Genomic DNA, 57,671 nt, shown 5'->3' with positions numbered 1-57,671 from the left:
TCCATACCTCAGATCCGAACAGCCAATGCACCTTATACAACACGTATCCTTGTAAGGCGCCCGAAGAACCGGGACAAGTTCAGCGGCAATGTTTGGGTGGAAATGAATAACACAACAAGAGGCTGGGATGTGGAGATCCAATGGCCGACTATACAGGATAAAGTCCTGCGCGACGGTGATATCTGGATTTCAGTAACAGTGAAACCGATCTCAATTGCATCACTTCAGCGGGTCGATTCTGAGCGCTACGCTCCGTTATCAATGGATAACCCGCTTCCTTATAACCAGCAACCATACGGGAAGCTGCCAGATGAGGAAGGATATGATGAAAACCTCTCTAAACTATATGAAAATGGGCTTATATGGGATATCCTGAGCCAAACAGGTGGTTTAGTACGCAGTAAAAACGAAAATAACCCGCTGCATACATATGATGTGAAGTTCGTTTTCGCTACTGGAGAATCACAGTCAGGAATTTTCTTGAATACATACGCAGCCGATTTTGCAGAATATGCAAAGCTTGAAAATGGTCAGAACGTATATGACGGCTTTATCTCGGCATCAGGTTCAGGACGGACAACACCTATCAACCAATGCCTGCCGCCAGCTTTTATCGATGATCGGCCTTTCAGGCTTCCTAAGAAGCATGTACCATTTATGCAAATCGACGCCCAGGGTGACATCTTCCAGCTGGCAAGCTATAAACACAGGCAGCCGGATAGTGATGATCCTGAAGCAGGCTTCCGACTATATGAAATAACAGGAGCCCCTCACGGCCCAATTAACACGGTAAACTATCAACCGTCGGAGGAGGACGTCATTAAGTCAGGGAATCTGCCAGCCAACGTGCCATATGCATACGGAGGAGTGGAACCGAAGGCAAATCAATTGCCGCGCCACTACGCCGAAATAGCAATGTATAAGAACATGGAGCGTTGGGTTATTGAGGGGGTTCTGCCGCCACGTGCTGAGCCATTGAAGGTGAAGGAGAGTTCAGAGATACATACCTCCTACTTTGGCGAAAACATTAACGCCTCCTTTGAAAAAGACAAATATGGCAATGTGCTGGGCGGCGTACGCAGTCCATATGTCGACGTTCCAATTGCCACATATAACGAGTCTGCCACGTTGAAAGAAGAATATGTCTACGCATGGTCATTTGGCCATCAGATCGACTTCACAAGCGAACAATTACAAGAGTTGTACGGTAAAGTAGGCACTCATCAGAATTACGTAAAAAATGTAGAGGCTTCAGTGAAACGGTTGCTAGAAGAGAGGTGGCTGGAGCCGGAAGAAGGGAGGAAAATCATTCAGCAGGCGATATACACACCAATCCCTTGATGTTATGACGATAGTATTTCTGATAAATGATTAGTGCGATGACCCGGCTTAATAGTTGCGGTGAACCTTACCACAATTACACAAGTTTTTTAAGTATAACATATTAACAGTCTAACCCATGGAGGTAGACTGTTTTTTTATGGAAATAAATAATTTAATATGTATATGTAGACAATTGATAGCTAATGAAGTAGCCGACTTTGGCATACGAAAACAGCTTTCAAGGGAAAACATTTACCGAAAAGGTTGCACCCTTTTTGGGGATTGTCAAAACAAAAAGGTGGCTATTGATAAGGGATAAACTGTGCTGCATCAACATCTTAAATGGTAATGCTCAGTGGCAGCGTTTGTTGTACTTTTGTAGTAGAACATTACTTTTCCGAAACGGAACAGCAAAGAAAAGGTTGCATGCTGAACCATTCATACATAAAGATTAAAGGTGAACTATTCGTTTGAAGCACTGCACCCTTTTTCAATTAAATTTCCGACTTCATTCGGATAAACGGAACGTTGGTTTTTTGTTCCAGTAGAGAAAAATCTTGCATTCTGTTTTTAAAAAGAGTAGACTTTCTTCAAAATGATTCGTCGGGAGTCTGTGGAATCAGGCTGAGAGTACAACTAATCTGTTGTAGACCGTTATAACCTGTTGGGTAATGCCAGCGTAGGGAAAGTGATGAAGAATAATTTATTATTTACACTTTGCTTATGCAGAGTGTTTTTATTTTGTTTGGAAAGGATAGGGAATTATGAATCAACAGCAAGAAATCGTGCAGCATGTTTTTCACTTCATTCAAGCAGATGCTTCTGGAGAAAAGGATTTTAATGAATTGGCCTTGAGGCTGTATGCCTATCAATATCAATACAATCTTCCTTACCGATCTTTTTGCATGCAAAAAGGAAAAACGCCAAGAACGGTAAAGACATGGAAAGATATTCCGCCTGTTCCCATCAATGCATTTAAAGATGCCACACTTAGCTGTACAGGACCGGAAAAAGCGGAAGCCGTTTTTATGACAAGCGGCACAACGAAAGGAATAAAAGGAAAGCACTACCACCCCACTTTACAGATCTATGATCAATCTATGACGTTGAACTTTAAGAAACGATTTATGAGAGACATAGAACACATTCGGATGGGGATTCTTTTTCCTAAAGAAAAAGAATTGCCGAATTCTTCGTTGGCTCATTATCTAGCTTTGGCGGTAAAAAAGTTTGGTACAAAGGAAAGCCATTATTTGGTGAACGAAAATGGTATTGATATGAATCGTCTGCTGGATGAACTGCATCATGCTGAGGAAACAGGAGAACCGTATGCTCTCTTAGGTGCAAGCTATAGTTTTGTCCACATGCTCGAGGAATTAGAACGTATGGGGAAAACTTTTTCACTTCCAAAAGGAAGCAGGATTCTGGATACCGGTGGATTTAAAAACCAGTCAAAGGAACTGGAATTAAATGATTTTTATCTTCTACTGTCGACTACTCTCGGTATAGAGCGCTCAGAGTGCATCAATATGTACGGAGTGACCGAGCTCAGCACACAATTTTACGATAAAGGGAATGAATCTGTTCCTTCGGTTAAATCGGGGCCTCATTGGATACGGACCCGGGTCATTAACCCGTTAACTGGGGAAGAGGTGCCGAAAGGAGAGCGCGGTGTCCTTGTTCACTGTGATTTAGGCAACTTTAATTCAGTTACGACCATTTTGACAGAAGACGTTGGAATCGAGCTCGAAAACGGATTTTTTCTTCTAGGCCGGGTACAAGGCACTGAAGCAAAAGGCTGTTCGATTGCTGTAGAAGAATTTTTAAAAGCCGCATCAAAAGGGGTTTCAGAATGAGGGAACTTGCAGGTTACCTTCCGGATATAGGTGAAACAGAATTTGAGACAAAAATTTTAACCTTTCAGAGCAAAAATGAAACGGTCGAAGTCGAAATACCTTTTCTTACAACAGAGCAAATGGACAAGGTAATTGAAAAAGTAAAAAAAGCGAGTGCTGAAACTTTAAAGTCATTTTCTATTTCGGAGATCGTCAGCATCATTGACCAAGCCATCGTCCGGCTGCTGGACCGCGATTCCCTATACCGACAAAAAGCAGAAAAGCTGCTGCCGATTGTGACAGGCTACGATGAAGAAATTATCCGGCTGGGTCTTACCTCATACTTGAAAACCTTCCGAAAAAAAGAACTTCAGCGTTTTCTTATAGAGGATTTAGGCAATCCGTTGCTTTTAGACGATTTCCAGCCTCGTGTCAAAGGCGGTTTTTCGAAAGCCTTGGGACCGAACGTATTTACCCATATTTGGTCTGGAAATGTTCCTGCTCTGCCTTTATGGAGCTTGATTTCAGGCTTGCTTGTGAAAGCAGGCAATATCGGAAAAGTTCCGAGCGCTGAGCCTCTGTTTTCGGGCTGGTTTGCTCATTTATTAGTGGAAGTAGAACCGAGGTTAGCTGACTGTTTGGCTGTTGTTTGGTGGAAAGGCGGCGATGAAGAGCGGGAGCATTCTATATTTGAACAATCAGATGTTGTCGTCGGCTATGGGGGCAATGATTCATTGCAATCTTTGCAAAATCGCATTCCGGTTACAACGCGCTTTCTGCCATTTGGCCATAAAATCAGTTTCGGTGTTGTGTCCCAGTCAAGCCTTGATTCAAGAAAAACATGGCAGTCGGTCCATCAAGCCGCACTGGATGTAGTTCGATATGACCAGCAAGGATGCTATTCCCCGCACATTTTTTATGTTCAGCACGGAGGAAAGGTTTCTCCAAAAGAATTTGCACGGTTTCTGGCAAATGAATTAGAAAACTTTCAAAAAAGACATCCGCGGCGGGAGCTTTCTATGGAAGAGTCTGTATCCATGGCTGCGTGGCGGCAAAGAGAAGAGATGATCATTTTTTCTAACCCGAATAATGAAGTGCTCGGCAATCAGGCCAATGACTGGACGGTTGTATATGAAGAAAATAACATTCATTTTACGCCAAGCAGTTTAAATCGTGTAATCAAAGTGATTGCATTTGAAACGATTGAAAACATTCTTCCTTATATTGCGCCCCACCGATCTCTGCTTCAGACCGTTGGGATCGCCGCAAATCCAAATGAACTTTTTGAGTGGGCTGAATTACTAGGAAAAACCGGCGTTACAAGGATTACGGCTTTAGGCTCAATGACGTCTCCGGAAGCTGGGTGGCATCATGATGGCCGATTTAATTTATTAGACTTAGTGAATATGGTAGATATAGAAGCAGCTGCGGAAGAATCAAGCGAACAGTTTGCGCCTTATGTGGATTAGGAGGCCGCGGAATGGAATTTTTAACAATGAAAGATATCACCTACGGGTATCAAGGAACAAATCCCGTCGTCGATAGAGTGAATTTAATTATTAAAAAAGGAGAGTTCCATTGTTTATTAGGGAAAAGTGGCTGTGGGAAGACCACCTTGTTAAAGCTTGCATCAGGATTGCTCCAGCCGGATAAAGGAAGTATCCACTTGAATGGAAAAGGCATGACTGAGCCTTCTCATGAATGCGGATTTGTCTTCCAGTCTCCTACCCTTTTAGAGTGGAAAGTAGTCATGGATAATGTTCTTCTCCCTGTTTCCCTTAGACGAAAGCTGACCGAAGAGGACCGGGAGCATGCCGCTGCTTTGCTGGAGATGATCGGTCTGTCTTCACATCATAAACGGTACCCGACACAACTCTCGGGAGGACAGCAAAGCCGTGTGGCCTTAGCAAGAGCGCTGATCCAAAAGCCATCAATGCTCTTTTTAGACGAACCCTTTGCTGCACTAGATGCCATCACAAGAGAAGAGTTGCAGGAAGATTTATTAAGAATCTGCGGGCTGCAGAATACTACGGTACTGTTTATCACACATGATATTTCAGAAGCTGTCTACTTGTCAGACCGTATTGCGGTTATGGATAATGGCAGCATTATCTATGAAGAAGAAGTGGATCTCGCAAAGCCGCGCACAATGGAAATGAGATACGGTTCGTACTTTAACGATCATTGTTTAACGTTACGCCAAATCATGAGTGAGGGGCGATCATGAAAAATATTCAATTTTATTCCTTTCTGCTTTTTATTTTTTTGCTTTTTTTATGGGAAATAATAGCCGGAAACATGTCAGAACTTGTACTTCCTGCCCCATCTGTCATCTTCCATACCCTGATAGATGGACTAATGACTGGATATTTTACAGCTCATATTATTCGGACGACCCTAGAGATTGTACTGGGCCTGATATTAGGTAGCCTTTTTGGATTTATCATCGGTATTTTGATGGGAGAAAGCGAATTGTTGCGCAAGCTTCTTTCTCCATACATCATTGCCAGCCAGGCAGTTCCTAAACTCGCTTTGGCTCCCTTGTTTATTCTATGGTTTGGCTTTGACATGACGTCTAAAGTCATCATTACAGCGCTAATTTGCTTTTTCCCGCTGCTGGAAAACACGGTGTCTTCCATTCAGTATGTGGATAAACAAAAAATAGAATTGTTTCGCATGCTTAAAGCGAGCCGGTGGCAAACCTTAATTCATTTAAAAATCCCGGCTGGCCTTCCGGGCATTCTGGCCGGACTCCGTGTAGCGGTTGTCCTGGCCGTAGTAGGTGCGGTGGTAGGAGAATTTATAGGCGGCAGTGAGGGACTCGGGGCATTGATTATTGCGTCCCAAGGGATGATGGATACACCATTAATGTTTGCTTCTTTAATCTTACTAACCGTTATCGGCATGATCCTCTACCAGCTCGTTAATATAGCAGAAAAAAGATGGTCAAAACCTTATATGAAGGAGACGAAAAAATGAAAAACAAAAATTTATTTGCTTTACTATTGTCCGCAGCAGTATTTATGACGGCTTGCGGTGCACAGGAACAAAAAACGGAAGCACCTAAAACAGAAGAAACGGACATTCTTCGGGTAGCCAGCTGGAGTCAGCCAATTACAGAGCAAACAAACTTGCTGGTAGATGAGGAAAAAGGGTTTTTTAAAGAAAATGGCTTGGATGTTACTGTCATTCCGGGAGCTGGCGGAGGAGATGCGATTAAAAATATTCTCTCCGGACAAGCAGATGTTGCTTTTACTGATCCCGGCTCATTATATTTTGCTTTAGACAAAGGTGAAAAATTGAAAGTCATGTATAATGTCTATCCTCAAAACGTGTTTAACATTGTTTCACTTAAAGAAAAAAATATTACAAAACCTGAAGATCTAAAAGGCAAAACGATTGGTGTATATAGCCTGTCAAGCGGTACCCGCCAGAACCTGCTTGTGCTGCTGAATCAAGTCGGTCTCTCCGAAAAAGATGTCAATATTGTTGAAACAGGCCTTCTAAACTTTGCGCCTCTCATGCAGGGACAAGTAGATGCCACAGCAGCAACCGACACTGGACTTGTCGTTGGTAAACAAAAAGGCTTAGGTGACGTTAATATATTAGAAGTAAAAGATTATTTGAATATTCCAAGTGATGTTTTTGTCGTAACAGAAAAAACCTTTGAAGAAAAGAAAGACGAACTGGAGAAGTTTTTAAAAGCTTATCAAACGAGCGCCCAGTGGATGATCGATAACCCCGAAGAAGCAGCTTCTTTAGCAAAAGAATATGCGATTGACGGGAAAAATGAGGAGCAAAACCTAGAAATCATTAAGCTCCGCAATGCATCAAGCATTTCAGAACTAACAGAAGAGCAGGGACTGGGTGCACTTGATGCCGCTATCTTGCAGCAGGGGGCAGACACGTATCAAAAACTAGGATTAGTTGAAAATAAACTCAATATGGAAGAGGTTGTAACAGAGGAACTGCTTCCTACAAAATAAGGGAGGACAATATGGGGAAATTTCAAGGGAAAGTTGTCCTTGTCACAGGGGCCAGCCGGGGAATTGGCGCTTCTATCGCTCGCGCTTTCGCAGCAGAGGAAGCATCTGTCGTCGTCAATTACCTTCAAAACAAAGAGGCCGCAGAACAGGTTGTGGCATCCTGTCTGAAGCTTGGTGGGGATGCCTGGGCCATTCAAGCTGACGTCACATCTGAAAGCGCCGTACAAGAATTGATCGAACGGGTTTTGTTGGAAATGGGTAAAATTGACATTGTCGTCAATAATGCTTTTACACCATATGCTTTTAATCCTGATGAGCGTAAGTTAGCCTGGGAGCTAAAATGGGAAGATTACCAGAATCAAATTGATGGGGCTTTGCGTTCCGCTCATTATATGTGCCAGACAGTTCTTCCCTTTATGAAAAAACAGAGCCAGGGAAGCATCATCAACGTGATCAGCAATTTAGTTGAAAGACCGATTGTTCCCTATCATGAATATAACACCGCAAAAGCGGCACTGCAGGGGTATAGTCGTAATTTAGCAGCGGAGCTCGGCCCTTTCGGCATAAGGGTCAACTGTATAGCACCAGGGCTCGTATATCCTACGAGTGCCAGCAAGCATACAAAAGAAGAGGTGAAAGAAATGATTATTGCGCAAACGCCCCTTCGCAGAATTGCACTTCCAGAAGATGTGGCTGGGCCGGTTTTGTTTCTAGCTTCTGATTGGAGCAAGTTCATGACGGGGCAGACCTTGTTTGTGGATGGTGGCTTTGTGATGTAATGCCAGTGTTTATAGAAACATGCTATTAGCGTTTATGTGTTATCATTCTGGACAATAAAAGTATTCTTGTTGTAAAGAAAGGAAAAGATAAAGAAGAGGTTGAAAAGAGACAATCAGGATTTTGGGAAACTGTCTTCAAATTAGAATTAGCAGATATCGCTTTTGCAGTTGATTCAATTCTTGCTGCCGTTGCACTTGCAGTAACCCTTCCAAATACGAACCTTCCAAACATTGGCGGTCTTGGTGGAGGGAAATTTCTCGTCATTTTTGCAGGTGGAATCATCGGCTTAGTTATTATGCGTTTTGCGGCAGACTTCTTTGTGAAGTTGCTTCAGACTAGACCGGGATTAGAAATTGCAGCGTTTTTAATCGTTGGCTGGGTGGGTGTTAAACTTTCCGTTTACACGTTGGCTCACCCGGATATAGCAGTATTATCAGAAAGATTTGCTAAATCACCAGAGTGGAAGATAACTTTTTATGCGGTTCTATTATTAATTGCTGCTGGTGGTTGGTTTTTTTCGAAAGAAAAAAAGAAGGAACGAACCAATAATCTTTATAAAATAAAAAACTGGTATTGAAAAGAAAAAGGAGTTTCAGTATTAAGCTGAAACTTTCAGGCTGTCGACAAAGTCGTCAGCTTTTTTGAATAGAGCCGATAGGTGAAGCCAGCCGGACTTCGCTTTCCACGGGCGGACGGCTTGCTTCCTCGCCGCTTTCCTGGTGCAGCGCTGATTTTTTGCTGCATAGATGGCTGACGGGACAGGAAATATATAAAACAATAGATTATTAACGTCACTAATAGAGCATAAGTAAAGCACAGTTGATTATTTAATCAACTGTGCTTTCGTTGCAGACGAGTATCAAATTATATTTTAAATTTACCCATAATTTCTTGTAAGTTAACAGCCATTCTAGACAATTCGCTGGCAGAGGCAGTGATTTCTTCCATAGAGGCTAATTGTTCTTCTGTGGAAGCAGCTACTCCTTGAGAATGCACAGATGTTTGTTTGGAAATGTCGCTGATTCCTGAGACAGTTGCACTTACTTCTTCAGCCCCAGCTGACATTTGCTGCGCAGTCGCTGCCATTTCACTAATTTGTGAGCTTATGTTATCCATTGAATTTAAAATTTCATTAAAGGTTGATTGGGTATTTTCAACGATTCCGAGACCTTGCTGTACACCAACTTTCACCTGGTTGATGGAATCAGTCGAACGAACCATATCTACTTGTATTTCTTTAATCAGCTGTGAAATCTGGGTAGATGATTGCTGCGATTGCTCCGCAAGCTTACGAACTTCATCTGCTACTACCGCAAATCCTTTTCCATGTTCTCCAGCTCGTGCCGCTTCAATCGCCGCATTTAATGCTAACAAATTCGTCTGGTCGGCGATGGAAGTGATCACTTCTGTAATTGCTCCGATTTCCTGCGATCTGTTATCAAGCAGCTTCATCACTTCATCACTTACATCTACCGATTGGTGAATGGCATGTATTTGTTGGACGGTTTGTTCTACGTATTCTCCACCTTGTTTTGCTTTTTCTGACAACTGTGTACCTGATTCTGCAATAGAGGAAGAGTTTTCCGCCATGTGTTGAATGCCCTGTGTCACTTCTTCTAGTGATTTTGAACTTTCTTCTACACTTACAGTCTGGTTTTCGGCCCCATTGGCTACTTCTTGAATCGAAGCTGTTATTTGTTCAGTTGCCTGGCTTGTTTGCTCTGCACCAGCTGTCAGTTGTTCAGATGAGGCGGCTATTTGTTCAGAACTTTCGTTTACTTCACGGATGACTTCACGTAAATTCTGTTTCATTACGTTAAATGAATTAGCCATATCTCCGATTTCATCCCTATTTTTTAGGTTAATATCTGCAAAGGAAAAATCGCCATCAGCAATTTGCTTTGCTGCTTCAGCCACTTTGCTGACGGGTCCGGCTATAATGCGGCTAATGTAAAAAGCGAGTGCTAGCCCAAGTATGACTGCAAGAATGGAAACGAGTAAGATCGTTACTTTTAAATTGGCTGCTTGCTGTGCTGCTTTTGCACTTTCCGTGTTTAGTACATCGAGGCACATTTTTTCTAGCTCAGTTGCTTTCGCAGCTAACTCATTTGCGATGGGAGTTCCTCTTTCTGCAAGTAATGTAACATAACCTTCTGTATTTCCTTCTCTTTTATAAGTGAATACTTGTTCGGCTACTTCCTTGTAATCTGAATGAAGCTGGTCTAGTTCTTTAAGTAGCTGCTGTGCTTCAGGTTTAAAAAGAACTGATTTTAAATATTCTTCTTCTTTGCCGTAACTAGCAAAGGTATTGTTATACAATTCAATATGGTCATCATTTCCCGACACGAGGAACCCTCGCACATCTCTCATCTCTTTTGCTGCTAAATACTTCATTTCTTTAGCGCTGGTAAGCTTCTGAACCTGTTCACTAACCAAAAAAGTGTATTGATTAGTAATAGATGTGAGTTGATATAAGCTGATTCCGGCGATCAGAACCAACAGTGCAAGTACTCCTGCAAATCCACTCAATAGTTTTTTGCTTATGCTCATTTTCACATACTTCCTTTCAAAATAAATATCGTTCTATAATAAAAAACGGTAATATCTAGATAAGTTGACCTTATCATTTGCCTTCTGTCACCCGGTGACCGGTCCACGCCTCTAAAGAGTGGCTGTATCATAAAAAGCAGCGTTATCCCTGCTGTGACGGTCTCTTTTGTGTAAGGACCGTTTTGGCCTACTTTGTTTCACAATAGCCGAAATGACGGCGGGCGCACGGCTTCGCGCACCATAGGGCAGGCGCAGAGCTCGTTTCCGCCGCTCTGCGGTCTAGAACAAGTCGGTAATCTATACAAAACGCACCAGCCTAAACAATTCTGTTTTCTAAAGTGAAAATCTTTATTCAACCTATATATCTTGAAAAAATATCAAACCCAGACAATTGATAAATCGAGCATGAGACTAAACACCTTAAAAAGGTCAGGGTTAATAGTACTAAAGGATTATATATATATCTTTCTTTGAAGGCAATATGTATATCTAATTTTTGTCTGAAAATGTCGAAATTTTGAATGATCTGTGTCTTTTTTGTTTCGCTCACGAGTAAAGTAACATAAGAAAGGTACATCTAATTTCACGATTATTTTTTTTATGTAATGTTTTTTTTTAGCATAATTCTTTATTTGAAAACATCCTTATTTTTACTCTTTCACATATAAAAACGCAGTCCATATAAGCATCAATTCTGCCATTACTGGTTAAACTCCTTTTTGAAAAACAGGCTGCAATCTATTTATGAAGGAAAAGTAAAAGCAATAAAGAGGCAGCATGAAATATAGTTGGTAATGCTTATTTGATTACATTTCGTGTTTTTATATTAACTCTGTGAAAAACAGTGTCATTTTTCAAGCGAATAAGATAAGGTAATGAGCGTAGGAAAAAAAGAAAGATCTCCATAGAGCCCTTATTTGAAATATTTAATTTGATAACTATAATGAAATTATTGTGTGTAAAAAACTATATAAGTTGAATTAACCTTTTTGCTTTCTCCGCCACTTGGGCTAAGCGCTGTTCTTGAACGCTTTTTTTGAACGGTAGTGTGTAAAATCATTTGTTCAACTTAGATACTTAAAATGAAAGGGGTATTAAATCATGGAAATAAAATCCAAAACAAATATAGGCGGACTCGAATTTGAATGGGATCTGGAAAAAGGAAATTTCCTATTTGAAGGGGAGGATGCGGTTCTTTTCTGGATTTCTTCCGCAATGAGAACGTTCTTTGATACGATTGAAGAAATTTCAGGGGAAGAAGCATCAAACCTTGTTTTTGAAACAACCGGTTTTCGGCAGGGATTAGTGGTGGGACAGTACTTCGAAAAAATAAAGGATGTCAGTATCGCGCAAGCGGCAGAATTGATTACGAATACATATGCCTCAGCTGGCTGGGGACGGACCACGATTAAAAATTTGGATTTTGAATCAAAAACGTTAACCGCTCATATTCAAGACAGCTGGGAATATAAAATCAACCTGGCACAAGAAAAGAAACAGGGTGGCAATTATCTTCCCGCGCACTATGCCGGCATCTTTACCGGACTGTTCGGTACAAATATTTGGTATAAAGTCGTCCAGCATCAACTGGAAGGCCATAAATATAGTGTGATTGAATATTTTCCGTCAGATGTAACGATTACAAATAACATTCATCAATTAGCGAGAAAAAAGGAAGCAGAAGAAATTCTTCGTTTAGAAGCCCTTGTAGAAGAAAAAACAAGTGAATTAAAAGAACTTGTTAAAGAACTCTCTTCCCCTATTATTCCTGTGCTTGAAGGAATTGTAGTCGTTCCATTGCTTGGAAAGTATGATGAAGAGCGTTCAGAAGAACTTGTTGTGAAAACATTAAATAACCTTCCTGCCCATAAAGCGAACTATCTTGTGCTTGATTTAACTGGACTTGATAAAGACATAAGTGAGCATACGGTAAGCCTCATTGAAAAAATCGGCTCTGCCGCTTCTCTCATTGGAACAGACACGATCCTTGTTGGTATATCTGCTGAACTCGGTATGATCATATCGCAATCAACGATCAATTTCTCAAGATTCGATTGTTTTCAAACGTTGCAGCATGGAATTTATTTTGCTTTAGGGCAACATGGCCGAAAGATTATTTAAAAGCTGAAGGGCTGTCCCAAAATGGACAGCCCTTTTGTATACGCCAAGTGTGGATTTATACTATTTTTGCTGCCGCCAGTACATTCATTTTGCTTGTTTTTGCTGTTGAATGTGAGCAATGCTTCGCTCCATTGCATCCATTAAGCTAAGAATATGTGAAGCGTCTGGAACCTGTTCAGTCCGTTTCGGTATTTTGGTTTTAATCAGCTTTTCCAGTTTTTCACGGTATTCGTCATAGTAGTTGGATGGATCGAACTTTTCGGTCATCTGCTCAACCAGCGCAAGTGCCGTTTCTTTTTCCTTCTTTGTCAACTTTATGCTGGATGGTTTGGACAGCTCCATCGTTGAGCGGATCTCATCGGGAAAATGGAGCGTCTCAAGGACAAGCTGATTATTAAAAACCCGGATCGTTGCCAGCCGTTGCCTTGAGCGGATCGTAATTTTTACGATACCAGCCTTTCTTGTTGTCATTAATGATTCTTTTAATAATGCGTATGCTTTTGTTCCTGCTGTATTAGAAGCCAAATAATAGGTTTTGTCAAAGAAAATCGGATCGATTTCGCTTAATCGAATAAACTCAATAATTTCGATCGATTTATCCTCAACATCACTTTTTATTCCTGCCAGCTCTTCATCCGAAATCACGATAAAGCGATCTGCCGCATATTCATACCCTTTAACTAATTCATTTGAATCGACTTCCCTATTGCAAATGGGACAAAATTTAAACTGCTTAATGGGGTTTTTACATTCTGCATGCAGCTGGCGCAATTTAATATCTTTGTCTTCAGTAGCAGCGTGGAGTTTGATCGGAATGGAAACCAATCCAAATTCGATCGAGCCTCGAAAAATGGTCTGCATATTTTTTCACCTCGGTCTTATTTTGCGGCCTAAAAACGTTTGCTATGCATCAATAGGGGCAATCGGGGCAGTTTTAACGGAAATAGTTTATTGAATGATGGAAAGGAGGCTTAAAAAGGAAAAGCATAAAAGGGCTTTAAAAGGGCACAATTTGGATAATGATTTAGTTGGGGAGGAATATGATTTTGAATACAGCGGAACATGCATTATCCATATTTGCCTTAGGCGGTGTAAATGAAGTCGGAAAAAATATGTATGCGGTACAATATGCAGATGATATTGTCGTGATTGACTGCGGATCCAAGTTTCCAGACGAAAGTTTGTTAGGCATTGACTTGATTATTCCGGATATTACATACTTGCGTGAAAACAAAGATAAAATCCGGGCTTTAATCGTGACTCATGGGCATGAAGACCATATTGGCGGCATCCCCTATTTTTTAAAGCAATTGAATGTGCCTATTTATGCCACTCGGCTGACGCTGGGCTTAATCGAAATAAAGCTAAAAGAACATGGGCTTCTTAGGGAAACACAGCTTACGTCTATTGATTCTAATTCAAATATTGAGTTAGGAACGATCCGTTTGACGTTTTTTAAAACAAATCACAGTATTCCTGATTGTTTAGGAGTTGCCTTCCATACCCCGGAAGGTACAGTCGTTCATACCGGTGACTTCAAGTTTGATTTAACGCCGGTAAATGACCAATATCCGGATATTCATAAAATGGCCGATCTTGGAAAAAACGGTGTGTTAGCTCTTTTATCGGAAAGTACCAATGCGGAACGCCCCGGGTTTACGCCATCAGAAAAGCTTGTCGGCACGCATATTGAAGAAGCATTTAACAAAGCGGATGGGAAAGTGTTTATTTCAACCTTTGCGTCGAATGTTCATCGTGTACAGCAGGTGGTCGATGCGGCGATAAAAACAAATCGAAAGCTTGCTTTGCTGGGCCGGAGTATGGTAAATGTTGTTTCAGTTGCCATGGAACTTGGTTATTTAAATATTCCTGACGAAATGCTGATTGACGCAAGTGAAGTGCATGACCTGCCGGCAGAGCGAGTAGCCATACTGTGCACAGGGAGCCAGGGGGAACCGCTGGCCGCTTTGTCTCGTTTATCAAATTCTAAATATCGACAGGTGGAAATTTTCCCGGGCGATACGGTTATTTTCTCTTCAACCCCAATACCGGGAAATGAACGAAATGTTGCCCGTATCATCGATAATTTATTCCTTTTAGGAGCGAAAGTGATCTATGGATCGGGAACAGCCACGGGTATGCACGTTTCCGGACATGCATACCAGGAAGAATTAAAATTAATGCTTACTTTAATGAAGCCAAAATACTTTATCCCCATTCACGGGGAATATAGAATGCTGTATCAGCACCGCCTGCTGGCTGAGTCTGTCGGCGTAGAAAAGGAAAATATTTATGTCGTTCAAAACGGGGACGTAGTCGATATCAGCCATTCTAATGCCCGGCAAACCCGGAAAATACCCGCCGGAAATATATTTGTTGACGGTTTGGGTATTGGAGATGTCGGGGACATTGTTTTGCGTGACCGTAAGCTGCTTTCTGAGGAAGGGATGCTTATTATCGTCATTACATTAAGCAAGTCAGAAAATAAAATTGTTTCAGGGCCGGATACAATTTCCCGCGGATTCGTTTATGCCCGCCAGTCAGAAGAGCTTTTAAATGATGTGAACGAAATTGTGACAAAGACCATTAACAAGCTGCAAAAAGAAAATGTTACCCAGTGGAAGATCATGAAACAAAATGTAAAAGAATCAGTCGGAAAATTTTTATATGCTCAAACAAAAAGACGTCCGATGATTGTTCCAATCATTATTGAAGTGTAACATGATGGAGAAGTAAAAAACATCCCCAGTGCCCGAGCGCTGGGGATGTTTACTTTTTCATTTGTCTGTTTTTGCCGCTTACATACTTGCTTCTCTGATAAACCTTTAACGAAATGCGGCTTTTGCAAATTTCATTTAAAAAATTAATCGATGTAGCGTCTCGCCCCGGCATATTCCTGCTTATATGGAGATGTATTCATTGAAATAATTTCTACACGTTTGCCTGCTTTTGGTGAATGAATCATTTTGCCGTTTCCGGCGTACATAGCGACGTGGTGAACGCGTCCTTTTCCATTGTTGTAGGCAAAAAATAAAAGGTCACCCGGCTTTAATGAGGATTTAGCGACTGCTTTTCCTTTTTTCGCCTGCTCGGATGCATCACGTGGAATGCTGATACCATGATACCGGTAAACGGAAGAAGTAAAGCCTGAACAGTCATAGCCGTAAGCGGACACACCCGACCACAAATAAGGAAGACCAAGAAATTGCTTGCCGGTTGTCAGCAGCGCGGTACCGGTCGGTTTTGGAATAACCGCTGCAGCGGCGAGAATACGAATATCGCTTTTCTTCAGCCATTTAGCGCCATTTGCCGGAGTCATCACCTGCACCCAATTTGTTTCTGATTTGATAATCGGCAGCTCTGTGTTAAAGCTTACTTCCATAAAGGGTGTTGTTTTATCGTGAAACAGGACAGCGGTTTTTGCTTTTACACCCGCTGTTTGGCACGCTTCATATGCGGCTGGCTGTGCTGTTACTTGTGCTTTTGGCAGCCAGCCGGGGTATCCTTTGCTGTTTTTGGGTGTGGATTGGTCTTTAACAGCAACCTGCACCCAGCTGCCGCTCGTTTTTAATACAGTTACTTCCTGGCCATATAGCGCCTGTGTTTCGGCTTTTCCTGTCAGCCAGAGCCGGTCTTTGACCGTCGACATTTTTGATGTCCATGCTTTCATGTTGACGGGGGTCGAAAGGACGTGCTGATCCATTTGACGTTTCGTGCCGGGTTCTTTCCAAAGAGTAGCAACGGATACATTAATATATGTTTTTTTAACAGATGTTTTTGCTGCACAAGCGGCAGGTTCTGCTGCTTGTGCAGCATATGGGACAAGTGAAAAAGCCATTATGTAAAGCATGATCGCCATCATCACCTTTTTAAAGGTCATATCTTGAAGCTCCTCTATATATATGGTGTTTGTTGTCATGAATATATCATGATTTAAAAGTATTGTTAATAGAATTTTTTTGTTTACGTACAATATACAGAGAATTCCGCTTTTCGTTACTATTGTATGTGCTGCGAGGGGTGACGTTGAATGGAAATTGACGAATAGGCTCCTGCATCATGTATAATGAAAAGGAAAGAAAAAGGAGGCGTTTGTATGGGCAAAAAATTACCAATAAAAGAACAGGTGCTTCTCGCGTATTATGTGCAGTATTATTTGGAGAACAAGCCGGCTGTCATGTATGAATTGCATGAACGGATGAGTGAGAATATGAAACCGGCGGTCTATGAAATTGCGATGAATGATTTATTTGACCAAGGACTGATTAATGGACTGGAAAAAATCCGCCATTATGATGAAACAGATGGTCAAATTATCAAACCAATGATTACAAACGAAGGCATTTTATACATTAATAACATACTGAATATTCAATCATACGCGAGCGATGGCCATAAGCTTGAATACGTGAAAAATAGTTTGACGACGAGCGGCCTGGAATTATCGATTCCGATCATTGAGGAATACGTTAATGAGGCAGCTGCTAAGAAATAGAAACCTCTAAGTATAGTCAAAATCAGAAAGCGGGCACTTGTCAACGGCCTAAAACCTCTTGAAATGAAGAGGTTTTTTTATATAGGTGCCTTACAAGGAAAGAAAAGAGGATTTAAACGTGAAAAATTGGATAACAATCATTCTATCGGGGATAGCTGTCCTCTCATTATCAGCTTGTACATTAGATGATGTGAATGATGTTCTCGAAGTAACAGAAGATGTATTGACAGCGATTGAAAAAGAAAAGCAGGATACCGCAGAAGAGCCGTTGAAAGAATCAACGAATATTTTAAAAACAAAAGGAACGATGGATCCGATTCCGGCAGATCTTGTTCGTCCGGTTGACGGCGATACAGCTGTATTTGCATTTGATGCGGACAGCGATGGGAAAAAAGAAGAGTTCAGCGCCCGTTTTCTGCTTATTGATACACCGGAAACGCGCCATCCACAGCTGGGCAAGCAGCCGCTTGGGGAAGAAGCAAAAGAGCGGACGGCGGATCTGCTCCAAAGCGGTGATATTACCATCGAATTTGATATTGGACAGCGGCTTGATAAATATGAACGGATTTTAGTATACGTGTACGTAGACGGACAAAGTGTTCAAGAAATACTTCTTCAAGAAGGCTTTGCACGGGTTGCTTACGTATATCCGCCAAATACACGCTACCTTGATGAATTTGAAGCAAAGCAGCAAATGGCTAAAAAGAAAGAAAAGGGTATCTGGTCAATGGATGGATATGTGACCGAACGTGGATTTAATTCAAAATAGGAGGGGATTTTATGATTCGACTGTGGGAAAAAGAAGCACCTTTTCAGATTGAGGGAGAAGAAATACCGTATATGATGGCTTATCCCGCTGGAACAAAAAGGGCGCCGGCGATGTTGATTTTTCCGGGCGGAGGCTACCGGAGACGGGCGGATCATGAAGGAGAACCGGTGGCGAAATGGTTAAACAGTCTTGGCATTCATGCGTTTGTTGTTCATTATCGGGTTGCACCGTATAAGCATCCCGTGCCGCTTTTAGATGCATCGCGTGCGATTCGTATGATCCGGCAACAGGCAGAAAAATGGAATGTGGACGAAAAGAAGGTTGGTGTACTCGGCTTTTCGGCAGGTGGGCATCTTGCCTCAACACTTGCCACGAAATATGACCATGGAATCAGCAGTGCGGTGGATCAGATCGAACAACAATCATCCCGGCCGGATGTCGTCGTGTTAGGGTACCCGGTCGTTACGTTTGGGGAGCATCGCCATGAGGGGTCTATGGAAAACTTACTCGGTCTCGGTTCCTCAGGCGAGCAGCGTTTATTTTTATCTAATGAACGGCACGTAACGAAAGACACACCGCCCGCATTTCTTTGGCATACCGCGGAAGATGAACCGGTTCCGGTTGAAAACAGCCTTTTATTTGCTGGTGCTTTAAGCCGTGCTGGTGTCCCATTTGACCTGCACGTTTTTCAAAGCGGCCGCCATGGTCTCGGTCTCGCCTCTGATCATTCGGAAGCTTTTTTATGGACGGCTGTCTGTGAGAAGTGGCTGAGAAAACAAGGATTTTAATGTGTTTTTTCCGCCTATAATGCAATGCGGGAGTATAAAAGGGAACAAGCTGTCATTATAAAAACGATAAAAACCAGACGGCATGCCGCTGTTCATCCGCTGCTGCCCGGTTGAATACTTTTTTTATATATGGAAGGTGAGAAGAATCCGCTATTTGCCGGTAAAATTCAGACGTTTCCTGCTCATCTTGAAACGATAAAAGAACGCCTTGTTTAAAGGTTTTTGGACAAGGTTTATTCATTTTAGGAGAAGGAGCAGATCCAGTTAATGCATGATAAAGAGCGGAGAATGCTTCAAAATGCTGCAGTTCATCTTCGCGAATGGCCAAAATCCGTTTTTTCGCTGAAGGGTTTGTCGTTAGATTGGCAAGCTTTTCATACCAATGAATGGCCGTATACTCTCCATTTATCGCTTTTGTGAGCTGCTCGTTCATCATAGAGAACACGTCCTTTTCTACATAGTAGTGCTATATCATATGCATGCTGTCGTTTTCTTGTTAAAATGGACGGGTAAATGGATGAGAAATGTCAGACAAAGGGGGGAAAGCAATGAAAGCCATTTTATTGAAAGAAACAGGCGGTCCGGACATGGCGAAGTACACAGAGGTGGAAAAACCAGTTCCGAGCATCGGGGAAATCGTCGTAAAGCTGAAGAACGCATCATTAAATCGGCGTGACGTGTTTATAACATATGGGATGTATCCGAGCATAAAACTGCCCTCCATTCTTGGGGCGGATGGAGCAGGCGTCGTTGAATCAGTTGGAGACGGAGTGGAGAGTCTTTGCCAAGGCGATGAGGTCGTTATCAATCCAGCTCTTCAATGGGGGGATGATATTCGGTTTAGCAGCTCTGAATTTCATACTCTCGGTATGCCAACCGATGGTACATATGCAGAATACGTGAAAATATCATGTGAAAATGTGTATAAAAAGCCACCCTATTTAACATGGCCCGAAGCAGCGGCGATTCCGCTTTCTGCTTTAACGGCTTACCGGGCTCTTATTACGCGCGGCGAGTTAACAAAAGGAGAGACTGTATTTATTCCGGGTATTGGGAGTGGTGTGGCGCTATTTGCCCTGCAAATTGCTGTCGCAAAAGGAGCTCATGTTTTTGTTTCATCAAGCAGCGATAGAAAAATTGAACGGGCGAAAGAAATGGGTGCGGCCGGCGGTATGAACTATAGGACAGATGGCTGGGTAAAAGCACTAAAGAACGAAATGGGCGGCGCCGATATCATCATTGATGGGATCGGCGGCGAAACATTTAAAGACTTAGTTCAGCTCGCCAGTCCAGGCGGACGAATCGTCAACTTTGGTGCAACGGCCGGACCGGTGCCGGAGCTTGTACTGCCGCGTGTTTTTTTCAAGCACCTTGATATACGCGGAACGACAATGGGCAGCCCGCAGGAATTTGCGGATATGCTGACGTTGTTTGAACAGCACGAAATCCGTCCAGTTATCGATAAGCAGTTTCCGCTTGAGGATGCCGTTTCAGCCCTCAAGTATATGGAAGACGGCGACTCGTTCGGCAAAATTGTGCTGAATATTGAATGAAAAATTGGAAAGCCTTTTTAACAACAGCTTCTATTGCGAAAGCAACAGGTATCTTTCAGGGAAGCGGCCTTGCTTTTTTACCTGGAGCCGATAGGTGTTTTAGGAAAGCAGCAAGGGGATATTCCGGTAAAGAATTTAAGTTGTCTACAATCTGAGTGGGCGCTTCCTAATAAGGAACGTCCACTTTTTCATTAAAGACATACAAAACTGGCTCATGAAGGTGATCCAAAACAAACGCCTTTTTTTTAGCACGACGCAGCTGACGGTACATCGAAAAGTCGCCGGCCGCTCCACCGATTAAAAAAGCGGATGTAATCATTAAAACAGCACTATTCAGCCAAATTCCCGCGATGAACGGAAGCAGGCCTGTTACCCAGAAAGGAAGGAGTAGCGCTCTTTTCATAGCAGAAACGGGCAGTATTTTTTTCGTGCCCGCATACGCAATGCCAAGTTCCCGGTTAATTCCATAAACGAGGTCCCTTCTTCTGCATTTCCCCCAAACTATAAAACCAATCAAGTGGAATATCTCGTGCAGAAAAATTAAAAGGATATACGAAATTGCCCACAAAATAAATCCCCACAATGAAAAAGAAAAGCCGCTTTCTAAATGGAGAAACGTCATAAGAAAGGTCCCGATGAATACAGAGATGAGCGTGAGAACAATTGCCCAGATATGAATACTTTTCATGTTTAATGTAATGACCTGGTCCGGTTCACGAGGAAGATTCATCGAAGTCACCCTTTCATTCCAGTTTTTGACGCACACATTGAACGATGCCGCTTAAGCTACATGTTCACGTGTTCCACGCTCCTTCAATTTTTTCGTATACCAGCTGTGCAGGATCATGCCGATAATAATCAGTACAATACCGCCGGATGCAATTGGACCTGGAAACGCCACATTGAAAAGCAGCACTTCACCGATCAAAGTAAACAATACCTGCGCGGACTGGGTCGCTTCAACAGACGCAAGCTGACCTGGATTGTGGCGGGATCGGTCAGTTGCGATAAAAAAGAGTGTTGTCGCAATAACACCAGATAACACGCTGACAATAAATGTCTGAACCAGCTGGCTTGAGGACGGTGCTCCATCCGTTGCCCAGCCAAATGCACTAATGAGAATCCAAAATGGGAGACTCGCAATAATCATGCCGAGAATCCGCGAAAATGTATCAAGCCGGCCGCCGCACAGTTCCATCATCTTCCGGTTGCCAAGCGGATACGCACAAGCCGCGATTAGCACTGGCAAGACACCGGTCATAAAGGCGGACGTTGTTAAGCCATCTGATTTTTCGAATTGAAGCAATGCAACACCGATCAAAATGACACAGGAAATCGCTAACGCGCCGAGCGGAATTTTATGACGGATTACCTGCCCGTTTATTTTCTCCGTAAACAGCGGCGTTAAGAGAACACCGGCGACAATCGTTAGCTGCCATGTGCCGCCGACAACCCAGCCTGGTCCGGATGCCGCTGCATACGTAATCGGAGCATAAAAAAGCCCAAATCCGAAAAAGCTCCACACAACCCATGCAATAGGATTGCGCTTCATTTCTGTAAATAGCGGCCGCAGTCTGCCGCGCATGGCGACAATGATCGCAAAAAACGGCATCATAAAGAAAAAACGAAGGGAGGCACTCCACATCCAGCTCCCGCCCGACAGCTCCATCGAACGATTTAAAATAAAGGTTACTGCAAAAAACACCGAAGCTAAAATGCCAATGGCTATTTCTTTCATAAAGCGCCTCTTTCCCGGTATCTGTCCTCTAATTCGTTAATATGTCCATGCGCTGGATGACAGGCACCCTTATGTGTATGTTAAAATCATATCATACTGACAAAAAACAAGGGGGAATTGCGATGAAGGCGATTGTGCATGAAGGAGCCGCCGGACTTAGCGGTGTTTCTTGCCGTGAAACAGAGGAAGCGGTACCAAAACACGGGGAGGTACGGATTCGGTTAAAAGCAGCGGGGCTGAATCATCGCGATTTGTTTGTACTGCACCGTCATCAAGAGCATGAGCCGCCGCTTGTGATCGGATCAGATGGCGCGGGTATCGTGGATGAAGTCGGCGCGGGTGTAACATCGGTTAAAGTGGGAGACGAAGTGATCATCAACCCGGGACTTGGCTGGCCGGACAAAAGCGATGCGCCGCCTGCTGGATTTGAGATTGTTGGCTTGCCGTTTCACGGAACATTTGCAGAATTAATCATTGTGCCCGCAGAAAATGCGGTACCGAAGCCGCAACACTTGTCATGGGAAGAAGCAGGAGTCTTGTCACTTGCCGCTTTAACGGCATACCGTGCACTATTTACAAGAGGCAATGTTAAACCTGGCATGACGGTATTAATCCCAGGCATCGGCAGCGGAGTAGCGACGTTTTTGCTTCAATTTGCAAAAGCAGCAGGTGCTGCTGTGTACGTCACGTCACGTTCGGAAGAAAAGCGCCAAAAAGCGCTGGAAATCGGCGCGGATAAAGCCATTGATTCAGCGGACAGCTGGACTGAAGCGCTCGGCGGAGAAAAAGTCGATCTTGTTATTGAATCTGTCGGTGCGGCGACATTTAATCAGTCGCTTGAGCAGTTGAAAACTGGCGGTACCATTGTTACGTTTGGTGCGTCGGCCGGGGATGAAGTGATGATTAATTTACGAACCTTTTTTTATGGCCAGTTTAACATGCACGGCTCAACGCTCGGCAGCGGTGAAGAACTGAATGAAATGCTTCAATTTATCGAAAAACATGAACTACACCCTATTATGGACCGGACGTATACACTTGATCAATTTGAAGAAGCCTTTACAAGAATGGAAAAAGCCGAGCAGATCGGGAAAATTGCATTTTCTATTGAATGAGACGCTTTAGTGTGATAAAACTAGTAACAAGATTAATTAGAAAAGCGCAAGGCGTCTGTTTATCGGCTTTATGCAGAACAAAAGCTAATAAACACGGCATCGTGCCGCCGCGCGTCAAAACTGCCACGTCATGTGGCAATCGCCCGACTTAGATCATCCTGATCGTCGCAACGCTTTTGTGACCTGCATCCTGCAGACCTAGATGACGCCTGGAGCTGGACATTATTAAAAGTGTATATTATTTTCTTAGTAAATTAAATAGGAATCACCACTGGGGGTGCCCTTAATGGGGCTGAGAGAGGCGAGCTGCCTTAACCCTTATAACTTGAACCGGTTTGAACCGGCGTAAGGAAGGGGTGTTTTGACGCATTACGCCAATTTGTCATGACAGCCGTTTCTTCCTTGCGAAGAAATGGCTTTTTTACGTTTTAGAAAGGGAGGCTGCTATGTCCACGATCACACAATTACATATACAAATTGATGAGCGGAAAGATGAACTTATTGATTTGTTGAAAACGTTGATTTCATTTAAAACTCCGGCACCGCCTGCCCGTAATACGGAAGAAGCACAGCAGTATGTCGCTGCTTTTTTGTGTGAAAAAGGCTTCGCAATTGATAAATGGGATGTCTATCCGGGAGATCCGAATGTCGTCGGTACATTAAAAGGAACAGACAGCGACGCGTATAAAAGTTTAATTATAAACGGCCATATGGATGTAGCAGAAGTAAGTCCAGACGAGAAGTGGGACGCGGATCCGTTTACACCGATTATTCAACATAATGCTGTCGTCGGGCGTGGCGCAGCAGACATGAAAGGTGGTTTGGCAGGCGCTTTATTTGCGATTCAGCTGCTCCACGAAGCGGGTATTGTGCTGCCAGGTGATTTGATTTTTCAATCTGTCATCGGTGAAGAGGTGGGTGAAGCGGGTACCCTTCAATGCTGCAAAAAAGGCTATAGCGCTGATTTTGCCCTTGTCGTCGACACGAGTGACCTGCATATTCAAGGCCAGGGCGGCGTCATTACCGGGTGGATCACATTAAAAAGCGATAAGACGTTTCATGATGCGACGCGCCGGCAAATGATTCACGCGGGCGGCAAGCTGCTAGGGGCAAGCGCCATTGAAAAAATGACAAAAATTATTCATGGTCTGCAGGAGCTTGAGCGGCACTGGGCGGTCATGAAAAGTTATCCTGGATTTCCAGCAGGGACAACAACGATTAATCCGGCGGTAATTGAAGGAGGACGTCACGCTGCTTTTATCGCGGACCAGTGCCGCCTTTGGATTACAGTCCATTTTTATCCGAATGAAACATATGAAAGTGTGGCAAAAGAAGTAGAAGAATTTATCGGAAATATAGCAAAAGGCGACCTGTGGATGCAGGAAAACCCGCCACAGTTTGAGTGGGGCGGCACGTCCATGATCGAAGACCGCGGAGAAATTTTCCCATCGTTTGAAGTGGACCCTGATCATGCGGCCGTTCATACATTGATAGGCGTACACAGCATGGTACTAAAAGAAAAGCCGCTACTTGACGTGTCACCGACCGTAACAGATGGCGGATGGCTGGCGGATGCTGGCATTCCAACCGCGGTTTACGGACCCGGCAAGCTGCATCATGCCCATGCCGTTAATGAGCGGCTCGATATCGATGAACTCGTCCAATACACGAAAGTGATGGTTTCCTTTATATACAATTGGACGCACAAAAAGAAAGGAGACCAGTGATATGAAATTCAGCGATCAGCTAAAAGAAAAATGTCTGCCGATCTGGCAGCAAAATCATAACCATCCGTTTGTAAAAGGAATGGGCGATGGGACGCTCGATCCGGATAAATTCCGTTTTTATATGGTGCAGGACTACTTGTACTTAATTCAATATGCAAAAGTGTTTGCGCTTGGCGCGGTTAAAGCGGACGACATTGCCACAATGGGAAAATTCGCGGCGCTTTTGGACGGGACGTTAAATGAAGAAATGGCCCTGCACCGGCAGTATGCGGCCCGGTTTGGCATCACAGAAGAAGAGCTTGAGCAGGCGAAGCCGTCACCGATTACGCTTGCCTATACGCACTACATGCTGCATGCGGCGCAAAACGGGACGATTGCGGATGTCGTAGCGGCGGTCCTTCCATGTGCCTGGAGCTATTGGGAAATTGGCAAAGAATTAAACAAGCGGCCGGGCGCAGCGGATCATGAACTGTACGGCGAGTGGATCGCGATGTACTCATCAGAGGAGTTCGGTCAGCTGGCCCAATGGTGCATCGATTTAATGGATGAACATGCAGTTGGAAAATCGGATCAAGAGCGCGTGCGGCTGGAAGAGATTTTCTTAAATACGACCCGGTTTGAGTATATGTTCTGGGATATGGCATACAACGGGGAAATGTGGCCGGGCGATGCGTAAGCCGGTGCTCCAGTTTCAGGATGTGTCGTTTTCATATGACGGCAAAAAAACGATCCTGGATGGGTTTCATTTAAACGTGTACGACCGCGAATTTATCACGATTATTGGTGCGAGCGGTTCGGGAAAAAGTACGCTTTTTCGCTTGATTACCGGTCTTGAAAAGGAAGAACACGGTGCGATATGGCTAAATGGCGAGCAGGTGAAAAATCGCCACGGCCGCACCGGCTATATGCCGCAGCAGGACTTATTAATGCCGTGGCGGACGGTACTTGAGAATGCCGCGGTTCCGCTTGAGCTTGCGGGAGTTGGCAAAAAAGAAGCAGCAAGCCGAATTTTGCCGCTTTTGAACGAATTTGGCCTCAATGGTTCTGAACATAAATATCCGTCTGAGCTGTCCGGCGGAATGCGGCAAAGAGTATCGTTTTTACGGTCGGTTTTAACCGGTTCAAACATCTTGCTTCTCGATGAGCCGTTCAGCGCGCTTGACGCGATTACGCGGCTGTCGATGCAGGAATGGCTCTTAGACCAGTGGGAAAAAAGGGAGAAAACGATTTTGTTTATTACGCATGATGTAAATGAAGCGCTGTTTTTATCCGACCGGATTCTCGTTTTTCAGGAGACACCGGTCCAAACGCTTCAGGAAGTCATTGTGCCGCTTGACCGCCCAAGATCGCTGCGTGATTTAAACGATCCAGCTGTAGTGAGGCTAAAGGATGGGCTGATTGACCAGCTGCGGAGCGGGGGGAATAAGATTTGATGAAAAAATATGGCCCCGCTATCCTGATTGTCGTTTTTTTATTTGGCGTATGGGAGCTGGCTTCCCGTACCGTCAATTTGCCGTTTATTTTTCCACCGCCATCCGGTGTGGCAATCCGGTTTTGGGAACTGCGGGAAACACTGCTGTTTGATCATTTGCCGCCGACGCTTGCCATTATTTTAATCGGTCTTGCGATATCGATTGTGCTCGGTGTGGCACTGGCCGTCTGGATGGCGGTGAGTGAAACGGCGGAGCGCGCTTTTTATCCGCTTGTCATTTCGTCGCAAATGATTCCAACGATTGCCCTCGCGCCGATTTTTATTATGTTTTTCGGCTATGGCATTTGGAGCAAAGTGGTGGTCACCGTACTGATTACGTTTTTCCCGATTACCGTCAATACGTTTGACGGGCTGAAATCAAGCAGCAAAGAGCTGAGAGAATTGATGCTGACGATGGGCGGGACAAAAAAAGATATCTTTTTAAAAGTGCAGGTACCGTCGGCGAAACCGCATTTTTATTCCGGCTTAAAAGTAGCCGTTACCTTAAGTGTGATCGGTGCGGCGATTGGGGAATGGCTTGGTGCCCAGGCGGGACTTGGATACTTCAGCCGCCGGATGATGACTCAATTTGACGGCGCGGCTGTGTTTGCGCCAATTGTTCTGTTATCGGCTGTTGGTATTGTTTTATTTTTACTTGTGAAGGTACTTGAAAAACGATCAATGAAATGGAGGAATAAAGAATGAAAAAATGGACAGCTGGTATTCTCGCGGCACTGCTGCTTGCGGGATGCGGGTCAAGTGCAAAGGAAGAAGGAACAGAGAAAGCGACAGGGGGCGGCAGTGAAGAGCAAGAGCTGCGGGATGTCAGTATTATGCTCGACTGGTACCCAAATGCGGTGCACAGCTTTTTATATGTAGCAGAGGAAAAAGGCTATTTTGAAGAAGAAGGAATTAATCTCGACATTCAATTCCCGGCCAATGCAACCGACCCGATTGCCATGGCTGCGTCAGATCAAGTAACGCTTGCGATTACCTATCAGCCGGATGTTATTGTTGCACGTACTGAACAAAATGTCGGCGTGAAATCGGTTGGCGCGATTGTACGGGAGCCGTTAAACCGCGTCGTATCGCTTGCAGAAAGCAATATTCAGTCACCAAAAGACTTAGAAGGCAAAATAGTCGGCTATACAGGCATTCCCCTGAATGAATCGATTGTCCAAACAATGGTAGAGCAAGATGGCGGTGACCCATCGAAAGTGGAATTGATCGATGTTGGCTTTGAATTAAATTCAACACTTATCAGCAAAAAAGCAGATGCTGTTGTCGGTGCGTATATTAACCATGAAGTACCGCTTTTGGAGTTTGAAGGGTACAAAACATCAAATTTTGATTTGACGGAATACGGTGTGCCGTCGTTTTATGAATTAATTGCCGTCACAAGCGACAAAACGTGGGAAGAAAACCCGGAACTCATCGAAGCGTTCTGGCGGGCCGCAGGGAAAGGCTTTGATGACATGAAAGCAAACCCGGAGGAAGCACTTGATATTTTGATGGCCAATCAGGAAACAGAAAATTTCCCGCTTGAAGAAGAAGTAGAAAAAGAGAGCATGGATATTTTATTGCCGCTGATGGAGTCCGAACAGGGCTTTGGCTATCAGGAAGAAGAGCCATGGAAAGAAACAGCCGAATGGATGAAAGAAACAGGCTTAATTGAAAAGGATCCAAAAATCGACGAGCTGTTCGTCAATATGCCGGAATAAAGAGGAAGTGCCTGAAAATTCGGGCAGTTCCCACTGTTTTCGTGTACAATGTAAGATATGCAGGATGTAAAGGAGAGGGATATACTTGTTAACAAATGATCTCGATTTCCGACTCGAGCCGAGACTGAAAGACTTATACGATGAACATAAAAAACGTTCCGCTAAAATAGACTGGGGCTACCATGAATTTTTGCCATGGGATAAAGCACAGGATTTTCGCCGTGTTCCTTGGGATCCATCGCAGGTTACATTGCCTGCAAGTGTCGTAACTGCTATTGAAACAGCTCTTTTAACAGAAGTGAATTTGCCTTGGTTTACGTCGCATCTTGCGCAGACATTTAAAGGCTCGCTTTCTATCGTAAAAGATTTTGTTTATACATGGACTGCAGAGGAAGACCAGCATTCAAATTTGCTTGAGACGTATTTGCTTATTACACGCAGTGTGGATCCGAATCGGCTGCATGAACTTCATAAAATGACTGTTGAGAACGGCTGGGAGCCTGATTTTCACACACCGTTTGAAACGATGGTGTATACATCGATGCAGGAGCTTGCGACCATGGTGTTTTACAACAATGTCGCGAAAGAAGCGAACAAGCACGATCCGGATCTTGGCAGACTGCTGCGCCGCCTTGCAAAAGATGAAACGCTTCATTATGCGTTTTACCGTGACGTGATCAAATTTCATTTGCAGCTTGAGCCAAATTATTGCTACCACCTTGGCCACGTTATTAAAAACTTCCAGATGCCGGGTGCCGTTATGCCGGATTTTGAAAACCGGATGGCGATTATTGCAAAAGAAGCAAACTACGGACCGCTTGAATACTTTGATCAAGTGCTCGATGTAATTATTAAGTATTGGGATATTGAAAACCTCCGCCCAATCGCGCCGGAAGCAGAAAAAGCACGTCTTGATATTTTAAACTACCATGCACGGATGAAGCGTGTAAAAGAACGGTTTATGCGTTCACAAAAGTAATTGAATCATGGATAATATGCACAAAAAGGATAAAATGACAAAAATCTGTTCGGAAAAGGGATGCTATGGTACGCTTATTTCATTCCCTAATGTGAACAGAAGTGTCTCACATCCCCAGGGAAAACGAAGCACCGCGCTTCGTTTTCTTTTTTTATTTATTGGAGGCGTTTACAAGGTGGCAGTCTTCATAAGTGTGCTTATTCAAATTATTCTTCCTATGTTTTTGCTTATTGCAGCTGGCGCTTTTTTGCACCGGAAATATACATTGCACATGCCGACATTATCACAGTTGACCATTAATTTCTTTTTGCCGATGGTGTGCTTTGTGAATATATATGAAACAGAACTGTCAGGTAAAACCGCTGTGATCGTTTTTGTTTATTTGGTGCTGTTTAATGGACTTTTAATCGTAGCAGCCATGCTCATCTCCAAGCTGGCAGGGTTCGACCGGAAATTATCATCCAGCTTTCAAAACAGCGCCGTTTTAAGTAATTCAGGCAATTATGGTCTTCCGGTAAGCGGTCTTGTGTTTGCCGCAAATCCACTTGGCTTATCTATTCAAATTATCATTTCGATTTTTCAAAACCTGCTGACATATACGTGGGGGTTTTACAACTCTGTTTCCGCTTCGGCCGATAATGAGAACGTGCTGAAAAAAGTACTCAAGCTGCCAGTGCTCCATGCCCTTGTTTTAGCTGTTATGTTAAAAGCAGCCGGCATCAAAATTCCAGTCTTTTTATGGTCACCAATCGAAAATTCATCAAATGCTTTTTTAGCGGTCGCTCTCATTACGCTTGGCGCACAATGTGCTTATATGAAAATCACATCTATTTCTAAGCCGCTCATACTTGCCGTTGCAACGAGACTGCTGCTTTCACCGATGATCGGTCTGCTCGTTATTTTCCTGCTGGATGTTCATGGGACGCTCGCACAGGCGATGTTTATTGCCAGTTCATTTCCTACATCACGAAATAGTGCGCTTTTGGCGCTTGAATACGATAATTATCCGGAATTTGCGTCACAGACTGTTATTGTTACCACTGTTCTCAGCAGTGTAACAGTGGCATTAGTCATTTATTCAGCAAAAATATGGTTCCCTTTGTAAGCGCGTTTTTTTCTAAGCCGTGCTCTTTTTCGTTATGGTAAAATGAAAAGGACGAGGGAGGGATATGGATGATTGAAAGCTGGATGGCGGAAGTGCAGAAAACGCGCCGGGCACTTCGTTCGAATATATTAGAAACGGTGCTGAATGAATTTGACTCACGGATCACCGGCCTGAGTCATGATAAACGCAAGCAGAAATACAGGCAAATGGCGGAAAACCCATTTCGATTTTTCCGGGGCAGCGCCTATTTATTTTATTACGATGTGACAAAAATTCCATTTTCATTTCATACACCAGACGACAAACCGACTTGGATTCAAGGCGATATGCACGTGGAGAACTTCGGTGCGTTTCAAAATAACGAAGGGGATATTGTGTATGATGTTAACGATTTTGACGAAGGCTACATGGGTTCGTACGTATATGATTTACTGCGTATGACTGTCAGTATCGCCCTTTATTGTGAGCAGTATGGTTTTAGTGACGCAGAAGAACGGATGCGTGTATTTCTTGACGCCTATTACAAACAGCTGAAAAAGTTTGTAAAAGGAAAAGAAGATCCTGTTACTCTTTTTTACACAGAAGAGAATACAACGGGCCCGATTCGCAAAGTGCTCAAAAAACTTGAAAAACGTGATTCAGCACGACTGCTTGAAAGATGGACAGTAAAAGAAAACGGTGCACGGACGTTTGGCTTTTCAGAAGAACTCGCGCCCGTTACACAAAAAGAGCAGGAAAAAATTGACGCCGTTTGGAGCGAGTATATAGCTAGCCTGGATGATACAGACCGAAAAAAAAGCGGATTTTATGAAATAAAACATATCGTACGCAAGCATGGATCCGGTACGGCTTCGATCGGTCTCGACCGCTATTACATTTTAATAGAAGGCAAGCAGGAATGCACAGAGCAGCTTGATGACTTGATTTTGGAAATGAAAGAAGTGCGTGCTCCAATACCAGCTTATTTTATGCCATACAATGAAGAATTTTGGCTGAAATACGGTCATCAGGGTGAACGTGTTGTCACGACCCAAAAAGCGATGCATCACCATGATGATCCATTGTTAGGTTATGTCACGATCGACAACCGGCATTTCTACGTGCGGGAACGGTCTCCTTATAAAAAAAGGGTAAAGCCGGAAGATATTGAAAACGAAAAAGAGTTTGATAAAGTACTCGACGTCTTCGGCGGCATTGCGGCGAAAATTCATGCCCGAGCGGATGTAGACATCGCGCATTCACTCTTAGATTATCATAGTGAAGAAGAGATCTTAAATGCGATTGGCGAGAATTTTGATGCGTTTTCTGAACAGCTCGTTTTTATGTCAATGGCGTATAAGGAACGCGTCAAACAAGATTACGTACTGTTTTGCGGCTGGCTGAATACAAAATTTACGTAACAAAAAAACTGCCTCTCTCTGGGCAGTTTTTTTCATGAAACGAGTTTTAAGCCGATCACAGCAATGATAATCATGGCAATAAATAAAAGCCGCTTGGCGTCACGCGGTTCATTGTAAACAATCATGCCAACAAGCGCGCTCCCGACCGTACCGATTCCAGTCCAGATACTATACGCTGTGCCCATTGGAATAGAAGCCATGGCAATAGACAAAAAAAGAAAACTCAGTCCGAAGCCGCAAATTAAAATCAGCCAGGAGCGTAACGTTTTTTGTTCGTTGACCATTGTCATGCCGGCAACACCGACTACTTCTAAAAGGCCTGCTGCGATTAATAGGGTCCATGTCATGATGCCGCCACATCCTTTTCATGTGTGACCATTTTTAAGCCAATAATACCGATAAGAAGAAGCATGATGAGCGCCACTTTCATCCAGCTGAACGGCTCGCCAAACATGGCCATATCGAGTAAAACCGTTCCGGCGGTTCCAAGGCCAACAAAAGCCGCATACACGGTGGTGGCCGGTAAGTGTTTGGAGCAATAAATGAGCAGGCCAAAGCTGACTGCAATCGCCACAGCCGTTCCGATCCATTCAAAAAGCGAATCAGCATGTTTTAATCCTGCTGCCCATCCAACTTCAAAAAATCCCGCAATAAGAACGAGAAGCCATTTGGTATTCATCTCTATTCCCGTCCTTTCATAAAACTCTGTTCAAATATCCGCCATGCGACATTGAGCCGCTTTTCTGAGCGCTCGCGTGTGCCGTAGCATAGTTCGACAAATACACTGTCTAAAATAATCGTATACATAACACCAGCATCGTCGCTATTCACAGAAGACCTGTTTAAGAGGGCTTTGACTTTTGCTTCAAGTGCCCCGAGATAAGAATTATATTGTTTAAGAATATGTTCTCTTAAAAAATCAGGCGGGAAAAAAGAGCTTGTCAGAAAAAAGCGAAACAGCGGATCCTTATCGTAAAGAAAAAGGCATGATTGGAGCAGCCCGTATAAATCATTGGTTTCTCCCACTCTCTTCATTTCAGCATTGAACGCATCCTGAAAGATACATTTAAATAAGTAATCCTTGCTTTTATAATGTGCGTAAATAGATGGTTTTTTTATGCCGACGTTTTCGCTTATTTGAGCAAGGGATGTTCCAGCGTAGCCGTATTCAGCGAAAAGGGAAGCTGCTGCTTGTTTAATCGATTCTTTCATTTTCCAATCCTTCCTACCGTTCGTTAGTGCGTATAATAACATAGATAAAGAAACAAAGCAAAAATGCCCGCCTTTTCCAGGCGGGCATCATATTATGTTGTATACTCACCATTAATTTTTACGTAATCGTACGATAAGTCACAGCCCCAGACGGTTGCGGCACCTGTTCCATTTCCAAGTGAAATGTTAATGAGCACTTCATTTGTTTTTAAATAGTCCTCTAGCTCCGTCCGCTTGTCTTCAGTCGGCATCCCATCTTTGAACACGTGAACATCCGCAAATGAAACCGAAACAGAGGAAGTCTCGATAGGATCCTCTGAATTGCCAATCGTCGACATAATCCGTCCCCAGTTCGGATCTTCTCCAAATATAGCCGTTTTAACGAGCGGCGAATTAATAATCGATTTGCCGATTTTTTTGGCAATTTGATCACTTTCTGCCCCGGTTACCCGTACTTCTACAAGTTTCGTTGCGCCTTCCCCGTCACGGGCAATTTCTTTTGCAAGTTCAATGCAAAGATCTGTTAATACCGACTCGAATTCGGCTAAATCCACATTGCCGGCCAGCCCGTTTGCCAAAATGGCCACGGTGTCGCTTGTGCTTGTATCGCCATCAACGGAAACGCTGTTAAAGGAAACATCAACCGCTTTTTTCAGCATTTTTTTTAAGTCAGCAGGCTCGATTTCCGCATCCGTTAGAATATAGCTGAGCATTGTCGCCATGTTTGGCTCAATCATGCCTGAGCCTTTCGCCATTGCGGCAATTGTGACATCACCGATCTTGCGCGTCCGGAACTTTGGATAGGTATCTGTCGTCATAATCGCCCTTGCTGACTGCTCAAGTCCATCCGCTGTCAGCTGCTTTTTTAAGCCGGGAACAGCTGCGGTGATTTTTTCAATCGGCAGTGGAACACCGATCACGCCAGTTGATGAGGGAAGGACGTCGCCCGCATGAATGCCGAGCTCAGCAGCGACTGCTTCAGTCATCGTCCGGGCATCTTGAAGGCCTTTGTCACCGGTTGCGACGTTTGCATTTTTGCTGTTAACGGCAATCGCCTGCAAATAGCCGTCCGCCACATGTTCTTTTCCAATCGTAATCGGCGCGCCGCAAAATTGGTTTTTCGTAAACATTGCCGCGGCGGAAGCGCGGACATCTGAATAAATAATCGTAAAGTCGAGCGTATCATCTTTTATGCCTGCATTAACAGAGCAGGACGTAAATCCTTTTGGAAAATGAGTCAAAGAAAATCCTCCCAGCTATTTATCATGATGTTATCATTATACAATGAGATGCTTGAACAAGTGAAGAGGATTTGAATAATTATTCAAATTAAATGAATATAACGCCTTGACATATAAATAAAAATCAGTAAGATAGAAAGATAACATAGGAGCAGAAAGGGTGAGAAATCATGATCGAAGTACGCAAAGCGGTGCTGGCTGACGTGGAGCAAGTATTTGAACTCGTGAATCATTATGCAAATGAAGGGCTGATGCTGCCACGAACGAAAGATTCCCTCGTTTTAAACCTGCAGTCTATTTTTGTTGCGGAGGAGGACGGAGAGATTCTTGGCATTGCCAGCCTGGCGATACTTGGTCACGATCTCGCTGAAATTCGTTCACTCGGTGTGAAAGAAAATGCGAAAGGACGCGGCATTGGAAAAATGCTCGTTGAACGAGTTGTGGAAGAGACGACATTAATCGGTATTCCAAAACTTATTTCGCTCACGTATCAAGTTGTTTTTTTCGAAAAATGCGGGTTTGAAGTCATTCAAAAAACTGAAATGCCTCAAAAAGTATGGACCGACTGCATTCATTGTCCGAAATTTCCAAGCTGCGATGAAATTGCGATGGCCATTAAAACAGCTTAATAAGAATCGGCTGCCCATAACAGGACAGCCGATTTATTTTTTTCATCTGATCATTTTTTATGAAAATAGGGTATAAAGAGTTTATATTGTTTTTCACAAGCAGATGACAGGAGAGATGAAAATGGAAAAAAATCGTACAATGATGCAATTTTTTGAGTGGCATTTACCTGCGGACCAAAAGCACTGGACCAGACTGGAAGAAAGAGCAAAAGAATTAAAGGATGCGGGTATCGGAGCCATATGGGTTCCTCCAGTCACAAAGGGACAGTCTGCGGAGGACACAGGCTACGGCGTGTACGATTTATTTGATCTTGGCGAGTTTGACCAAAAAGGGACGGTTCCAACAAAATACGGGACAAAAGAAGAACTTGAAAAGGCTATTAAAGCCTGTCATGATGCCGGCATTCACGTATATGTGGATGTGGTGATGAATCATAAAGCTGGGGCGGATGAAACAGAAAGATTTGCAGTCGTTGAAGTGGATCAAAATGACAGGAAAAAAGTAATCTCGGAAGAACCGTTTGAAATAGAAGGCTGGACAAAGTTTACATTCCCCGGACGAAAAGGGAAATATTCAGATTTTAAATGGCGATTCCAGCACTTTAATGGGACAGATTATGATGCGAAAGAAGACCGGACCGGCATTTTCCGTATCGAGGGTGAATATAAAAATTGGAATGATAACGTTGATGATGAATTTGGCAATTACGATTATTTGATGTTCGCCAATATCGACTATCGTCATCCAAAAGTGCGTGAAGAAGTGATCAAATGGGGCAAATGGATGGCAAAAACACTGGACTGTGATGGGTATCGTTTGGATGCTATTAAACATATTGATCACAACTTTGTTGATGAATTTACAAAAGAAGTAGTAGAAGAGCGGGGAGATGACTTCTTTTTTGTTGGTGAATTTTGGGTGGCAGATTTGGAACCATGCGCAAATATGATTGAAGAAACCGATGGCCGCATTCATTTGTTCGATGTCCCGCTTAAATATAATTTATATAGTGCTTCTCAAGAAGGAGCAAAATACGACCTGACAAAAATCTTTGAAGGAACAATCGTGGAAAATTATCCGCAAAATGCTGTTACATTCGTTGATAACCATGATACGCAGCCAGGCGAATCGTTGGAATCTTTTTTGGCCGATTGGTTTAAGCAAAGCGCTTATGCATTAACGCTGCTTCGCAAAGATGGCTATCCGTGCGTTTTTTACGGCGATTATTACGGCATTGGCGGAGACAATCCGGTCGATCCGAAAAAAGAAGCGCTAGACCCGCTCTTATACAGCCGTCTTCATAAAGCGTATGGAGATCAAGAAGATTATTTTGATCATCCGAATACAATCGGCTGGGTGCGTAAAGGTGTAAAAGAAATTGAGCGTTCCGGCTGTGCTGTTGTTATTAATAACAGTGAAGAGGGCGGAGATAAGCATATGTGCGTCGGCAAAGAACGCGCCGGCGAAAAGTGGGTGGATATGTTAAACTCAAGGGATGAAATTATTGAAATTGGCGAAGACGGCTGTGCTATTTTTCCGGTTAATGCCGGTTCGGTTTCCGTTTGGGCGCTGCCGGAAGTGGATGTAGAAGAACCGGATCATGAAGCAGACCGTAAATCGGAATTAATGCAGGAATTGATGCATGAAGTGAAAGAAGAATTAAAAGAAGAAGTGAAAAAAGAGTTAAAAGAAGAACTGCAGCGGGAAGTCAAAGAAACCATTGAAGAAGAAGTAAAAGAAGAACTGGAAGCGAAAAAGGATATAAAAAAAGACCTAAAGAAACAGGTCAAACAGGAAACAAAAAGGGAACTAAAAAGAGAACTGAAAAAAGAGCTCAAGAAAGATGAACCGAAAAAGAAGAAAAAAGAATAACGCAGTAAAAAAGCAGCTCCCGCTGTGAAGGCGGGGCTGCTTTGTATTAAAGACGGAACGAGCTTTTTAATGAAACAATCCGGTTGAAAACTGGTTTGCCAGGCTTTGAATGTTTCGGATCGACGTTAAAGTAGCCATGGCGGAAAAACTGTAATTTTTCCTGCACGTCAATATCTTTTAAATTTGGCTCGATGAATCCATTTAATGTTTCCAAAGACTTTTCATTCACATAATCCAAGAACGTTTTCTCTTCGTCTTCTTCTTCACTGTCCAGGATAAGCGGCTCGTATAAACGAAATTCGGCAGGAACCGCGTGTGTAGCATCTACCCAGTGAATCGTTCCTTTTACTTTCCGTTCGTTAAAGTCCGATCCGCTTTTCGTGCGAGGATCGTACGTGCAATGGATTTCAACTACATTTCCTTCTTCATCTTTGATGAAATCTTCACATTTCACAAAGTAAGCATGCTTTAAGCGTACTTCATTGCCAGGGAACAGGCGGAAATATTTTTTCGGCGGCTCTTCCATGAAGTCTTCCTGCTCGATATAAATTTCACGTGAGAATGGAATTTTCCGTGTGCCCATGTCCGGATTTTCCGGATTGATTTCCGCATCCAGCCATTCTACTTCTCCTTCTGGATAGTTCGTAATCACAAGCTTTAACGGACGAAGCACACCCATCGTACGCGGTGCTTTCAGCTTCAAATCTTCACGGACAAAATGATCAAGCATCGCTGAATCAACAACCCCAGACCCTTTAGAGACCCCTGTTTCTTTAACGAATTCACGAATTGCTTCTGCTGTGAAACCGCGGCGGCGCATACCGGAAATCGTCGGAAGACGCGGATCATCCCAGCCGTCTACGTGCTGCTCATCTACAAGCTGTTTTAGCTTCCGCTTGCTCATAACCGTATTGGTAATATTTAAACGGCCAAATTCGATTTGCTGCGGCTGCATCTCCATTTCGCATTCACGGACAACCCATTCATAAAGCGGGCGATGATCTTCAAATTCCGTTGTGCAAAGGGAATGTGTAACACCTTCAATCGCATCTTCAAGCGGGTGAGCGAAGTCATACATTGGGTAAATGCACCACGCATCACCTGTATTATGATGAGAAGCATGAGATACACGATATAAAACTGGATCGCGCAAATTTAAATTTGGTGATGCCATATCAATTTTTGCACGGAGCACTTTTGTTCCATCTGCAAATTCGCCGTTTTTCATTCGTTCAAACAAATCCAGATTTTCTTCCACTGTGCGTGCGCGGTGTGGACTTTCTTTGCCCGGTTCAGTCAGTGTCCCGCGGTATTCACGAATTTCATCGGCGGATAAGTCATCCACGTAAGCAAGCCCTTTGTTAATAAGCAAGACGGCACACATATACATTTCGTCAAAATAATTGGACGCATAGTGAAGAGCATCCCACTCATAGCCAAGCCAGGAGACATCTTCTTTAATGGAATCAACATATTCCTGATCTTCTTTTAGCGGGTTTGTATCGTCAAAACGCAAGTTTGTTTTGCCGCCAAAATCGTCTGCAAGCCCGAAGTTGATGACAATTGATTTTGCGTGTCCAATATGAAGATAGCCATTCGGCTCAGGCGGGAAGCGGGTAATAACATGATCCCGTTTGCCTGTTTCTAAGTCCTGTTTAATAATCGTTCGAATAAAATTAGATGATTGTTCCAAGGTGATACCAGCCTTTCTCTGTTAAGGTCATGTATGTTTATTATATTTCACTGACCGCGTGAAAGAAAGGGCTGGACAATATTCTTTCAATTTCGCGGCAAGTTCATCAAATCATTTTGCTGCACGCCTTCGATTTTTGAAAGCAGGCTGACAATCCTAATGGCAGCAAGAGAAAGCCGGAAGCCTGGAATTAATTCATACATATAACCGGTTACAACGAATAATCCAGTCCGATAATGGATTCCGGAAACTGTATGAAACAACACACAGCCGGAAATCATACCGGAAGACAGGTAATCGAATTATTCGCCACTTTCGTATACTTACGCAGTTTTTTTGCAGCTCCAGCAAATTCGCCTAGGCAACACAAATATAATCCAGGCTAATGCCAGTTAAATACGTTGTACCGGGCAGCCTTCTTAGGAACCGGCTGTTCTACATCCGATGCACCGTAGAAAAGCGCGCAGGCTTAATTTAGGGCCTCTGAGCAGATAGTCTGTTAAATAGAATGATTTTTTATACGCAGTCCAACAAACAGCATGGCGTCTAAGTAATAACATTAAAACCGGCAACAAGTTCTTTATTTTTTAGCGTAACGATACCTGCTGTAACGAAGTTAAAAAGATGTAAAAAAGGCTTTTCGACGGAGTGCCGAAAAGCCTTTCATTCCTATCATATTAGGCTTTCGCCATTTTTTTATTTTTTGCTGAATCAACGGCTGTTTTTGCTAAAAATTTTGCGTTTTGCGGAATTTGTTTCGTCTCATTTACGGTTAATGTAACTGCTTGTTTCGCATGGTCGACATCCGCCATAATATGCTCTTGATGAACTTTTAATTCATCCGTCTCTGTTTTAATTTTAGTTGTTTCTGTTTGAATGCGCTGCTGTGCCTCTTTTAAATGATCTACTTTCGGTTTTATTGATTTAAATGTTTTAAACGCCGAAATTCCGAGAAAAATAAGTGCACCGACAACAATAGCAAGACTAAGCCATCCAATCCATTCCATAAAAAAACCTCCTGAAATTCCATGCTTTTTTCTACTGTACCCTGAATTGCAGGAAAAGTAACAGAAAATGTTTTGGAAAATAGCAAAAACGGAAAAAGAAAGAAGAGGTGATGGCATGTTAAAGGAGCGTACGAGGTTAAAGTTGTCCCGGCATATTTGGATTGTGCCGGGGATCTATAGCATAGGGGCTTTAATACTGGCCAGTTTGGTCATTTGGATTGATGTATCTTATTATGAAACGGTGAAAAAAGTGGTGCCGGACCGGCTGTTGACGAGCACATCATTAACAAAAGCCATCCTTGGGTCTATTGCTGGCTCGCTGCTGACGATGACATCCATTACGTTCTCCACGCTCATGGTCGTGCTGACAACCTATTCAGGGCAATTTTCACCGCGTATTTTGCAAAATTTTATTCATGATAAGGTGACACTCCGAGTGCTCGGTGTGTTCATGGGCGGTTTTGTTTATTCAATGTTTTCACTCCTGTTCATCCGTGAAGTAAATAACGATGATCCTGTTATTTCCGCAGCAGTTGGGGTATTTATCGCCTTCATTTGTCTCATTTTCTTTGCGCATTTCCTCCAGCATGTGGCGAATTCCATTCAAGTAACAAAATTGATCGACCGTCTTGCAGATGATGCGGTAGAAATGATTGAGAAAATCGAAAAGTCGGGTAAACGTGTAGACGTTCGCCCCGAGGTGCCAGATGTGGAGCCGGAGTTGCTCATTTCTGGGGAAAAAGGGTATATACAACTATATGAAGCCGAAAAGCTATTAAGCATCGCAAAAGAGCATGACTGTATCATAGAAATAACAGAGCCAATCGGTACGTTTGTCATGAAAAAAACGCCTATTGTCCGATTGTACCGTTCAGCTTCTTTTCATAAAGATGTCCGTGATTATATAAAAGTAGGAGATGAAAGGGCAGCAGTACAGGATGTGGAGTTTGCGGTTCAAAAGTTATCTGAAATTACGCTTCGTGCACTGGCACCGGGTGCAAATGATCCAAATACAGCAATAGACAGTATCCGTCATATTGGCATGGCTCTTGGTGAAGCGAGCCGGCTGGATGGGAAATATGTCGTCTATGATCAACGTCTCATTGTGCCACAGCGGCCGTTTGAAGAAATTTTGTACGAAACGTTTTACGAAATCTGTTATTCAGGGCGGGATCGTGTCTCTGTACTGCTGGCTGTTTTTGATGCACTGGAGATGATTGCGCGTGATAATACCCCGGCAATTGGAGAAAAGGTCCGCCATTTCGGTGACTATGTCCGGGCAAAAGTAGAGGAGGATATTTTAAATGAGACAGACCGGCGAAAGATTACCGAACGATTCGATCAGCTATAAGCCGGTCGGCGAAGCTTTTTTTAAACTGCCGACACTCACACTGGCGCGAAATTTGCTGGGATGCCTGCTTGTAAAGGAGACGGAAGAAGGTATTGCTTCAGGTTATATTGTGGAAACAGAAGCATACCGTGGGCCGCTTGATCAAGCTGCTCACAGCTATAACAACAGACGGACAAAACGTACCGAAGTGATGTTTGCAGAGGCAGGCCGTGTGTACACATATTTAATGCATACGCATTGCCTTGTCAACGTCGTCAGCGGAGAAGTGGGAACGCCGGAAGCCGTACTTATCCGGGCGGTTGAACCGTACGAAGGCATTGACTTGATGATTAAGCGCCGGGGAAGCATGGCAATGAAAAATTTAACGAGCGGTCCAGGCAAGCTGACGAAAGCACTCGGTATTCATATGACTGATTATGGCAGACGATTCGATGAGCCGCCTATATACATTGCGCCAGGGTTTGCGCCCGAAAAAATTGTGACCGGCCCTCGAATCGGTATTCCGAACAGTGGTGAAGCAAAAAACTACCCGTGGCGGTTTTGGGTAGCCGGAAATCCGTATGTATCGAAATAAAAAGCAGCGGCTTAAATAGCCGCTGCCTTTCCAGATGAAAATGTATATATTTTCGAACAGTATCTAGCTCCAGGCGCTTTTATTTAGGGTATTTTTCTTCACTGGATGATGAATGTTTCGTGCCATGCTTATCTTTTTCTTCACGCTGCTCGAGTTTTAAATCCTCTAACGGAATCGCGTCTACATTTTGTTCTTCTTCAAATTTATCATACAGACTTTCTTTGTCTGTATCGATTTGTTCAGGATTATCCATTTTGCCTTGATCACGCTTTTTATCCATTGTTAGTCCCCCTAAGAAATCGTTTTCTGTACTGTAACCTTATTTTGTCATTGTTAAACATCTGAAAAAAATGGATAATAGACAAAAACGACGAAGGAGATTTTATGTCAACAAAACCAGCCTTTTTATTATCATTACAGCCATTTTTACAGGAATCATGGGAGAAAGCGGGTTTTAAGCAGGCGATGCCTGTTCAAGAAGAAGCGATTCCACTTTTATTAAACGGACGTGACGTGATCGCGGAATCACCGACAGGAACCGGTAAAACATTGGCGTACGTTTTGCCAATGCTTCAAAAAATCGACCCGAAACGCAGCCAAGTCCAGGCGATTGTGATGGCATCATCGCGTGAACTCATCATGCAAATTGGAGAAGAAATCCGTACATTCGGCGGGGGCGTTATTACGTCTGCCGGTATGATCGGCGGGGCTAACATTAAACGCCAGACGGACCGGCTGAAAAAACCGCCACACATCATTTGTGGAACGCCGGGACGGCTGCTTGAACTCATTCAACTGAAAAAACTAAAAATGCATGAAGTGAAATTGATCGTGCTTGACGAAGGAGACGAATTGTTTACAACGGCTCTTGCAGAACCGGTAGAGTCGATCATTAAGGCAACACAAAAAGACCGACAGCTTGCCCTATTTTCTGCAACGCTTCCGGCCGCAGCTGAACAAAAGGCAAAAGAACTTATGAACGATCCGGAAACAATTCAAATTAAAAAAGGGAGCTTGCCGCAGGAAGGAACCGTCCGGCATCTTTACTTTACGTGCGCATGGAAAGAAAAGCAGCAAATGATTGAGAAAGTGATGCGTACGTTTGAGCCGGAACGCATGCTTGCCTTTATTAAAGATATTACCGATGTGAACGTTATGTCAGAGAAACTGTCGTTTAAAGGTGTGAAAAATGGTGTCTTGCACAGTGAACTTCGCAAAGAAGAACGGGTGAAGGCGATCCGTGATTTCCGAAGCGGAAAAGCACCGCTTTTGTTTGCAACGGATGTAGCCGCGCGCGGACTCGACGTGAAGGGGCTGACGCACGTCCTTCATTTTGAAGCGCCTCATAATGCACGTGAGTACACACATCGCTCCGGCAGAACCGGTCGTGCCGGCGGAGATGGTACGGTCATCACGTTAATCACGAGCGAATTTCAGGAAAAAGAATTGAAAAAAATTGCCCGTCAAATCGGTGTAGAACTCGAAAAATATGAATTTTTCAAAGGAAAGGCATTTCCGGCGAAAAAATAACAAAAATGCCGCGATGAGTCGCGGCATTTTTGTTTAAATAAAGCGGCTGCCGCCGATTTATTCAGATGATGATCGCCGGAAAGTGAAGAGCTATGGTCGGAAAAAGTCTTTTCCGGCCATAGCAGGCTTGATTCCAGCGATTATTTCATTTTTCCGACGATAGCATAGCCACTGCTTTTTTTACGAAAGTGATAATTCCAGACGGTAAGTAGCGTCTGATTCAATTACTTTGCCAGTGTGAATCGGAATCGCTTTCTGAAATAAAGGACCGTCATACACGAATGTGTGGTATTCACCATTTTCACCCATCGGGCAGCAGGTTGTTTCGTTGATTTTTTCTGCAAAAGACCAATCAAGCTGTTTCCCTAAAAAATCCGAAGTAAGCCGGTCTTTTCGAATGCGGATCACTATCGCTTTATAGCCGGTGTCAATGAATTCTTCTAACATTCCAGCCGCTTTAACAGGTTCAGCGCGCAGTGGAAAGATCGCTTTCAACCCGGCAGCCGCGGCGGTATTTTCTCCCCATTCAAAATGGGCATCTGTATAAATGTCACCATACGCGATGCCGTCTAGCGAAAAAGATTCCTTCAGCGTGTTCAAATCTTGAATAAAGTCTTCAGTGTAATGATCGTAGCGGCAGCGGATAAAATGGACAGGAAGATCAAGCGTGTTTCCCTGCGCTTCAATGAGCTCCATTTTTTCATCGTGCCCAAATGTCCGGCCTGTCTCGATTGGCGCTGTCGTGATAAGACAGACAACGTCCATTTGCTGTTTTTTCATTTTGTCCAAAACCATCATGCAGTCTTTACCGCCGCTCCAGGATAGTGCGTATCGTTTGGCTCTCTCCATTAAAAGACCTTCGTCGTCCAAGACTCGCCATTCCAAATATCGGTGACAACGTCTTGGTAAAATTCAGGCTCATGGGAAATAAGCAAGACACTGCCTTTATAGTCTTTTATCGCACGTTTTAATTCTTCTTTTGCATCAACATCCAAATGGTTCGTCGGCTCATCCAGGACAAGAACATTGGACTCCTGATTGATCAATTTGCACAGGCGGACTTTCGCTTTTTCACCGCCGCTTAAGACAGATACTTTGCTTTCAATATGTTTCGTCGTCAAGCCGCATTTCGCAAGAGCCGCACGAATTTCATACTGCGTAAAAGACGGGAATTCTGTCCACATTTCTTCGATGCATGTATTTTTATTATCGACTTTTATTTCCTGCTGGAAGTAGCCGATCAATAAATTTTCCCCGCGTTCGACGGTGCCGGAAACAGGCTTGATTTCGCCGAGCAGGCTTTTCAGCAATGTCGTTTTCCCGATGCCGTTTGCGCCGGTCAAGGCAATTTTTTGTCCGCGTTCCATCTGTAAGTTTAAGGGACGTGACAGTGGCTCGTCATACCCAATAACAAGATCACGCGCTTCAAAAATAAGCTTGCTTGGCGTCCGGCCTTCTTTAAAGCGAAATTCTGGTTTTGGCCGTTCAGATGCAAGCTCAATGATATCCATTTTATCAAGCTTTTTCTGGCGGGACATCGCCATATTACTCGTTGCAGCACGCGCTTTGTTGCGGGCGACAAAATCTTTCAAACCGGCAATTTCCTGCTGCTGCCTTTTAAAGGCTGCCTCGAGCTGTTGTTTTTTCATTTCATGCACGCGTAAAAATTCGTCATACGTGCTGGCATACCGGGTCAATTGTTGGTTTTCCATATGATAAATTAAATTAACAACATCATTTAAAAAGGGAATATCATGTGAAATGAGTACAAAGGCGTTTTCATATTCCTGCAAGTAGCGTTTCAGCCATACAATATGCTGTTCATCCAAATAGTTTGTCGGCTCATCCAAAAGCAAAATATCCGGTTTTTCAAGAAGCAGTTTCGCAAGCAATACTTTCGTCCGCTGCCCACCGCTCAAGTCATGAACATCCCGCTCAAGACCAATTTCATCAAGACCGAGTCCGCGCGCTGTTTCTTCAATTTTAGCATCAATAATATAAAAGTCATTATTCGTTAATAAATCCTGCATTATTCCAGTTTCTTCAAGAAGATTTTCCAGCTCTTCCGGCGTAACATCTGCCATTTTACCAAACAGTTCGTTCATGTTTGTTTCGATATCGAATAAATATTGAAAAGCCGTCCGAAGCACATCACGAATCGTCATGCCAGGCTTAAGCACAGCATGCTGGTCCAAGTAGCCGACACGGACGTTTTTCGACCATTCCACTTTTCCTTCATCCGGCTGCAGCTGCCCGGTAATAATATTCATAAACGTCGATTTACCTTCACCGTTTGCTCCAATAAGCCCAATATGTTCACCTTTCAGCAATCGGAAAGAGACGTCGTTAAAAATAGCGCGGTCGCCAAAACCATGGCTAAGGCGACTGACCGATAAAATACTCATGTAAATAAAAACTCCTTGTTCGTTTTTTGATCATTATATCATTTTCCTGAAAAAACGGGGCAAAACTGTTAAACAGGAGGTACTCGTTGTAGAATGGAGGCATAAGGAAATTCGGGAGGGATTGTGGATGCAGGAAAAGCAGGAGATCAAAGTGGGCGGGACGAACCTTCAATGGAATTGGGGGGAAGGATTATTCCAGTTTGAAGGAGTGGACGTTGTTCTTTTCTGGACAAAAACGGCCCTGAAAACATTCATTGATACAATTGAAGAAGTAACAGGTACGGAATCTGCGCGGATTGTCATGGAAACAGCGGGCTACCGGACAGGGAAAATTTTCAGCGGTTTTTATAAAGAAAACGGGGAAAAAGCAGAAGATATTCTTGCGTTTTTGCCAAATATTTATGCGGCGGCAGGATGGGGAGCGATTGAATTCAAGCAGCTTTGCTTAACGGAACGACGCGCCATTCTATCTATTCGAAACGACTGGGAAAGCAAGGTCGTGCATGCGCAGGGAAAAGAAAACCCTGGCACATTTTTGGGCGGCCATTGGGCTGGGATATTCAGCGGCCTGCTTGATGAAACTATTTGGTATAAAATAACAGAATATAATTTAACAGACGAAGGTTCTTATAAAGAAATTGAATTATATCCGTCTCCGACAACGCCGTCAGAAAATGTGCGGGAGCATATTCAAACGCAAGAGCAGCAAACGATTATGCAGCTTGAAGCAATGGTGGAGAATCGCACAATTGAACTGCGTAAAATGATTCGTGAATTGTCCTCCCCCGTTATTCCCGTGCTGGACGGTATTCTTGTGACACCAGTGATGGGGCGGTTTGACCAGGAACGATCGGATGACTTTACGGAAACAGCGCTGCAGGCGATTGTTGAGCATAAAGCAAGTATGCTTATTCTTGATGTAACCGGTATTAAAGCGATGGACAGTTTAATCTTAAGTACACTTGAAAAAGTAACTCAATCCATACAATTAATCGGTGCCGTTCCAATTATCGCGGGGATTTCTCCTAAACTTGGCATGGAAATGAATTCCAAAGGAATTTATTTAAAGGATTTAAAATGTTTCGCGACGTTAAAGCATGCTGTTCATTATGCGATTGCGCTTGAGGGGATACAAATTGTGAAGAAGAAAGAAGAATAATTTCATTAAATTCAGGACAATTTGGTATGATAAGAGAAAATACGGGTATAGAAAAAAATCTACTTTTTGCCTCAGGAGGTGAGGGGAAAAAGCAGCCAGCCTGTTTTTTCCACATTTTGATAGCAGTCAATTTATTACTGTTTGCATTACTTATCGTATTGACCGGCTTTTTCGTTGCAACGGAATTTGCCATTATCCGCGTGCGTCAGTCACGTATTAATCAGCTTGTTGAGGAAGGAAACAAGCGGGCGATTGCCGCGAAGAAAGTCACATCGAATTTGGATGAGTACTTGTCTGCATGCCAGCTTGGGATTACGATTACAGCACTTGGTCTCGGTTGGCTCGGTGAACCGACCGTAGAAGAAATTTTGCATCCGTTATTTGAACGTTTTGAGATAGGCGCTTCTTTAGCGAGTCTGCTGTCGTTTATTATCGCATTCTCTGTTGTTACGTTCATTCACGTTGTTGTCGGGGAACTTGCGCCGAAAACCGTTGCAATCCAAAAAGCAGAAATGGTCACGCTCGCATTTTCACCGCTGATCGTTGTGTTTGATAAAATTATGTATCCATTTATTAAAACGTTGAATGGTTCTGCCCGTGCACTTGTTGGTCTTTTTGGATTGAAGCCAGCTTCTGAACATGAAATGGCTCACTCGGAAGAAGAATTGCGTATTATTTTATCCGAAAGCTTTAAGAGCGGTGAAATTAACCAATCCGAGTATAAGTACGTTGACCGTATTTTCGAATTTGACGAGCGTGTAGCAAAAGAAATTATGGTGCCGCGCACCGATATGATTACGTTGTCGAAAGATTTAACGTGGGATGAAATTACGTCGATCATCGAAATTGAAAAATACACTCGTTACCCGGTTGATGATGGGGATAAGGACAATATTCTTGGTATGGTAAATATGAAAGAACTGCTGTCGTATTATTTAAATCGTGACAGTGACCGGACCCGTCCGCTTGAAGAATTCGTCAAGCCGGTGATCCGAGTGATTGAAACAATTCCCATTCATGATCTTCTATTGAAAATGCAAAAAGAACGTATTCATATGGCCGTATTAATGGACGAGTACGGTGGTACGTCCGGACTTGTGACGGTTGAAGACATTTTGGAAGAAATCGTCGGTGAAATCCGGGATGAATTTGATACAGATGAAAAACCCGAAGTTCAAAAACTTGGCGAGAAGCATTATTTGCTGAATGCCCGCCTGCTTATTTCTGAAGTGAATGACTTGCTTGGTACGGACCTGTCCGATGAAGAAGTCGATACACTTGGCGGCTGGGCACTTACGGAAAATATTGATGTGAAACTCGGTGATTCGATTGAACAGGACGGCTATGAATTCATTATCCGCGATGCAGAAGGCCATCATATTCATGAGATTGAAGTGAAAAAAGCGAAGCCGAAAGAAGAAGTGGCAGCTGAGGGTAATTAACGAAAAGAGTCTGCGATTTATCGCAGACTCTTTTTGAAAATTCAAGATTGAGCAACGAATGATTGTATTCAATTTTTTAGCCTTTGTGCTTGTTTTAACAGATCGTTCTATGATAGATTCAAGGGCGGAATAAATCATAAGCAATGTGATAAAAGATGTGGTTTATTCAGTCTTTTTTAAAACAAAAAACGCCCGCTGCTGAACGAATCAGCCGCAGGCGTTGAAACTATTAATCTAATGTTTTTGAGCCGATATACCGCTTGCTCCAATAAGAATTCGATGTTTTATCAATTGTTACGCCTTTTGATGAAGATGCGTGAATGAATTGATTATTGCCAAGATAGATGCCAACGTGTGAAGCACCTTTTTTATATGTAGTAAAAAACATTAAGTCGCCTGGTTCCATATTTGCTTTCGACACGGCTTTTCCTTTTTTGTACATCTCAGCAGCGGTACGTGGAAGTGAATAGCCTGTTTGCTTATGTGCGTATTGGATAAAACCAGAGCAGTCAAAGCCTGACGGTGTTGTGCCGCCAAATTTATATGGTGTTCCGATATGTTCTTTTGCTTCCGCAATCGTTGCATCTGCGGAGTAAGCTGCTTTCGTTTCTTGAGCGGGCAATAGTCCGCCGAACATCATGAAACAAATACTGACAATCAAAAATAATCCTTTTTTCAATGTAGTCCCTCCGGTCTAAGTGGCCGCTTCTAAACGGTTTATATATAAGCTGATGTAAATATATCAGAAAATTCCGGGTAGTAAGTTACGGTTTCATTTATTTCATATTACAATTGTATGACAAAAACCGCCGGGGAACATCCCGGACGGTTTTTTAGCGTAACGTTTCTAAAATAGCATCGCCGTTTTGGGCAATACGGATGATCGCATGTGTTTTTTCTTCCCATTCAGTTCCGGTGTTTTCAGGGATGAAGAAATGCTCGATTCCGAGCGTTAAGGTCCCATACCGGCCGTTGCCTTTCATGACAATTCCTTTTCCAGTGCCTGATTGCACAAATTCTTTTGCTTCGTACACAGGAATCTGTCTGCCGCTATATTCAATCGAATAAGCGGAAGGCGTTAAAACAACTTCTATTTTTCCTTCAGGCGGAGCAGGGGAATTGTTATAAAGTTCATTATATTTATTTTGAACCTCGTAGCCAAGCTGAACGTAATCTCCTTGTATAAGAGATCTGGGATCAACAGGCGCCAGCTCCAGCGCCGCAATTTCGCCATTTTGGATAAGCTGTTCTTTTTGCCAGGCAGTCCCCAGCACGAAAGCTGACTGGAGCACGATGACAGCTGCAAACAAACCGGCACTCCATTTTTTCACGGAAACAAAAGCTGTATTCTTTCGTCCCCATACAAACCAGATGGTAAAAAAGAGAACACTGATCAGCAAAAACGCAAGTGATTTATGCAAAAGCAGCCAGGCGTATTCGTAATACTTCCAGATGAAAAATCCGACAAAAGCTGCCCAGACTGGCCAGCAGTACAGGCGTTTTTCAAGAACAGGCTTGAATAAGTGCCAAAAAATATAGACGAGAAAAGCAGCGTGCAAAAGCAAAGAATCCAAACCTTTTTCTGTTAATGAATAAAGCATAAAGACGAGTGACAGCCAAAAAGCGGCGAGGCCTATTGAAAGATTTTTTAATAAAAGAAATACAACAGCATTGCCAGCTGCGGCCGAAAATAAAACCCACGTACTGATAGATGGAGACACGTCATTTTCGACAAGCAAATGAAGAATGCCATAAAGAAGAGAGGCGTTTGCCGCTATATAGTACAAAGTTGCTTCTTTCTTTTTAAATAAAAGAGCCGTCAGCACAACGAACGGAATGGTAATAAAAAACGGCGTCCATACTTGTTCCCATTTTAAAACAATATACAAAAATGAAAAGACAAGTCCGGTAATTTGCAATGTGATGCGGACGACCAGCCAAGATTCTTTTTTTACGGCAAGTCCCGCACTAACACAAAGCACAGCCAACACAAGAAAGCTGAGCGAAAAATTACCGCTGAATTCGAAAATCATCCCAACAAACGAACTGAGGGAGAACACGGCGATCAGTGTTCCAATAAAAGCGAGCACACCGGTAAAAAACGTGACCATGTAGCGTGTCCATTTCCGGTTATGTCCGGCAGAGGACTGTTTAATCTTTCGCAGGCCGACAATGCTAAAGGCGAAAAGCAGCAGAAGCATAGGGAAACCGGTGTAGAAAATAAATTCGCCCATCAATTGAAACGTCATGTAAAAGACGTTCGGGACAATGTATAAACCGAAAAACAAAAGATGGACAGCCAATTCGAACGGATGACTTTTTTGTGCACTCATAAATGCCCGCCAGAAAATCACGATAAATGCAATATACATAAAATGAAGCAGAATAAAAATTGCGCGATAATCTATTTCACCTGCAAACGTGTCGTACAGCATATGCATATTCAACAAATACAAAGCGCAGCTTTGCATGATGATAAGAGATATAAATGAAAGTTTTTGCTCGTGGACGTTTCGCCAAAAAAAGTAGATGACTCCGTGCATGGCGATCGCTCCGAGGTAAATAAGCAGCTGTTCGCCATCTGTATACGTAAAAAATGTGCCAGTCGGGTAAAGCTTAAGCCAAAATGTCAGTTCAAACAGCAAAAAAGACAGCCAGTACAGAGGACGATAGCGGGTAAAGAATGCCAATAATACGGATGGAATGAGTGTAATAAGAAATAAAATGTATGAATCCGCATGTGAATTGTACATTTGCCCGACAAGTGCTGTGGAGACGGTAAAAGCGATAACCGACAAGAAAAGCCACCAGTTGCTCAAGTACGCAAACGTATGGCTGCGCCGAAATAACAGGGCAGCGGCCGCACAAAGGAATAAAGTGGACAAGCTCAGCCCGATTTTTACCGGCCGGTCAAACCCGGGCCAATTGGACGCGAAAAAATAAACGATGGCGGCAATAAAAAAAATGAGGCCGAGCAAAAAAGGAATATCCCCCCGTTTTTGCTTAATCATCCTATAATCCCCTCCTGCTTTTTCTTTAGTATACTATCTTTTTAAAAAGAAGAGAGCAGAATGGCAACAGAAGCGGCAATCGCTGCTGCTTTATTCCTTTTAAAAGCTATGCACTAACACTTGTCCTTTTTCTGATTGCTATTTCGAAATAATTTGTTGGTGTAGTGTATAATAAATCGAGAACATTAGCAGGGAAGAATGGTTACATAAGATAACTATTGATTGTGAGTTATCTCCGTGAAAATGAAGGAAAGACATGAAAAAGACGTTGATTATCTGATTTCGATAATCAACGTCTTTTTCATTTAAAGATTAGTCAAATTTCAACCCTTTTAACGCCTCTGCAAGCGCATTGTTTAAAGGTTCTTCTTGTTTCTCTTGTTGTTTTAAATATTTCTGCACGGAACGTTTGTCCACTTTTCCGCCAGATTCTTTCTTGCGTCTTGCTTCAAAGGCAGATAATTTCTCGCGATATCCACATTTACATGTGAAAATTTGACCTTCACCTTCACCGCGAAGCTCCATTTTCTTTTTACATTGAGGGCAGCGAGCGTTTGTGACGCGTGCAACATTTTTTCGGTGACCACATTCACGATCTTGGCAAACGAGCATTTTTCCTTTTTTTCCATTCACTTCAAGCATTGGTTTTCCACAATCGGGACAAGATTTCGTTGAAATATTGTCATGCTTATATTTTTTATCGCTTGCTTTAATTTCAGTAACGATTTTCTTTGTATAATTTTTCATTTCTGAAATAAATACTTCTTTTTTTAGTTTGCCATTTGCAATAGCTTCAAGCTTTTGCTCCCATTCGGCTGTTAATGTAGGCGATTTTAATTCTTCTGGTACTAGATCAAGCAGCTGGCGGCCTTTTGACGTAATGTGAATATCTTTGCCACGCTTTTCAATTAAGAACGAGTTGAATAACTTGTCGATAATGTCCGCGCGTGTTGCGACAGTACCTAAACCACCGGTTGATTTTAATGTGTCTGCAAGCTGTTTGTTTTGTGTGTCCATGTACTTTGTAGGGTTTTCCATTGCCGAAAGTAATGTTGCCTCATTAAAGCGTGCGGGAGGCTTTGTTTGACCTGAGGTTTGCACAATTAATTTTACAGCTAATTTATCGCCTTGTTCGATGCTAGGTAAAATTTGTTCTTTCAAGTCATTTTCTGCATCCTCATCCTCAAATCGATTTTCATATGCTTCTTTCCAGCCATTCGATAAAATGGTTTTCCCTCTAGCAACAAAATTCTCATTGCTGATTTTTGCACGAAGCGTTAATTGCTCGTATTCAAATGGAGGGAGTAGGACAGCTAAAAACCGTTTAACAACTAAATCATAAATTTTGCGCTCTTTATCCGTAAAAGCTGAGAAATTTACGTAATCTTCAGTTGGAATAATAGCGTGGTGATCAGATACTTTACTATCATCAACAAATGCTTTAGAAGCTTTTATAGGCTTGTTTAAAATCTTATTAGTTAAAGAACGATATTCACCTGCGCCACAAGCTTTAAGGCGCTCGGGAAGCGTTCCTACAATGTCTGAAGAAATATAACGTGAATCTGTGCGAGGATACGTTAATACTTTGTGCTGCTCGTACAATTTTTGCATAATATTTAGCGTTTCTTTTGCTGAGTAACCAAAAATCTTATTCGCATCACGCTGGAGTTCTGTTAAATCGTAAAGGCCAGGTGCAAATGATTTTTTCTTCTTTTTATCAATTTCTGTAACTACGGCATCGATATTTCCAAGCTTTTTTACAATGGTATCGACTTTTTCTTTTTCGAAACTGCGGCTATTGCCTTTTGCGTCTTGCCACGTCAGCTTTAAATTATCTACTGTTTGTGCTTCAATGCCATAATAAGTTTGTGCTTTAAAATGTTTAATTTCTTCTTCACGCTGTGCAATAATCGCAACTGTTGGTGTCTGTACACGCCCACAATTTAACTGCGCGTTAAAACGTGTTGTTAGAGCACGTGTTGCGTTTAATCCGATATACCAGTCAGCTTCAGATCGTGCGACAGCTGATGAATATAAATTTTCGTAGGCTTTCCCGGGTTTCAGATTTGCGAAGCCATCTTTTATTGCCTTATTCGTTACAGATGAAATCCATAAACGCTTAATCGGTTTGGTTACTTTTGCTTTTTCAATAATCCAGCGTGCGACTAATTCTCCCTCTCTCCCTGCATCAGTAGCCACAATTATTTCATTTACATCACTTCTAATGAGCTGACTTTTAACGGAATTAAACTGCTTTCCAGTTTGTTTCATTACAACTAATTTCATGCGTTCTGGAAGCATCGGAAGATCTTCTAAATTCCATGTTTTGTATTTATTATCGTAAGCCTCTGGATCTGCCAGCGTTACTAAATGTCCTAAAGCCCACGTAACGATATATTTGTCACCTTCTAAAAATCCATTGCCTTTTTTCGTACACTTCAATACATTTGCAATATCACGTGCAACTGAGGGTTTCTCAGCGATTACTACACTTTTTGCCATTTGTTCGAACTCCTTTACTGACTTATGTACCGTCTAATATACCATAGTTTTAAGATGGAAAATGTTTAGACGTTTCTATTTAGCAGTCATAATAAAAGCTTAAATTCGACAGATTTGGGCGGAGATTCGCGGCTATGCAAAAGATGTAACGAACGCAATGTGATATTAATCAATATTTGAAAAAGCAGGACAAAGATGAAGCGATCAACAAGGCAATTGTCGATACGTGAAAAATTTGGAATTAAAATAAGGAACTATTCTTGATCTATTATTGGAAAATAATAATCGGGAACAGTTGTTTTTTTTCGGCAAAGGTGTCTATAATTATTTAGTGAAAATTCTAACTGGGGGGAAAATTATGCCGATCAACATACCGCATCAGCTGCCGGCGCGCGAAGTTTTAGAAAGAGAGAATATTTTCGTTATGGACGCGGATCGTGCCAGAATGCAGGATATCCGCCCGCTCAATATTTTGATTTTAAACTTAATGCCGGAAAAAGAAAAAACAGAAGCCCACCTTTTGCGCCTGCTTGGCAACACACCGCTTCAGGTGAATGTTTCATTTTTATATACAGCGACGTATGAATCGAAAAATGTAAGTAAATCACATCTTGAGCAGTTTTATATTACGCTTGAAGAAGCGAAAAGCCGCCGCTACGATGGATTAATCATCACCGGCGCACCGATTGAGCTGATGGAATTTGAAGACGTCAATTACTGGCCGGAGCTGAAGGATATTATGAACTGGGCAAAAACAAATGTGACATCCACACTTCATATTTGCTGGGGCGCCCAGGCGGCACTTTATCACCATTACGGGATCGGAAAATTCGAACTGCCGAAAAAATGCTCTGGGGTGTTCAAACATACAATTACGGATCCGACCGTGAAATTACTGCGTGGGTTTGATGATGAATTTTTCTCGCCAGTTTCGCGTTATACGGATGTGAGCGAGGAAGCTATTGAAGCACACGAAGATTTAATCCTGCTCGCTTCTTCGCCGGAAGCGGGACCGCTGTTGATGATGTCAAAAGATGCACGCAACATTATGATTACCGGCCATCTGGAATACGATGCGATGACGTTAGCCGAAGAATACGAACGCGACTGTGCGAAAGGCGTTGAGATCGCAGTGCCGGAAAACTATTTTCCAGAAAATGATCCCGCAAAACGCCCGCCGAACAAATGGCGATCTCATGCACATCTGCTGTACTCCAACTGGCTGAACTATTATGTTTATCAGGAAACGCCGTACGAGTGGAAATGAAAGAGCAAGACCGTTCATGTGTAATGGACGGGTTTTTTGTTTGTGATAAACTACGGGACGTAAACAAGCGCCTGCGGGCATATGCCCGCAGGCGTTCTATTTTTTAATAAAAAGCAGTTCTGCGGTCTTCAAACACAGGAATACGCCGGCGAATTTCATCAATAGCTTTAAAATCGACATCGCCAATAAGTATTTCTTCACTCTCACCGGCTTCGGCGATTACCTCACCCCACGGACCGACAATAATGGAATGCCCGGCAAACTGGTTGTCGGGATCAGAACCGGAGCGGTTGCAGGCGACAACATACGCCTGATTTTCAATCGCACGGGCAATTAATAGCGTACGCCAATGATCCAATCGGGCGAGCGGCCATTCAGCCGGCACGAATAAGATACGTGCCCCATTTAGGACTTGTTTACGGAACCACTCAGGAAAGCGGATGTCGTAGCAAATAAATCCGGCCATCTTTTCACCGGCGAGTTCAAACAGCCCATCACTGTCGCCGTCAATTAAATATTTCTCTTCGTTCATAAGGCGGAACAAATGCAGTTTGCTGTATTCGTGAATAACGTGTCCTGTTTTATCAACAACGATCATCGTATTTTTCACACCGCTGCCTGTGTCATTTGCAACGGAGCCTCCGACAATATGCATACCATACATTTTTGCAGCATGGGCTAAAAAGGATTTGGCCCGTTCGGCGCCTTTATCGGCAATTTCATCGAGACGCGTTAAATCATAGCCAGTTGTCCATAGTTCCGGGAGTACCGCCAGTTCACAGCCGGCATCACTCGCTTTTTTTAAAAAGTTGGCCGCCCGGTCATAATTCGCTTCAGGGTCGCCAAACGTAATATTCATTTGCAGGCAGGCAATTTTCATCTCGTCATCTCCACATTCGTTTTCAAAAATTGTAACATGGTTGACAGCGAAAATGAAACGTGGCATAATCCTCTTTAATAAATAAAGTGAATCTTCTATCAGTATGGATTTTCACTGATGGCTAGCTGAACAAATCAGGATTTTACGGGCAGTTGAATCTCGCGCCTATCTACTTTGTCTTACTTAGAATACGGAGCCGGGAGTCTTACTACACGTTAATGCAGGATAAACGGACAACTACATACATCTTATCAAGAGCAGGTGGAGGGACAAGCCCGATGATACCCGGCAACCGACCTATTTTAGGCACGGTGCTAATTCTTGCAGCGGCAGCTGAGAGATAAGAAGATTAACCGGAAACCTTTCTTCTTAATTTTGGCGAAGAAAGGTTTTTTTATTTTCTAAAAGGAGGGGTCGCACATGACCGTTATTGACAAAACAGACAAACCATTGAAAATTGAACGAGGAAATTTATACGCCACGATTCACCCGCAGCAGGGAGAACGCATCATGATTATTGGCGGCTCCGAACCGCTGACGGCCCGTTGCTCAGACGCGGGAGCGGCTATTTTGCCGGCGGTTTCCTTTAGTCAGGTAAAGCAAAATGAGTTCGATACTGTAGCCGCTGCTTTATCGATTCATCTTTATGCAGACGGTGCACAATGGACGGTAAAAGCGTATGAAGCACTGAAGCAGGGCGGCCGGTTTGTAGCAGATTTTGCGGAAGCTGATTCCCTTCCTTCTGCTTCTGACTATCCATATGGGGAATCAATCGCCGGTTATTGGGAACGGTTAAAAGCAGCCGGTTTTTCAACAATTCTTTTTCAGCAGTTGTCAGCGAAATCACCAAAGGAAGCGGTCTTGAACGGCTGGACAGAGCTTGTGTCTTCGAAATACCCGGTCACTGTTAATCGGTTTATTGCAGTGAAATAACCAGTTTAACCATTTTCAAAATAGGTCCCTCCGTATTATGATGAAGTCATCAACATGCGAAAGGTGGCACCATGTGAATATTTTTTATCAGAAAATCAACTATACAAAAGATCAGTTTTTTCACCAATATACAGCATTATCGAAAAATGAAACGCATCACGCCTTCCTGGAAAGTGGACGAGGCGGACGTTACAGTTTTGCCGGCATCCGGCCTGCCGCTATTGCGTTTTCAACTGCAGAAGGGCTTATATTGAAAGAAAACGGTGGGGAAGAAGTTTTAAAAGGAAATCCTATCCACGCCCTTGTTTCCATATTGAATAAAAGGCATGTGCCAAAGCAGCCGGAATTGCCAGATTTTCAAGGCGGAGCGATTGGCTGGATCAGCTATGATTATGTCCGTTTTATTGAGTTTTTGCCAGAGGCCTCTATCAATGACATTGAGCTTCCGGATGTTTGTTTTTTGTTTTTTAATGAATGGGCGGCGTTTGATCACAAAACAAACGAATTGTACGTCATGAAACTAGCTGAAGACGAAGAAGGACTCAACGAATGGTATGAGCAGTGGATAAATCCTGCTGAACCTTCTCAATGGAAGTCAGGAAATAAAACAGATAAAATGGACGTCTCCTTCCCGGAAGAGCAATTTAAAACAGCCGTTGAAAAAATTCGCGAATATATAGCAGCAGGTGATGTATTCCAGGTGAATTTATCCGTCCGCCGCGCCCGTCCGCTTACGGCGCCGCCGCTCTCTGTATACGCAACGCTCCGCGCGTTGAATCCATCCCCATATATGGCGTATATTCAAACTCCGGATTTTCAAATCGTTTCCGGATCACCCGAGCTTCTTGTGAAAAAAGATGGTTTAAATCTTTCAACAAGACCAATTGCCGGCACACGTTCACGTGGAAAAGACGATGCCGATGACGAGCGGCTGGCGGCAGAGCTGATCCACAACGAAAAAGAGCGTGCTGAACATGTGATGCTTGTGGATTTGGAACGCAATGATCTTGGGCGTGTTTCACGTTACGGTTCTGTTCATGTGGATGAGTTTATGGTGATTGAAAAGTATTCACACGTGATGCACATTGTCTCAAACGTACGCGGGGAATTGGCAGAAGGAAAAACAAATGCGGATGTAATTGACGCTGTTTTTCCGGGGGGGACGATTACTGGTGCGCCGAAAGTTCGGACAATGGAAATTATTGAAGAACTCGAACCGGTGCGCCGTGGGATCTATACAGGCTCAATTGGCTGGATTGGGTACAATGGAGACATGGAACTGAACATCGTCATCCGAACGATGCTGAGCGCAGGAGGCTACGGGTACGTTCAAGCCGGCGCCGGCATTGTGATCGATTCAAAGCCGGAATACGAGTATAAGGAGTCGCTCAAAAAAGCGGCTGCAACGTTAAAAGCGATGGAACTGGCGGAGGAAGAACAATGATTTTAATGATTGATAATTACGATTCATTCACATACAACCTCGTTCAATACCTTGGAGAATTG

General features: G+C 43.2%; 53 protein-coding genes, 2 pseudogenes and 2 riboswitches (2 of these 57 cut by a window edge). Of the genes and pseudogenes, 35 read left to right on the top strand and 20 right to left on the bottom strand.

Annotated features, from left to right (window positions below; all coding sequences use genetic code 11):
• From BA724_RS07760 to BA724_RS07725, 8 genes and pseudogenes are all read left to right on the top strand, one after another.
• On the top strand, positions 1-1,341 hold the 3' portion of the coding sequence (locus BA724_RS07760) for an alpha/beta hydrolase domain-containing protein (RefSeq protein ID WP_069938091.1). 198 nt of this gene lie to the left of the window's left edge; only the last 1,341 of its 1,539 coding nucleotides appear in the window; its start codon lies off the left edge, out of view; it ends in the stop codon at positions 1,339-1,341.
• Between the two features lie 746 nt (positions 1,342-2,087).
• Positions 2,088-3,179 carry a LuxE/PaaK family acyltransferase gene (locus BA724_RS07755; RefSeq protein ID WP_069938090.1) on the top strand — a complete coding sequence of 364 codons (1,092 nt, stop codon included), beginning with the start codon at positions 2,088-2,090 and terminating at the stop codon, positions 3,177-3,179.
• On the top strand, positions 3,176-4,627 hold the full coding sequence (locus tag BA724_RS07750) for an acyl-CoA reductase (RefSeq protein ID WP_069938089.1): 1,452 nt from the start codon (positions 3,176-3,178) through the stop codon (positions 4,625-4,627). The genes BA724_RS07755 and BA724_RS07750 overlap by 4 nt, the downstream gene beginning before the upstream one ends.
• 11 nt (positions 4,628-4,638) lie before the next feature.
• Positions 4,639-5,385: an ABC transporter ATP-binding protein gene (locus BA724_RS07745; RefSeq protein ID WP_069938088.1), complete on the top strand. Its 747-nt coding sequence runs from the start codon at positions 4,639-4,641 to the stop codon at positions 5,383-5,385.
• Positions 5,382-6,137, top strand: coding sequence for an ABC transporter permease (locus BA724_RS07740; RefSeq protein ID WP_069938087.1), 756 nt, complete (start codon positions 5,382-5,384; stop codon positions 6,135-6,137). Before BA724_RS07745 ends, BA724_RS07740 begins: the two co-directional genes overlap by 4 nt.
• Entirely contained in the window at positions 6,134-7,144 is a 1,011-nt protein-coding gene (locus BA724_RS07735) for an ABC transporter substrate-binding protein (RefSeq protein WP_069938086.1), read from the top strand. Before BA724_RS07740 ends, BA724_RS07735 begins: the two co-directional genes overlap by 4 nt.
• A gap of 11 nt (positions 7,145-7,155) precedes the next feature.
• A complete protein-coding gene (locus BA724_RS07730; protein WP_069938085.1) occupies positions 7,156-7,923 on the top strand; it encodes an SDR family oxidoreductase in 768 nt (255 codons plus the stop codon).
• Positions 7,924-7,991: 68 nt separating this feature from the next.
• Positions 7,992-8,501 (top strand): annotated as a pseudogene (locus tag BA724_RS07725) (TerC family protein); the annotation flags it as partial.
• Positions 8,502-8,788: 287 nt separating this feature from the next.
• Here BA724_RS07725 and BA724_RS07720 read toward each other — a convergent pair.
• Positions 8,789-10,474 carry a methyl-accepting chemotaxis protein gene (locus BA724_RS07720; protein WP_083256134.1) on the bottom strand — a complete coding sequence of 562 codons (1,686 nt, stop codon included), beginning with the start codon at positions 10,472-10,474 and terminating at the stop codon, positions 8,789-8,791.
• A gap of 1,101 nt (positions 10,475-11,575) precedes the next feature.
• Here BA724_RS07720 and BA724_RS07715 point away from each other — a divergent pair.
• On the top strand, positions 11,576-12,595 hold the full coding sequence (locus BA724_RS07715) for an STAS domain-containing protein (protein ID WP_069938083.1): 1,020 nt from the start codon (positions 11,576-11,578) through the stop codon (positions 12,593-12,595).
• Between the two features lie 84 nt (positions 12,596-12,679).
• Here BA724_RS07715 and ku read toward each other — a convergent pair whose 3' ends face one another.
• A complete protein-coding gene (gene ku / locus BA724_RS07710) occupies positions 12,680-13,456 on the bottom strand; it encodes a non-homologous end joining protein Ku (protein WP_069938082.1) in 777 nt (258 codons plus the stop codon).
• 179 nt (positions 13,457-13,635) lie between these two features.
• On the opposite strand from ku, the gene BA724_RS07705 reads away from it, so the two are divergent.
• Positions 13,636-15,315, top strand: a complete 1,680-nt coding sequence (locus BA724_RS07705; protein WP_211272222.1) for a ribonuclease J — start codon at positions 13,636-13,638, stop codon at positions 15,313-15,315.
• 143 nt (positions 15,316-15,458) lie between these two features.
• On the opposite strand, the gene BA724_RS07700 is transcribed toward BA724_RS07705, so the two are convergent.
• A complete protein-coding gene (locus BA724_RS07700; RefSeq protein ID WP_069938081.1) occupies positions 15,459-16,475 on the bottom strand; it encodes a C40 family peptidase in 1,017 nt (338 codons plus the stop codon).
• A 216-nt stretch (positions 16,476-16,691) separates the two neighbouring features.
• Between BA724_RS07700 and BA724_RS07695 the strand changes: the two genes are divergently transcribed.
• From BA724_RS07695 to BA724_RS07685, 3 genes are all read left to right on the top strand, one after another.
• Complete coding sequence (locus BA724_RS07695) at positions 16,692-17,090, top strand: hypothetical protein (protein WP_069938080.1); 399 nt, start codon at positions 16,692-16,694, stop codon at positions 17,088-17,090.
• Between the two features lie 118 nt (positions 17,091-17,208).
• Complete coding sequence (locus tag BA724_RS07690) at positions 17,209-17,859, top strand: thermonuclease family protein (RefSeq protein ID WP_069938079.1); 651 nt, start codon at positions 17,209-17,211, stop codon at positions 17,857-17,859.
• 11 nt (positions 17,860-17,870) lie between these two features.
• Positions 17,871-18,647: an alpha/beta hydrolase gene (locus tag BA724_RS07685; protein WP_069938078.1), complete on the top strand. Its 777-nt coding sequence runs from the start codon at positions 17,871-17,873 to the stop codon at positions 18,645-18,647.
• A gap of 55 nt (positions 18,648-18,702) precedes the next feature.
• Here BA724_RS07685 and BA724_RS07680 read toward each other — a convergent pair whose 3' ends face one another.
• On the bottom strand, positions 18,703-19,083 hold the full coding sequence (locus tag BA724_RS07680) for a ferritin-like domain-containing protein (RefSeq protein ID WP_069938077.1): 381 nt from the start codon (positions 19,081-19,083) through the stop codon (positions 18,703-18,705).
• Positions 19,084-19,195: 112 nt separating this feature from the next.
• Between BA724_RS07680 and BA724_RS07675 the strand changes: the two genes are divergently transcribed.
• Both BA724_RS07675 and BA724_RS18590 read left to right on the top strand, forming a co-directional pair.
• Positions 19,196-20,200, top strand: coding sequence for a zinc-binding dehydrogenase (locus BA724_RS07675; protein WP_069938076.1), 1,005 nt, complete (start codon positions 19,196-19,198; stop codon positions 20,198-20,200).
• Positions 20,197-20,355 (top strand): hypothetical protein, encoded by a 159-nt coding sequence (locus BA724_RS18590; protein WP_169818525.1) that lies wholly within the window; start codon positions 20,197-20,199, stop codon positions 20,353-20,355. Before BA724_RS07675 ends, BA724_RS18590 begins: the two co-directional genes overlap by 4 nt.
• Before the next feature lie 11 nt (positions 20,356-20,366).
• Here BA724_RS18590 and BA724_RS07670 read toward each other — a convergent pair whose 3' ends face one another.
• Together BA724_RS07670 and BA724_RS07665 are read right to left on the bottom strand one after the other, a co-directional pair.
• Entirely contained in the window at positions 20,367-20,930 is a 564-nt protein-coding gene (locus BA724_RS07670) for a DUF3267 domain-containing protein (RefSeq protein ID WP_069938075.1), read from the bottom strand.
• Positions 20,931-20,981: 51 nt separating this feature from the next.
• Positions 20,982-21,938: a DMT family transporter gene (locus BA724_RS07665; RefSeq protein ID WP_069938074.1), complete on the bottom strand. Its 957-nt coding sequence runs from the start codon at positions 21,936-21,938 to the stop codon at positions 20,982-20,984.
• 122 nt (positions 21,939-22,060) lie between these two features.
• On the opposite strand from BA724_RS07665, the gene BA724_RS07660 reads away from it, so the two are divergent.
• The 9 genes from BA724_RS07660 (at position 22,061) to BA724_RS07620 (ending at position 31,456) form a co-directional block, all read left to right on the top strand.
• Entirely contained in the window at positions 22,061-23,053 is a 993-nt protein-coding gene (locus BA724_RS07660) for a zinc-binding dehydrogenase (RefSeq protein ID WP_069938073.1), read from the top strand.
• A 263-nt stretch (positions 23,054-23,316) separates the two neighbouring features.
• Positions 23,317-23,422, top strand: a riboswitch (TPP riboswitch).
• A 77-nt stretch (positions 23,423-23,499) separates the two neighbouring features.
• Positions 23,500-24,780 (top strand): acetylornithine deacetylase, encoded by a 1,281-nt coding sequence (locus BA724_RS07655; protein WP_069938072.1) that lies wholly within the window; start codon positions 23,500-23,502, stop codon positions 24,778-24,780.
• Between the two features lies 1 nt (position 24,781).
• Positions 24,782-25,456: a thiaminase II gene (gene tenA / locus BA724_RS07650; protein WP_069938071.1), complete on the top strand. Its 675-nt coding sequence runs from the start codon at positions 24,782-24,784 to the stop codon at positions 25,454-25,456.
• A complete protein-coding gene (locus tag BA724_RS07645) occupies positions 25,449-26,213 on the top strand; it encodes an ABC transporter ATP-binding protein (RefSeq protein ID WP_069938070.1) in 765 nt (254 codons plus the stop codon). Before tenA ends, BA724_RS07645 begins: the two co-directional genes overlap by 8 nt.
• On the top strand, positions 26,213-26,956 hold the full coding sequence (locus BA724_RS07640; protein ID WP_069938069.1) for an ABC transporter permease: 744 nt from the start codon (positions 26,213-26,215) through the stop codon (positions 26,954-26,956). The genes BA724_RS07645 and BA724_RS07640 overlap by 1 nt, the downstream gene beginning before the upstream one ends.
• Entirely contained in the window at positions 26,953-27,972 is a 1,020-nt protein-coding gene (locus BA724_RS07635) for an ABC transporter substrate-binding protein (protein ID WP_069938068.1), read from the top strand. The genes BA724_RS07640 and BA724_RS07635 overlap by 4 nt, the downstream gene beginning before the upstream one ends.
• An 85-nt stretch (positions 27,973-28,057) precedes the next feature.
• Positions 28,058-28,951, top strand: a complete 894-nt coding sequence (locus BA724_RS07630; protein WP_069938067.1) for an acyl-ACP desaturase — start codon at positions 28,058-28,060, stop codon at positions 28,949-28,951.
• A 175-nt stretch (positions 28,952-29,126) separates the two neighbouring features.
• Positions 29,127-30,056 (top strand): AEC family transporter, encoded by a 930-nt coding sequence (locus tag BA724_RS07625; protein WP_069938291.1) that lies wholly within the window; start codon positions 29,127-29,129, stop codon positions 30,054-30,056.
• A gap of 68 nt (positions 30,057-30,124) precedes the next feature.
• Positions 30,125-31,456 carry a DUF2252 domain-containing protein gene (locus BA724_RS07620; protein ID WP_069938066.1) on the top strand — a complete coding sequence of 444 codons (1,332 nt, stop codon included), beginning with the start codon at positions 30,125-30,127 and terminating at the stop codon, positions 31,454-31,456.
• A 32-nt stretch (positions 31,457-31,488) separates the two neighbouring features.
• Here the strand turns inward: BA724_RS07620 and BA724_RS07615 are convergent, their stop codons facing one another.
• The 4 genes from BA724_RS07615 to argJ all read right to left on the bottom strand — a co-directional run bounded on the left by BA724_RS07615 (position 31,489) and on the right by argJ (position 33,909).
• On the bottom strand, positions 31,489-31,803 hold the full coding sequence (locus BA724_RS07615) for a DMT family transporter (RefSeq protein WP_069938065.1): 315 nt from the start codon (positions 31,801-31,803) through the stop codon (positions 31,489-31,491).
• The gene (locus BA724_RS07610; RefSeq protein WP_069938064.1) at positions 31,800-32,135 is read right to left on the bottom strand and encodes a DMT family transporter; all 336 of its coding nucleotides are present in this window, start codon (positions 32,133-32,135) and stop codon (positions 31,800-31,802) included. The genes BA724_RS07615 and BA724_RS07610 overlap by 4 nt, the downstream gene beginning before the upstream one ends.
• Before the next feature lie 2 nt (positions 32,136-32,137).
• Positions 32,138-32,668, bottom strand: coding sequence for a TetR/AcrR family transcriptional regulator (locus BA724_RS07605; protein ID WP_069938063.1), 531 nt, complete (start codon positions 32,666-32,668; stop codon positions 32,138-32,140).
• Positions 32,669-32,760: 92 nt separating this feature from the next.
• Positions 32,761-33,909: a bifunctional glutamate N-acetyltransferase/amino-acid acetyltransferase ArgJ gene (argJ, locus tag BA724_RS07600; RefSeq protein ID WP_069938062.1), complete on the bottom strand. Its 1,149-nt coding sequence runs from the start codon at positions 33,907-33,909 to the stop codon at positions 32,761-32,763.
• A 170-nt stretch (positions 33,910-34,079) separates the two neighbouring features.
• On the opposite strand from argJ, the gene BA724_RS07595 reads away from it, so the two are divergent.
• Entirely contained in the window at positions 34,080-34,538 is a 459-nt protein-coding gene (locus BA724_RS07595) for an N-acetyltransferase (protein ID WP_069938061.1), read from the top strand.
• Positions 34,539-34,659: 121 nt separating this feature from the next.
• Positions 34,660-36,129, top strand: a pseudogene (locus BA724_RS07590) (alpha-amylase); the annotation flags it as partial.
• Between the two features lie 328 nt (positions 36,130-36,457).
• On the opposite strand, the gene BA724_RS07585 reads toward BA724_RS07590, so the two are convergent.
• The 3 genes from BA724_RS07585 to BA724_RS07575 form a co-directional block, all read right to left on the bottom strand.
• Entirely contained in the window at positions 36,458-38,104 is a 1,647-nt protein-coding gene (locus BA724_RS07585) for a glutamine--tRNA ligase/YqeY domain fusion protein (protein WP_069938060.1), read from the bottom strand.
• Positions 38,105-38,190: 86 nt separating this feature from the next.
• Positions 38,191-38,370 (bottom strand): hypothetical protein, encoded by a 180-nt coding sequence (locus BA724_RS07580; protein WP_141719896.1) that lies wholly within the window; start codon positions 38,368-38,370, stop codon positions 38,191-38,193.
• 411 nt (positions 38,371-38,781) lie between these two features.
• Positions 38,782-39,111 (bottom strand): DUF948 domain-containing protein, encoded by a 330-nt coding sequence (locus tag BA724_RS07575; RefSeq protein ID WP_069938058.1) that lies wholly within the window; start codon positions 39,109-39,111, stop codon positions 38,782-38,784.
• Positions 39,112-39,226: 115 nt separating this feature from the next.
• Here BA724_RS07575 and BA724_RS07570 point away from each other — a divergent pair, with 115 nt between their 5' ends.
• Together BA724_RS07570 and BA724_RS07565 are read left to right on the top strand one after the other, a co-directional pair.
• Entirely contained in the window at positions 39,227-40,462 is a 1,236-nt protein-coding gene (locus tag BA724_RS07570) for a DUF2254 domain-containing protein (RefSeq protein WP_169818524.1), read from the top strand.
• Positions 40,416-41,036, top strand: a complete 621-nt coding sequence (locus BA724_RS07565; RefSeq protein ID WP_069938056.1) for a DNA-3-methyladenine glycosylase — start codon at positions 40,416-40,418, stop codon at positions 41,034-41,036. Before BA724_RS07570 ends, BA724_RS07565 begins: the two co-directional genes overlap by 47 nt.
• Positions 41,037-41,115: 79 nt before the next feature.
• Here the strand turns inward: BA724_RS07565 and BA724_RS07560 are convergent, their stop codons facing one another.
• Positions 41,116-41,316, bottom strand: coding sequence for a hypothetical protein (locus BA724_RS07560; protein WP_069938055.1), 201 nt, complete (start codon positions 41,314-41,316; stop codon positions 41,116-41,118).
• 104 nt (positions 41,317-41,420) lie between these two features.
• Here BA724_RS07560 and BA724_RS07555 point away from each other — a divergent pair, with 104 nt between their 5' ends.
• Positions 41,421-42,566, top strand: a complete 1,146-nt coding sequence (locus tag BA724_RS07555; RefSeq protein ID WP_069938054.1) for a DEAD/DEAH box helicase — start codon at positions 41,421-41,423, stop codon at positions 42,564-42,566.
• 180 nt (positions 42,567-42,746) lie between these two features.
• Here BA724_RS07555 and BA724_RS07550 read toward each other — a convergent pair whose 3' ends face one another.
• Both BA724_RS07550 and BA724_RS07545 read right to left on the bottom strand, forming a co-directional pair.
• Complete coding sequence (locus BA724_RS07550; protein ID WP_069938053.1) at positions 42,747-43,415, bottom strand: Dph6-related ATP pyrophosphatase; 669 nt, start codon at positions 43,413-43,415, stop codon at positions 42,747-42,749.
• The gene (locus BA724_RS07545; protein ID WP_069938052.1) at positions 43,415-44,971 is read right to left on the bottom strand and encodes an ABC-F family ATP-binding cassette domain-containing protein; all 1,557 of its coding nucleotides are present in this window, start codon (positions 44,969-44,971) and stop codon (positions 43,415-43,417) included. Before BA724_RS07545 ends, BA724_RS07550 begins: the two co-directional genes overlap by 1 nt.
• Positions 44,972-45,098: 127 nt before the next feature.
• Here BA724_RS07545 and BA724_RS07540 point away from each other — a divergent pair, with 127 nt between their 5' ends.
• The gene (locus BA724_RS07540; RefSeq protein ID WP_069938051.1) at positions 45,099-46,130 is read left to right on the top strand and encodes an STAS domain-containing protein; all 1,032 of its coding nucleotides are present in this window, start codon (positions 45,099-45,101) and stop codon (positions 46,128-46,130) included.
• A gap of 116 nt (positions 46,131-46,246) precedes the next feature.
• Positions 46,247-47,572 (top strand): hemolysin family protein, encoded by a 1,326-nt coding sequence (locus BA724_RS07535; protein WP_069938290.1) that lies wholly within the window; start codon positions 46,247-46,249, stop codon positions 47,570-47,572.
• A gap of 229 nt (positions 47,573-47,801) precedes the next feature.
• On the opposite strand, the gene BA724_RS07530 is transcribed toward BA724_RS07535, so the two are convergent.
• The 3 genes from BA724_RS07530 to BA724_RS07520 all read right to left on the bottom strand — a co-directional run bounded on the left by BA724_RS07530 (position 47,802) and on the right by BA724_RS07520 (position 53,085).
• Complete coding sequence (locus tag BA724_RS07530) at positions 47,802-48,251, bottom strand: C40 family peptidase (RefSeq protein WP_069938050.1); 450 nt, start codon at positions 48,249-48,251, stop codon at positions 47,802-47,804.
• A gap of 154 nt (positions 48,252-48,405) precedes the next feature.
• Positions 48,406-50,583: a GDYXXLXY domain-containing protein gene (locus BA724_RS07525; protein ID WP_069938049.1), complete on the bottom strand. Its 2,178-nt coding sequence runs from the start codon at positions 50,581-50,583 to the stop codon at positions 48,406-48,408.
• Between the two features lie 312 nt (positions 50,584-50,895).
• Entirely contained in the window at positions 50,896-53,085 is a 2,190-nt protein-coding gene (locus tag BA724_RS07520; RefSeq protein WP_069938048.1) for a DNA topoisomerase III, read from the bottom strand.
• Between the two features lie 358 nt (positions 53,086-53,443).
• Between BA724_RS07520 and metA the strand changes: the two genes are divergently transcribed.
• Positions 53,444-54,352, top strand: a complete 909-nt coding sequence (gene metA / locus BA724_RS07515) for a homoserine O-acetyltransferase MetA (RefSeq protein WP_069938047.1) — start codon at positions 53,444-53,446, stop codon at positions 54,350-54,352.
• Positions 54,353-54,455: 103 nt separating this feature from the next.
• Here the strand turns inward: metA and BA724_RS07510 are convergent, their stop codons facing one another.
• Entirely contained in the window at positions 54,456-55,232 is a 777-nt protein-coding gene (locus BA724_RS07510; RefSeq protein ID WP_069938289.1) for a carbon-nitrogen family hydrolase, read from the bottom strand.
• Between the two features lie 245 nt (positions 55,233-55,477).
• Positions 55,478-55,579: riboswitch (SAM riboswitch) on the top strand.
• A 73-nt stretch (positions 55,580-55,652) separates the two neighbouring features.
• Between BA724_RS07510 and BA724_RS07505 the strand changes: the two genes are divergently transcribed.
• The 3 genes from BA724_RS07505 to pabA form a co-directional block, all read left to right on the top strand.
• Entirely contained in the window at positions 55,653-56,165 is a 513-nt protein-coding gene (locus BA724_RS07505; RefSeq protein ID WP_069938046.1) for a class I SAM-dependent methyltransferase, read from the top strand.
• A 73-nt stretch (positions 56,166-56,238) separates the two neighbouring features.
• The gene (locus BA724_RS07500) at positions 56,239-57,609 is read left to right on the top strand and encodes an anthranilate synthase component I family protein (RefSeq protein ID WP_245676170.1); all 1,371 of its coding nucleotides are present in this window, start codon (positions 56,239-56,241) and stop codon (positions 57,607-57,609) included.
• Positions 57,606-57,671: the 5' portion of an aminodeoxychorismate/anthranilate synthase component II gene (pabA, locus tag BA724_RS07495; protein WP_069938045.1), read on the top strand. 525 nt of this gene lie beyond the right edge of the window; 66 of the gene's 591 nt are visible here — the first part of the coding sequence; it begins with the start codon at positions 57,606-57,608; its stop codon lies beyond the right edge, outside the window. The genes BA724_RS07500 and pabA overlap by 4 nt, the downstream gene beginning before the upstream one ends.

The organism is Domibacillus iocasae, assembly GCF_001750285.1.
GTDB classification, from domain to species: domain Bacteria; phylum Bacillota; class Bacilli; order Bacillales; family Domibacillaceae; genus Domibacillus; species Domibacillus iocasae.
The sequence above is the reverse complement of the archived record's forward strand: the minus strand, read 5'-3'. Positions and strand labels throughout refer to the sequence as shown.

Excerpts from the sequence above, each read along its gene's own strand:
- BA724_RS07755 (WP_069938090.1), top strand. The coding sequence starts at position 2,088 with ATGAATCAACAGCAAGAAATCGTGCAGCATGTTTTTCACTTCATTCAA.
- BA724_RS07750 (WP_069938089.1), top strand. The coding sequence starts at position 3,176 with ATGAGGGAACTTGCAGGTTACCTTCCGGATATAGGTGAAACAGAATTT.
- BA724_RS07745 (WP_069938088.1), top strand. The coding sequence starts at position 4,639 with ATGGAATTTTTAACAATGAAAGATATCACCTACGGGTATCAAGGAACA.
- BA724_RS07740 (WP_069938087.1), top strand. The coding sequence starts at position 5,382 with ATGAAAAATATTCAATTTTATTCCTTTCTGCTTTTTATTTTTTTGCTT.
- BA724_RS07735 (WP_069938086.1), top strand. The coding sequence starts at position 6,134 with ATGAAAAACAAAAATTTATTTGCTTTACTATTGTCCGCAGCAGTATTT.
- BA724_RS07730 (WP_069938085.1), top strand. The coding sequence starts at position 7,156 with ATGGGGAAATTTCAAGGGAAAGTTGTCCTTGTCACAGGGGCCAGCCGG.
- BA724_RS07720 (WP_083256134.1), bottom strand. The coding sequence starts at position 10,474 with ATGAGCATAAGCAAAAAACTATTGAGTGGATTTGCAGGAGTACTTGCA.
- BA724_RS07715 (WP_069938083.1), top strand. The coding sequence starts at position 11,576 with ATGGAAATAAAATCCAAAACAAATATAGGCGGACTCGAATTTGAATGG.
- ku (WP_069938082.1), bottom strand. The coding sequence starts at position 13,456 with ATGCAGACCATTTTTCGAGGCTCGATCGAATTTGGATTGGTTTCCATT.
- BA724_RS07705 (WP_211272222.1), top strand. The coding sequence starts at position 13,636 with ATGATTTTGAATACAGCGGAACATGCATTATCCATATTTGCCTTAGGC.
- BA724_RS07700 (WP_069938081.1), bottom strand. The coding sequence starts at position 16,475 with ATGACCTTTAAAAAGGTGATGATGGCGATCATGCTTTACATAATGGCT.
- BA724_RS07695 (WP_069938080.1), top strand. The coding sequence starts at position 16,692 with ATGGGCAAAAAATTACCAATAAAAGAACAGGTGCTTCTCGCGTATTAT.
- BA724_RS07685 (WP_069938078.1), top strand. The coding sequence starts at position 17,871 with ATGATTCGACTGTGGGAAAAAGAAGCACCTTTTCAGATTGAGGGAGAA.
- BA724_RS07680 (WP_069938077.1), bottom strand. The coding sequence starts at position 19,083 with ATGATGAACGAGCAGCTCACAAAAGCGATAAATGGAGAGTATACGGCC.
- BA724_RS07675 (WP_069938076.1), top strand. The coding sequence starts at position 19,196 with ATGAAAGCCATTTTATTGAAAGAAACAGGCGGTCCGGACATGGCGAAG.
- BA724_RS18590 (WP_169818525.1), top strand. The coding sequence starts at position 20,197 with ATGAAAAATTGGAAAGCCTTTTTAACAACAGCTTCTATTGCGAAAGCA.
- BA724_RS07670 (WP_069938075.1), bottom strand. The coding sequence starts at position 20,930 with ATGAATCTTCCTCGTGAACCGGACCAGGTCATTACATTAAACATGAAA.
- BA724_RS07665 (WP_069938074.1), bottom strand. The coding sequence starts at position 21,938 with ATGAAAGAAATAGCCATTGGCATTTTAGCTTCGGTGTTTTTTGCAGTA.
- BA724_RS07660 (WP_069938073.1), top strand. The coding sequence starts at position 22,061 with ATGAAGGCGATTGTGCATGAAGGAGCCGCCGGACTTAGCGGTGTTTCT.
- BA724_RS07655 (WP_069938072.1), top strand. The coding sequence starts at position 23,500 with ATGTCCACGATCACACAATTACATATACAAATTGATGAGCGGAAAGAT.
- tenA (WP_069938071.1), top strand. The coding sequence starts at position 24,782 with ATGAAATTCAGCGATCAGCTAAAAGAAAAATGTCTGCCGATCTGGCAG.
- BA724_RS07645 (WP_069938070.1), top strand. The coding sequence starts at position 25,449 with ATGCGTAAGCCGGTGCTCCAGTTTCAGGATGTGTCGTTTTCATATGAC.
- BA724_RS07640 (WP_069938069.1), top strand. The coding sequence starts at position 26,213 with ATGAAAAAATATGGCCCCGCTATCCTGATTGTCGTTTTTTTATTTGGC.
- BA724_RS07635 (WP_069938068.1), top strand. The coding sequence starts at position 26,953 with ATGAAAAAATGGACAGCTGGTATTCTCGCGGCACTGCTGCTTGCGGGA.
- BA724_RS07620 (WP_069938066.1), top strand. The coding sequence starts at position 30,125 with ATGATTGAAAGCTGGATGGCGGAAGTGCAGAAAACGCGCCGGGCACTT.
- BA724_RS07615 (WP_069938065.1), bottom strand. The coding sequence starts at position 31,803 with ATGACATGGACCCTATTAATCGCAGCAGGCCTTTTAGAAGTAGTCGGT.
- BA724_RS07610 (WP_069938064.1), bottom strand. The coding sequence starts at position 32,135 with ATGAATACCAAATGGCTTCTCGTTCTTATTGCGGGATTTTTTGAAGTT.
- BA724_RS07605 (WP_069938063.1), bottom strand. The coding sequence starts at position 32,668 with ATGAAAGAATCGATTAAACAAGCAGCAGCTTCCCTTTTCGCTGAATAC.
- BA724_RS07595 (WP_069938061.1), top strand. The coding sequence starts at position 34,080 with ATGATCGAAGTACGCAAAGCGGTGCTGGCTGACGTGGAGCAAGTATTT.
- BA724_RS07575 (WP_069938058.1), bottom strand. The coding sequence starts at position 39,111 with ATGGAATGGATTGGATGGCTTAGTCTTGCTATTGTTGTCGGTGCACTT.
- BA724_RS07570 (WP_169818524.1), top strand. The coding sequence starts at position 39,227 with ATGTTAAAGGAGCGTACGAGGTTAAAGTTGTCCCGGCATATTTGGATT.
- BA724_RS07565 (WP_069938056.1), top strand. The coding sequence starts at position 40,416 with ATGAGACAGACCGGCGAAAGATTACCGAACGATTCGATCAGCTATAAG.
- BA724_RS07560 (WP_069938055.1), bottom strand. The coding sequence starts at position 41,316 with ATGGATAAAAAGCGTGATCAAGGCAAAATGGATAATCCTGAACAAATC.
- BA724_RS07555 (WP_069938054.1), top strand. The coding sequence starts at position 41,421 with ATGTCAACAAAACCAGCCTTTTTATTATCATTACAGCCATTTTTACAG.
- BA724_RS07550 (WP_069938053.1), bottom strand. The coding sequence starts at position 43,415 with ATGGAGAGAGCCAAACGATACGCACTATCCTGGAGCGGCGGTAAAGAC.
- BA724_RS07545 (WP_069938052.1), bottom strand. The coding sequence starts at position 44,971 with ATGAGTATTTTATCGGTCAGTCGCCTTAGCCATGGTTTTGGCGACCGC.
- BA724_RS07540 (WP_069938051.1), top strand. The coding sequence starts at position 45,099 with ATGCAGGAAAAGCAGGAGATCAAAGTGGGCGGGACGAACCTTCAATGG.
- BA724_RS07525 (WP_069938049.1), bottom strand. The coding sequence starts at position 50,583 with ATGATTAAGCAAAAACGGGGGGATATTCCTTTTTTGCTCGGCCTCATT.
- BA724_RS07520 (WP_069938048.1), bottom strand. The coding sequence starts at position 53,085 with ATGGCAAAAAGTGTAGTAATCGCTGAGAAACCCTCAGTTGCACGTGAT.
- metA (WP_069938047.1), top strand. The coding sequence starts at position 53,444 with ATGCCGATCAACATACCGCATCAGCTGCCGGCGCGCGAAGTTTTAGAA.
- BA724_RS07510 (WP_069938289.1), bottom strand. The coding sequence starts at position 55,232 with ATGAAAATTGCCTGCCTGCAAATGAATATTACGTTTGGCGACCCTGAA.
- BA724_RS07505 (WP_069938046.1), top strand. The coding sequence starts at position 55,653 with ATGACCGTTATTGACAAAACAGACAAACCATTGAAAATTGAACGAGGA.